The 54565-nt window shown below is 62.9% G+C and carries 60 protein-coding genes, 2 tRNA genes and 1 pseudogene (1 of these 63 cut by a window edge); 15 read left to right on the top strand and 48 right to left on the bottom strand.

The annotated features are described in order from the left end of the window. A protein-coding gene (locus HZR20_RS04855; protein ID WP_181685471.1) for an alpha/beta hydrolase crosses the window boundary here: on the bottom strand, positions 1 to 616 show its 5' portion. 320 nt of this gene lie to the left of the window's left edge; only the first 616 of its 936 coding nucleotides appear in the window; it begins with the start codon at positions 614 to 616; its stop codon lies off the left edge, out of view. Positions 617 to 725: 109 nt separating this feature from the next. Here HZR20_RS04855 and HZR20_RS04850 point away from each other — a divergent pair, with 109 nt between their 5' ends. Beyond that, the gene (locus tag HZR20_RS04850; protein WP_181685470.1) at positions 726 to 2921 is read left to right on the top strand and encodes a PAS domain S-box protein; all 2196 of its coding nucleotides are present in this window, start codon (positions 726 to 728) and stop codon (positions 2919 to 2921) included. On the opposite strand, the gene hypB (HZR20_RS14470) is transcribed toward HZR20_RS04850, so the two are convergent. Continuing rightward, positions 2918 to 3742: a hydrogenase nickel incorporation protein HypB gene (gene hypB / locus HZR20_RS14470; RefSeq protein WP_258560358.1), complete on the bottom strand. Its 825-nt coding sequence runs from the start codon at positions 3740 to 3742 to the stop codon at positions 2918 to 2920. The two genes, HZR20_RS04850 and hypB (HZR20_RS14470), sit on opposite strands and share 4 nt — an antisense overlap. Positions 3743 to 3960: 218 nt before the next feature. Between hypB (HZR20_RS14470) and nrdR the strand changes: the two genes are divergently transcribed. The 3 genes from nrdR to HZR20_RS04830 are packed head-to-tail and all read left to right on the top strand — an operon-like array spanning position 3961 to position 7950. Further along, on the top strand, positions 3961 to 4443 hold the full coding sequence (gene nrdR / locus HZR20_RS04840) for a transcriptional regulator NrdR (protein WP_181685469.1): 483 nt from the start codon (positions 3961 to 3963) through the stop codon (positions 4441 to 4443). Further along, on the top strand, positions 4440 to 6923 hold the full coding sequence (locus HZR20_RS04835) for a ribonucleoside-diphosphate reductase subunit alpha (RefSeq protein WP_181685468.1): 2484 nt from the start codon (positions 4440 to 4442) through the stop codon (positions 6921 to 6923). The genes nrdR and HZR20_RS04835 overlap by 4 nt, the downstream gene beginning before the upstream one ends. A 34-nt stretch (positions 6924 to 6957) precedes the next feature. After that, positions 6958 to 7950: a ribonucleotide-diphosphate reductase subunit beta gene (locus HZR20_RS04830; protein WP_181685467.1), complete on the top strand. Its 993-nt coding sequence runs from the start codon at positions 6958 to 6960 to the stop codon at positions 7948 to 7950. Between the two features lie 207 nt (positions 7951 to 8157). On the opposite strand, the gene hypB (HZR20_RS04825) is transcribed toward HZR20_RS04830, so the two are convergent. Genes hypB (HZR20_RS04825) through HZR20_RS04805 form a run of 5 tightly spaced genes read right to left on the bottom strand, consistent with a single transcriptional unit; the run spans position 8158 to position 12008 of the window. Next, positions 8158 to 9027 (bottom strand): hydrogenase nickel incorporation protein HypB, encoded by an 870-nt coding sequence (gene hypB / locus HZR20_RS04825; RefSeq protein ID WP_181685466.1) that lies wholly within the window; start codon positions 9025 to 9027, stop codon positions 8158 to 8160. 21 nt (positions 9028 to 9048) lie between these two features. Then, positions 9049 to 9513: a hydrogenase maturation nickel metallochaperone HypA/HybF gene (locus HZR20_RS04820; protein ID WP_181685465.1), complete on the bottom strand. Its 465-nt coding sequence runs from the start codon at positions 9511 to 9513 to the stop codon at positions 9049 to 9051. Position 9514: 1 nt separating this feature from the next. Continuing rightward, the gene (hypE, locus tag HZR20_RS04815; RefSeq protein ID WP_181685464.1) at positions 9515 to 10591 is read right to left on the bottom strand and encodes a hydrogenase expression/formation protein HypE; all 1077 of its coding nucleotides are present in this window, start codon (positions 10589 to 10591) and stop codon (positions 9515 to 9517) included. A gap of 9 nt (positions 10592 to 10600) precedes the next feature. Further along, entirely contained in the window at positions 10601 to 11722 is a 1122-nt protein-coding gene (hypD, locus tag HZR20_RS04810; RefSeq protein WP_181685463.1) for a hydrogenase formation protein HypD, read from the bottom strand. A gap of 1 nt (position 11723) precedes the next feature. After that, positions 11724 to 12008 carry a HypC/HybG/HupF family hydrogenase formation chaperone gene (locus HZR20_RS04805; RefSeq protein ID WP_181685462.1) on the bottom strand — a complete coding sequence of 95 codons (285 nt, stop codon included), beginning with the start codon at positions 12006 to 12008 and terminating at the stop codon, positions 11724 to 11726. A 322-nt stretch (positions 12009 to 12330) separates the two neighbouring features. Here HZR20_RS04805 and HZR20_RS04800 point away from each other — a divergent pair, with 322 nt between their 5' ends. Next, entirely contained in the window at positions 12331 to 13926 is a 1596-nt protein-coding gene (locus tag HZR20_RS04800) for a sensor histidine kinase (RefSeq protein WP_181685461.1), read from the top strand. Between the two features lie 34 nt (positions 13927 to 13960). On the opposite strand, the gene HZR20_RS04795 is transcribed toward HZR20_RS04800, so the two are convergent. The 10 genes from HZR20_RS04795 to HZR20_RS04750 all read right to left on the bottom strand — a co-directional run bounded on the left by HZR20_RS04795 (position 13961) and on the right by HZR20_RS04750 (position 23756). Next, on the bottom strand, positions 13961 to 15040 hold the full coding sequence (locus tag HZR20_RS04795) for a hypothetical protein (protein WP_181685460.1): 1080 nt from the start codon (positions 15038 to 15040) through the stop codon (positions 13961 to 13963). Between the two features lie 1450 nt (positions 15041 to 16490). After that, positions 16491 to 18329, bottom strand: a complete 1839-nt coding sequence (locus HZR20_RS04790) for a hypothetical protein (protein ID WP_181685459.1) — start codon at positions 18327 to 18329, stop codon at positions 16491 to 16493. A 1073-nt stretch (positions 18330 to 19402) separates the two neighbouring features. Continuing rightward, complete coding sequence (locus tag HZR20_RS04785; RefSeq protein ID WP_181685458.1) at positions 19403 to 19735, bottom strand: hypothetical protein; 333 nt, start codon at positions 19733 to 19735, stop codon at positions 19403 to 19405. Positions 19736 to 20009: 274 nt separating this feature from the next. Then, positions 20010 to 20080: transfer RNA gene (locus HZR20_RS04780), tRNA-Pro, on the bottom strand. 52 nt (positions 20081 to 20132) lie between these two features. Next, positions 20133 to 21017 carry an RNA-guided pseudouridylation complex pseudouridine synthase subunit Cbf5 gene (locus tag HZR20_RS04775; RefSeq protein ID WP_181685457.1) on the bottom strand — a complete coding sequence of 295 codons (885 nt, stop codon included), beginning with the start codon at positions 21015 to 21017 and terminating at the stop codon, positions 20133 to 20135. Then, the gene (gene cmk, locus HZR20_RS04770; RefSeq protein WP_181685456.1) at positions 21017 to 21595 is read right to left on the bottom strand and encodes a (d)CMP kinase; all 579 of its coding nucleotides are present in this window, start codon (positions 21593 to 21595) and stop codon (positions 21017 to 21019) included. The genes HZR20_RS04775 and cmk overlap by 1 nt, the downstream gene beginning before the upstream one ends. A gap of 73 nt (positions 21596 to 21668) precedes the next feature. After that, positions 21669 to 22541 carry a DUF106 domain-containing protein gene (locus HZR20_RS04765; RefSeq protein WP_181685455.1) on the bottom strand — a complete coding sequence of 291 codons (873 nt, stop codon included), beginning with the start codon at positions 22539 to 22541 and terminating at the stop codon, positions 21669 to 21671. Positions 22542 to 22649: 108 nt separating this feature from the next. Next, positions 22650 to 23297 carry an adenylate kinase gene (locus tag HZR20_RS04760; protein ID WP_181685454.1) on the bottom strand — a complete coding sequence of 216 codons (648 nt, stop codon included), beginning with the start codon at positions 23295 to 23297 and terminating at the stop codon, positions 22650 to 22652. A 74-nt stretch (positions 23298 to 23371) separates the two neighbouring features. Next, entirely contained in the window at positions 23372 to 23524 is a 153-nt protein-coding gene (locus tag HZR20_RS04755; RefSeq protein ID WP_181685453.1) for a hypothetical protein, read from the bottom strand. Beyond that, entirely contained in the window at positions 23496 to 23756 is a 261-nt protein-coding gene (locus HZR20_RS04750) for a hypothetical protein (protein ID WP_181685452.1), read from the bottom strand. The genes HZR20_RS04755 and HZR20_RS04750 overlap by 29 nt, the downstream gene beginning before the upstream one ends. 136 nt (positions 23757 to 23892) lie before the next feature. Here HZR20_RS04750 and hemE point away from each other — a divergent pair, with 136 nt between their 5' ends. Then, positions 23893 to 24900 carry a uroporphyrinogen decarboxylase gene (gene hemE / locus HZR20_RS04745; protein WP_181685451.1) on the top strand — a complete coding sequence of 336 codons (1008 nt, stop codon included), beginning with the start codon at positions 23893 to 23895 and terminating at the stop codon, positions 24898 to 24900. On the opposite strand, the gene hemH is transcribed toward hemE, so the two are convergent. The 5 genes from hemH to HZR20_RS04720 form a co-directional block, all read right to left on the bottom strand. Continuing rightward, on the bottom strand, positions 24901 to 25947 hold the full coding sequence (hemH, locus tag HZR20_RS04740) for a ferrochelatase (protein WP_181685450.1): 1047 nt from the start codon (positions 25945 to 25947) through the stop codon (positions 24901 to 24903). It lies immediately after the preceding gene. Positions 25948 to 26153: 206 nt separating this feature from the next. Beyond that, positions 26154 to 26336 carry an AbrB/MazE/SpoVT family DNA-binding domain-containing protein gene (locus tag HZR20_RS04735; protein ID WP_258560357.1) on the bottom strand — a complete coding sequence of 61 codons (183 nt, stop codon included), beginning with the start codon at positions 26334 to 26336 and terminating at the stop codon, positions 26154 to 26156. A gap of 46 nt (positions 26337 to 26382) precedes the next feature. Continuing rightward, entirely contained in the window at positions 26383 to 27912 is a 1530-nt protein-coding gene (locus HZR20_RS04730; RefSeq protein WP_181685449.1) for a TrkH family potassium uptake protein, read from the bottom strand. Then, a complete protein-coding gene (gene trkA, locus HZR20_RS04725) occupies positions 27909 to 29255 on the bottom strand; it encodes a Trk system potassium transporter TrkA (RefSeq protein ID WP_181685448.1) in 1347 nt (448 codons plus the stop codon). Before trkA ends, HZR20_RS04730 begins: the two co-directional genes overlap by 4 nt. An 89-nt stretch (positions 29256 to 29344) precedes the next feature. Next, positions 29345 to 30088 (bottom strand): Lrp/AsnC family transcriptional regulator, encoded by a 744-nt coding sequence (locus HZR20_RS04720; RefSeq protein WP_181685447.1) that lies wholly within the window; start codon positions 30086 to 30088, stop codon positions 29345 to 29347. A gap of 218 nt (positions 30089 to 30306) precedes the next feature. On the opposite strand from HZR20_RS04720, the gene HZR20_RS04715 reads away from it, so the two are divergent. From HZR20_RS04715 to HZR20_RS04680, 8 genes are all read left to right on the top strand, one after another. Beyond that, the gene (locus tag HZR20_RS04715; protein WP_181685446.1) at positions 30307 to 30648 is read left to right on the top strand and encodes a hypothetical protein; all 342 of its coding nucleotides are present in this window, start codon (positions 30307 to 30309) and stop codon (positions 30646 to 30648) included. Further along, a complete protein-coding gene (locus HZR20_RS04710; protein WP_181685445.1) occupies positions 30645 to 31091 on the top strand; it encodes a universal stress protein in 447 nt (148 codons plus the stop codon). The genes HZR20_RS04715 and HZR20_RS04710 overlap by 4 nt, the downstream gene beginning before the upstream one ends. Continuing rightward, complete coding sequence (locus tag HZR20_RS14705; protein WP_181685444.1) at positions 31088 to 33451, top strand: amino acid permease; 2364 nt, start codon at positions 31088 to 31090, stop codon at positions 33449 to 33451. Before HZR20_RS04710 ends, HZR20_RS14705 begins: the two co-directional genes overlap by 4 nt. A 73-nt stretch (positions 33452 to 33524) precedes the next feature. After that, positions 33525 to 33965 (top strand): universal stress protein, encoded by a 441-nt coding sequence (locus tag HZR20_RS04700; RefSeq protein ID WP_181685443.1) that lies wholly within the window; start codon positions 33525 to 33527, stop codon positions 33963 to 33965. Continuing rightward, positions 33962 to 36211 (top strand): amino acid permease, encoded by a 2250-nt coding sequence (locus HZR20_RS04695; RefSeq protein WP_181685442.1) that lies wholly within the window; start codon positions 33962 to 33964, stop codon positions 36209 to 36211. Before HZR20_RS04700 ends, HZR20_RS04695 begins: the two co-directional genes overlap by 4 nt. Before the next feature lie 92 nt (positions 36212 to 36303). Further along, positions 36304 to 36993, top strand: coding sequence for a potassium channel family protein (locus tag HZR20_RS04690; protein WP_181685441.1), 690 nt, complete (start codon positions 36304 to 36306; stop codon positions 36991 to 36993). Between the two features lie 39 nt (positions 36994 to 37032). Beyond that, on the top strand, positions 37033 to 38574 hold the full coding sequence (locus tag HZR20_RS04685) for a TrkH family potassium uptake protein (protein WP_181685440.1): 1542 nt from the start codon (positions 37033 to 37035) through the stop codon (positions 38572 to 38574). After that, positions 38571 to 38792, top strand: coding sequence for a hypothetical protein (locus HZR20_RS04680; protein ID WP_181685439.1), 222 nt, complete (start codon positions 38571 to 38573; stop codon positions 38790 to 38792). Before HZR20_RS04685 ends, HZR20_RS04680 begins: the two co-directional genes overlap by 4 nt. A gap of 559 nt (positions 38793 to 39351) precedes the next feature. Here HZR20_RS04680 and secY read toward each other — a convergent pair. The 26 genes and pseudogenes from secY to HZR20_RS04555 all read right to left on the bottom strand — a co-directional run bounded on the left by secY (position 39352) and on the right by HZR20_RS04555 (position 54031). Next, complete coding sequence (gene secY / locus HZR20_RS04675) at positions 39352 to 40818, bottom strand: preprotein translocase subunit SecY (protein WP_181685438.1); 1467 nt, start codon at positions 40816 to 40818, stop codon at positions 39352 to 39354. Positions 40819 to 40820: 2 nt separating this feature from the next. Next, on the bottom strand, positions 40821 to 41306 hold the full coding sequence (locus tag HZR20_RS04670; RefSeq protein WP_181685437.1) for an uL15m family ribosomal protein: 486 nt from the start codon (positions 41304 to 41306) through the stop codon (positions 40821 to 40823). Further along, entirely contained in the window at positions 41306 to 41770 is a 465-nt protein-coding gene (gene rpmD / locus HZR20_RS04665) for a 50S ribosomal protein L30 (RefSeq protein ID WP_181685436.1), read from the bottom strand. Before rpmD ends, HZR20_RS04670 begins: the two co-directional genes overlap by 1 nt. Beyond that, positions 41770 to 42405, bottom strand: a complete 636-nt coding sequence (locus HZR20_RS04660; RefSeq protein ID WP_181685435.1) for a 30S ribosomal protein S5 — start codon at positions 42403 to 42405, stop codon at positions 41770 to 41772. Before HZR20_RS04660 ends, rpmD begins: the two co-directional genes overlap by 1 nt. Further along, the gene (locus tag HZR20_RS04655; RefSeq protein ID WP_181685434.1) at positions 42402 to 42965 is read right to left on the bottom strand and encodes a 50S ribosomal protein L18; all 564 of its coding nucleotides are present in this window, start codon (positions 42963 to 42965) and stop codon (positions 42402 to 42404) included. The genes HZR20_RS04660 and HZR20_RS04655 overlap by 4 nt, the downstream gene beginning before the upstream one ends. Beyond that, a complete protein-coding gene (locus tag HZR20_RS04650) occupies positions 42965 to 43414 on the bottom strand; it encodes a 50S ribosomal protein L19e (protein ID WP_181685433.1) in 450 nt (149 codons plus the stop codon). The genes HZR20_RS04655 and HZR20_RS04650 overlap by 1 nt, the downstream gene beginning before the upstream one ends. Beyond that, positions 43407 to 44090, bottom strand: coding sequence for a 50S ribosomal protein L32e (locus HZR20_RS04645; protein ID WP_309484902.1), 684 nt, complete (start codon positions 44088 to 44090; stop codon positions 43407 to 43409). Before HZR20_RS04645 ends, HZR20_RS04650 begins: the two co-directional genes overlap by 8 nt. 174 nt (positions 44091 to 44264) lie before the next feature. Then, positions 44265 to 44426 (bottom strand): annotated as a pseudogene (locus tag HZR20_RS14700) (helix-hairpin-helix domain-containing protein); the annotation flags it as partial. After that, entirely contained in the window at positions 44426 to 44962 is a 537-nt protein-coding gene (locus tag HZR20_RS04640; RefSeq protein ID WP_181685431.1) for a 50S ribosomal protein L6, read from the bottom strand. The pseudogene HZR20_RS14700 and the gene HZR20_RS04640, both read right to left, overlap by 1 nt. 2 nt (positions 44963 to 44964) lie before the next feature. Next, entirely contained in the window at positions 44965 to 45357 is a 393-nt protein-coding gene (locus HZR20_RS04635; RefSeq protein ID WP_181685430.1) for a 30S ribosomal protein S8, read from the bottom strand. 2 nt (positions 45358 to 45359) lie between these two features. Next, positions 45360 to 45551, bottom strand: coding sequence for a 30S ribosomal protein S14 (locus tag HZR20_RS04630; RefSeq protein WP_181685429.1), 192 nt, complete (start codon positions 45549 to 45551; stop codon positions 45360 to 45362). Continuing rightward, on the bottom strand, positions 45548 to 46075 hold the full coding sequence (locus tag HZR20_RS04625) for a 50S ribosomal protein L5 (RefSeq protein ID WP_181685428.1): 528 nt from the start codon (positions 46073 to 46075) through the stop codon (positions 45548 to 45550). The genes HZR20_RS04630 and HZR20_RS04625 overlap by 4 nt, the downstream gene beginning before the upstream one ends. Beyond that, positions 46072 to 46890: a 30S ribosomal protein S4e gene (locus HZR20_RS04620; protein ID WP_181685427.1), complete on the bottom strand. Its 819-nt coding sequence runs from the start codon at positions 46888 to 46890 to the stop codon at positions 46072 to 46074. Before HZR20_RS04620 ends, HZR20_RS04625 begins: the two co-directional genes overlap by 4 nt. Continuing rightward, the gene (gene rplX, locus HZR20_RS04615) at positions 46891 to 47244 is read right to left on the bottom strand and encodes a 50S ribosomal protein L24 (RefSeq protein ID WP_181685426.1); all 354 of its coding nucleotides are present in this window, start codon (positions 47242 to 47244) and stop codon (positions 46891 to 46893) included. A gap of 3 nt (positions 47245 to 47247) precedes the next feature. Then, entirely contained in the window at positions 47248 to 47646 is a 399-nt protein-coding gene (locus tag HZR20_RS04610) for a 50S ribosomal protein L14 (protein ID WP_158855095.1), read from the bottom strand. Beyond that, positions 47646 to 47972, bottom strand: a complete 327-nt coding sequence (locus HZR20_RS04605; RefSeq protein WP_181685425.1) for a 30S ribosomal protein S17 — start codon at positions 47970 to 47972, stop codon at positions 47646 to 47648. Before HZR20_RS04605 ends, HZR20_RS04610 begins: the two co-directional genes overlap by 1 nt. Further along, positions 47963 to 48280: a ribonuclease P protein component 1 gene (locus HZR20_RS04600; protein WP_181685424.1), complete on the bottom strand. Its 318-nt coding sequence runs from the start codon at positions 48278 to 48280 to the stop codon at positions 47963 to 47965. The genes HZR20_RS04605 and HZR20_RS04600 overlap by 10 nt, the downstream gene beginning before the upstream one ends. Next, the gene (gene rpmC / locus HZR20_RS04595) at positions 48280 to 48507 is read right to left on the bottom strand and encodes a 50S ribosomal protein L29 (protein WP_181685423.1); all 228 of its coding nucleotides are present in this window, start codon (positions 48505 to 48507) and stop codon (positions 48280 to 48282) included. The genes HZR20_RS04600 and rpmC overlap by 1 nt, the downstream gene beginning before the upstream one ends. Continuing rightward, complete coding sequence (locus HZR20_RS04590; RefSeq protein WP_181685422.1) at positions 48504 to 49460, bottom strand: 30S ribosomal protein S3; 957 nt, start codon at positions 49458 to 49460, stop codon at positions 48504 to 48506. The genes rpmC and HZR20_RS04590 overlap by 4 nt, the downstream gene beginning before the upstream one ends. Then, a complete protein-coding gene (locus tag HZR20_RS04585) occupies positions 49460 to 49936 on the bottom strand; it encodes a 50S ribosomal protein L22 (RefSeq protein WP_181685421.1) in 477 nt (158 codons plus the stop codon). Before HZR20_RS04585 ends, HZR20_RS04590 begins: the two co-directional genes overlap by 1 nt. 3 nt (positions 49937 to 49939) lie before the next feature. Next, positions 49940 to 50365 (bottom strand): 30S ribosomal protein S19, encoded by a 426-nt coding sequence (locus HZR20_RS04580; RefSeq protein ID WP_181685420.1) that lies wholly within the window; start codon positions 50363 to 50365, stop codon positions 49940 to 49942. Continuing rightward, positions 50362 to 51090, bottom strand: a complete 729-nt coding sequence (locus HZR20_RS04575) for a 50S ribosomal protein L2 (RefSeq protein ID WP_181685419.1) — start codon at positions 51088 to 51090, stop codon at positions 50362 to 50364. Before HZR20_RS04575 ends, HZR20_RS04580 begins: the two co-directional genes overlap by 4 nt. 2 nt (positions 51091 to 51092) lie before the next feature. Then, positions 51093 to 51356 (bottom strand): 50S ribosomal protein L23, encoded by a 264-nt coding sequence (locus tag HZR20_RS04570; RefSeq protein ID WP_181685418.1) that lies wholly within the window; start codon positions 51354 to 51356, stop codon positions 51093 to 51095. Then, positions 51353 to 52096 (bottom strand): 50S ribosomal protein L4, encoded by a 744-nt coding sequence (gene rpl4p, locus HZR20_RS04565; RefSeq protein WP_181685417.1) that lies wholly within the window; start codon positions 52094 to 52096, stop codon positions 51353 to 51355. The genes HZR20_RS04570 and rpl4p overlap by 4 nt, the downstream gene beginning before the upstream one ends. A gap of 5 nt (positions 52097 to 52101) precedes the next feature. Further along, positions 52102 to 53115, bottom strand: a complete 1014-nt coding sequence (locus tag HZR20_RS04560; RefSeq protein WP_181685416.1) for a 50S ribosomal protein L3 — start codon at positions 53113 to 53115, stop codon at positions 52102 to 52104. A 7-nt stretch (positions 53116 to 53122) separates the two neighbouring features. Continuing rightward, a complete protein-coding gene (locus tag HZR20_RS04555) occupies positions 53123 to 54031 on the bottom strand; it encodes a putative RNA uridine N3 methyltransferase (RefSeq protein ID WP_181685415.1) in 909 nt (302 codons plus the stop codon). Between the two features lie 202 nt (positions 54032 to 54233). On the opposite strand from HZR20_RS04555, the gene HZR20_RS04550 reads away from it, so the two are divergent. Next, positions 54234 to 54304 (top strand) — tRNA-Gly (locus tag HZR20_RS04550). Positions 54305 to 54565 lie beyond the last annotated feature (261 nt).

Raw genomic sequence — 54565 nt, 5'->3', positions numbered from 1 at the left:
CGATGCCGTCGTTTTGCGTGACTGAGTGCTGCTCTTCGCGGAACCCGACCCCTGGATAGAACAGGATCTGGGAGTCGATCTCGGGGCCGCCCCGGTCCCGGGCTAGGAGAGCCGTTCCGGCGGCCAGGGCCCCACCTGCACTGTCGCCGGCCACCACCAAACTCCCGTCAGAATCCAGCCGATCCGGGTGTTCGGCCGCCCACTGGGTGGCAGCGAAGGCGTCCTCGACGGCCGCGGGAAACGGGTGTTCGGGTGCGAGTCGGTACTCGACGGAGACGACGACAGCACCGGTTTCCCGGGTGAGTCGTCGACAGAGTGTATCGTGCGTGGCGATGCTGCCAAAGACGAATCCCCCACCGTGGAAGTACACGAGTGTCGGATACGGCCCCGGTTCGTCCGGCTGGTAGACTCGAACGGGAACCTCGCCCTCGGGACCGGGAATCGCGCCGTCAGTCGTCGCCCCGACCGCTGGCTGCTCCCGGTTGCCAAGCCACGTCCCGACACGTTCGAGCGCCCGGATCAGTCGGCGATCGTACCGGGAAATCGGTGGCAGACCGAGCCGTCGCTGGCGATCAACGACGGCACGGGCCTGCGGATGAATCTCCTCAGCGCGCATGGGGCGACTTTCGACTCGCGGTGGCAAAAGCGTGCCGAGGCCCATCAAGAGCCAACAGCGGCGCGTGTGACTGGGCAACACATTTTTGGGTCCTGGCCCTACAGCGGGTATGGCGACGACTGATGCCGATCCGCCGGACTTGCGTGCCACGGCTGGGCTACTCCGGGACGCAGATCGGATCACCGTTCTCCACGTCGACGACGACCAGGAGTACGCCGAGATGGTCGCGATCTACCTCGAACGGGAGGGCGACGCGATCGAGGTGCTGACTGCGGGGAACGTCTCTCAGGCCCTCGAACGGGTCGAGACGGAACCCATCGACTGCGTCGTCAGCGACTACGACATGGAGCGGGCGACCGGCCTGGATTTGCTCGACGCCGTCCGTGAACAGCGGCCAGACCTCCCGTTTATTCTGTTCACGGGCAAAGGCGATGAGGGGATCGCAAGCGAGGCAATCTCGGCTGGCGTCACCGACTACATCCGCAAACAGAGCGGCACCGATCAGTACGCCGTGTTGGCCAACCGAATCGAAGACGCAACGCGGCAGTACTACGCGGAACGAGAGGTCGAACACGCGTTCAAAGCGATCGAAACGGCGCGGGAAGGGATCTCATTCATCGACGAGGAGGGGACGTTCCTGTACGTCAACGACGCCTACGCCGAAACGTTCGGGTACGAACCGGCGGACCTGAAAGGCGAACACTGGGAGAAACTATACCCCGACGAGCACGTCGAGCAGGTCTACGAGGAGATCCTGCCGGCCGTGCCCGAAAAAGGGGCGTGGTCGGGCGAAACTGTCAACGTTCGCGCCGACGGCGAGCGAGTGATCGTCGATCACGCGCTGGCGATGACCGATACCGGGACGATGCTCTGTCACGTCGACGACATCACCGAGGAAAAGCGACAAGAACAGACGTTGCGACGGGAACGTCAGCGATTCGAGCGGTTCGTCGACGCCGTCGAGGGATACGCGATCGTGAGCCTCGACCCGGACGGGTTCGTCACGAGCTGGAACGAAGGGGCCGAGCGACTGCTGGGCTACGACAGTCAGGCCATCCTGGGCGAACACGTCGCCACGTTCTATCCCGATGACAAGCGTGAGGCGGCCGTCCCCGAGGAAATGATGGACGAGGCATTCGCCGAGGGAGCCGTCGAAAACGGGGGCTGGCGCGTCCGGGCAGACGGGGCAAAATTCTGGGCGGACGTGACGACGAGTGCAGTCTTCGACGAAGACGGAACACACGAAGGGTTCCTGCAGGTGATGCGGGACGTCTCCGACCAGCGAGAGACCAGGCGATCAACCGAACGCGACCGAGCGTTTCTGGAAGAATCCCTGGACGTCCTCGATGACGTCTTCTACGTCCTGAACGAGGACGGTGAGATCGTCCGGGTTACCGAACAGGCAGTCGAAAAGACCGGCTACGAGGAGGACGAGTTGCTTTCGATGGACGCACTGGAGTTGTTCCCTGCGGAAGATCGTGCGGCAATCCGTGCGGACATCGAAGCGGCGTTCCTCGAGGGGTCCTCGACGATCGAGGCGGAACTCGTCCGGAAAGACGGCCGAACAATTCCATTCGAGTTCCGAAAGCGCCGCCTGACCGATGAAGAAGGCACTGTCTACGTCGCCGGCGTCGGACGCGACATTAGCGAGCGCAAGCGGCGCGAACGGCAACTCCAGCGACAGCTCGAACAGTTCGAACACTTCGGGAGCGTCGTCTCTCACGACCTTCGGACGCCACTACAGACGGCCAGAGGGCGACTCGAACTCGCCGCCGAAACTGGCGACGAGGAACACTTCGAGGCGGCGGAACGCGCCCTCGAACGCATGGAGACACTGCTGGGTGACCTCTCGACAGTGATGCGCGAGGGCGAACTCGTCTCCGAGGTCGAATCCGTCAGTCTCGACGACGCAACACGTCCAGTTTGGGAGTCGCTGTCCCCGGGTGAGGCCACCCTCACGATCGAGAACGACGTGCCGATCCAGGCCGACCGAGGCGCACTGGAGCGGCTTTTCGAGAACTTGTTCAAGAACGCGCTCGAACATGCGGGGCCGGACGTGACAGTAACGGTGGGCGCGCTGGCGACGGGCGCCGGGTTCTACGTCGAGGATGACGGACCAGGTGTGCCAGAATCGAACCGAGAACGGGTTTTCGAGGCGGGAGTTTCGACGGCCGAGGATGGAACCGGGTTCGGTCTCGCGAGCGTTCGCCAGCTCGCCGTTGCCCACGGCTGGGACATCGCCGTGACTGAGAGTTCCGACGGCGGTGCGCGCTTCGAGATCACGGACGTCTCGGTCGACACTTAGTACACGTCGGCGTCCATCGCTACGGAGGTCCCCGCGACAGAGGCCTCGTGATCGTGCGTGTGGGTATGACCCCAGTCGTCGAGGAACGCCGACAGGTTGTCGACCCCGTCACCGTATTCGGCACTCGTGCGGACGGTTGGCATCTCGGGGGCGATTTCCGCGACATCGCTTTCCATCAGATCCAGGTCGGCATTGACCGCCTTGGCGATGTCGACCTTGTTGCTGACGGCAGCGTCGCACGCCTGGAACAGCAGCGGATGCTTGCGGACCACGTCGTCGCCTTCTGTCGAAGAGACGACCAGCACGCGAGCCTGGGCCCCCAGCGGGAAGTCAGACGGACAGACCATGTTCCCGACGTTCTCGATGTACAACGTATCCAGCGCGTCGAGATCGAGGTCCGCCAGGGCGTCCTCGACCAGTCCCGGGTCGAGGTGGCACTCCTTGCCCGTATTGACGTTGGCGACCGAGACACCCAGTTCGCGAAAGCGGGTGGCGTCGTCCTCGCCGACGGCCTGGAGTTGCTCGTCCTCATCTTCCTGAGTGAGTTTTTCGTCTCCGGGCTGTTCCCGACGCTGCTGTCGCTGGGCATCGAATCCAACCCCGGCTTCACCGGGCCGGTCAACGCCATCGCCAACATCTCGGCCCAGGTCGGCTTCTTCACCGTCCCCGCCGCGGTCGGATTCATCGCCGACGGCTCGAGGATCCAGCGGGCCATGCTGGTGTTGATCGGCCTCGCTGGCCTGCTGGCCGTGGTCCTCCTCGTGCTCCGCGTCGGCCCTGTCGAGGACGGACCGACGCCCGCCTGAGGATCGGGGCCCCATTCGACGACGTTCTCGCTCTCTGGCCGCGAACGTCGCCTCTACGCTCGATCCCGAGTTACCGACGTGTGGGCCAATTGTGCCCCAATATACAACTAAATTTGGACTAGAACAAGCCGGTTGGCAAACCTTTTTCCGGGCCACCCACACACCACATGTTGCGCCCAGTTCGCGTTGACCCGAAGATATAGGGCCTCAACGGGGGTACGATAGTGACAACCATGGACTGTCCCGATTGCGGGAACAATCGCACGCGCGTCGTCGACACCGAGCCGAGCGCCGACGGGACCTCGATCCGCCGGCGGCGGGAGTGTCAGCGCTGTACCTTCCGGTTTACCACCTACGAACGCCCCGAGTGGGAGAGCCTGCAGGTCAAGAAGCGCGACGGGACCATCGAACCGTTCGACCGAACGAAACTGCGGGGCGGTATCGAGCGCGCCGTCGAGAAACGCCCCGTCGACGACGAGGCCGTCACCGCGATCGTCGACGACGTCCAGGAGGCGTGTCGGGACCGCGAGGAGCGCATCGTCGCCTCGACGCTGATCGGCGACCTGGTCGCCGAGGCGTTGCGCGAGCGAGACAAGGTCGCGTACATCCGCTTTGTCTCTGTCTACGAGGCCTTCTCCGATCCCGAGGAATTCCTACGCGAACTCGACGCCGTGCTCGAAGCCGAGACCGACCCGCCCGACGAAACGAACACATGAGCCAGACGACAGCACACACCGACAGCGTCGCATCGATACTCGACCGCGCCATCGACAGCGAGAACCCGGCGATCCCGCCCGCTGAACGCCGGGATCTCCGGGAAGCCGTCGAGGCGAACTGCTATTCCGGGGCCGACACCGCCGAAGTCTACGAAGCGATCCTCCAGACGATGACCGCACGCATCGAGCGCCGTCCCGCGTACAAGCGCCTGGCAGCCCGCGTCTTCCGCCAGCGCTACTACCGCGAGGTGATCGGCGAGGACCTGCGTGGTGAGGCGCTCGACCGTGCGTATCGAGAGACCTTCCGTGAGAACCTCCGTCGGGGCGTCGAGTGCGGGTTGCTCGACGAGCGCCTGCGTGAGCGCTTCGACCTCGCTGCCCTCGCCGAGTATCTCGTCCTCGATCGGGACGAGCACTTCGAGTACATGGCGATGGAGACACTCTATCAGCGGTACTTCCTGAAAACCAACGACGGCGAACACCTCGAACTCCCCCAGGCGTTCTGGATGCGCGTCGCCATGGGGCTGGCCATCGAGGAAGACAACCCACAGGCCCGCGCCGAGGAGTTCTACGACGTCCTCTCGAAACTCGAATTCACACCTTCCTCGCCGACGTTGTTCCACAGCGGGACGGCCCACCCACAGCTTTCCTCGTGTTATCTCACTACCGTCCCTGACGACCTGGGAGGCATCTTCGAGGCCTACAACCACCACGCGCAACTCTCGAAGTGGTCCGGCGGCCTGGGCAACGACTGGACGCCGCTGCGCGCCGAGGGTGCGATGATCGAATCGACGGGCGTCGAGTCGACCGGCGTCGTTCCCTTCCTGCGGATCTCCAACGACGTGACGGCGGCGATCAACCGCTCGGGGAAACGACGCGGCGCGGCCTGCGCGTATCTCGCCGCCTGGCATCTGGACTTCCCGGCCTTTCTCGACCTGAAACGCAACACGGGCGACGAGCGCCGGCGCACCCCAGACATGAACACCGCCGCCTGGATCCCCGACCTGTTCATGGAACGCGTCCAGGCCGACGAAACGTGGACGCTGTTCAGTCCTGACGAAGTGGGAGACCTCCACGAGGCCACGGGAAGTGACTTCGCCGAGAAATACCGCGAGTACGAGCAAGCGGCCGAAAACGGCGAGATCGACAATTTCGAGCGTGTCGAGGCTGCAGAACTCTGGCGGACACTGCTGACGCGACTGTTTGAGACCGGCCACCCCTGGGTCACGTTCAAGGACCCCTGCAACATCGGCTCGCCCCAGGACCACGAGGGGACAGTCCACTCGTCGAACCTCTGTACGGAGATCACGCTCAACACAAGCCAGGATGAGCACGCCGTCTGCAACCTGGGAAGTGTGAACTTCTCGACGCACGTGCGGGACGGTGAACTGGACCGTGAGTACCTCGAAGACACCGTCGAAACCGCGATGCGGATGCTCGACAACGTCGTCGACCTGTGCTTCTACCCGACCGAAGAGGCCGAGGACTCGAACATGCGCCACCGCCCCGTCGGCCTCGGGACGATGGGCTTTCACGAGGCACTGATGGAGGTTAGCGTCCCCATGAACAGCGAGGACGCCGTCGAGAAAGCCAACCGCTGGCAGGAGTTTGTCGCCTACCACGCGATCCGCACCTCGTCGGAACTGGCTGGCGAGCGCGGATCGTATCCTTCCTTCGAGGGCTCGAAGTGGGACCGGGACATCCTCCCGCAGGACACCGTCGACCTGCTGGCGGAGGAACGCGGACAAGAGATTCCCACCGACCGCGGGGAAACGCTCGACTGGGGGGCGGTCCGTGAGTCCATCGCCGAACACGGGATGCGCAACTCCAACACCATGGCCATCGCGCCGACGGCAACCGTCTCCACGATCAACGGCACGACGGCCTCGATCGAACCCCAGTACTCCAATCTCTACGTCAAATCCAATATGTCCGGGGACTTCACGGTCGTCAACGACCGTCTCGTTGCCGACCTTCGGGAGCGCGACCTCTGGGACGACGAGATGATCGACCGCATCAAGTACCACGACGGTTCCATCCAGGAGATCGAGGCGATCCCGGACGACGTACAGGAACTCTACCGCGGGGCCTTCGAAATCGACCCGCGCCACCAGTTGCGCCTGACGGCCCACCGCCAGACGTGGATCGACCAATCGGTCTCTCACAACGTATTCTTTCCCTCGACGGACGGAACCTTGCTGGACGACATCTACACGACCGCCTGGGAACTCGGTCTGAAGACGACGTACTACCTCCGGACGCTGGGGGCTTCCCAGATCGAGAAATCCACGCTCGATCTCTCGGAATACGGCAAGACACAGCACCGCGAAGACGGCGAGCCCGCCGATAGCGATGACCTGGACGACCACAACGCCAGGACCGACAGCGACGCCATGGCCGACAGCGACGCCACAGCCGACAGCAACGGCACGGGCGACCTCGCCAGCGTCGAGGATCCGACCTGTGACGCCTGTCAGTGAACAGCCAGTCAGCCACAAATCCACAGCTACAGCCATGACAATTCTTGACACTGATGCCGAACACGACCCGAACAAGATCCTGCCGATCGACTATGACTGGGCCCGCGAGTACTACGAAGCGGGCGTCAACAACAACTGGGTGCCCGCGGAGATCCCCATGCAGGACGACGTCGCCCAGTGGAACAGCGACGAACTCAGCGACGCCGAGCGCCAGCTCGTCGAGTGGAACCTCGGCTTCTTCTCGACCGCCGAATCACTCACCGCGAACAACCTCGTCCTGGCCCTTTACGAGTACGTCACCGCCCCGGAGTGTCGCCAGTACCTCCTCCGGCAGGCCTACGAGGAAGCCATCCACACGGACACGTTCATCTACTGCTGTGACTCGTTGGGCTTCGAACCGGAGTATCTCTACGGGATGTACGACCGCGTCCCCTCGATCGCGGAGAAAGACCAGTTTGTCGTCGGACTGACGCAATCGATCGACGACCCCCAGTTCACGATCGATGGGGATGGCGATGTGCGCGACCTCCTGCGGGATCTCGTCGGCTTCTACGTCGTCATGGAGGGCATTTTCTTCTACGCCGGGTTCGCCATGATGCTCGGACTGAAGCGACAGAACAAGATGGTCGGAATCGGCCAGCAGTTCGAGTACATCATGCGCGACGAGTCGCTGCACGTGGGCTTTGGCGTCGACCTGATCGACCAGATCCGAACCGAGCACCCCGGCGTCTGGACCGACGAGTTCGACGCCGAGGTGATCGAGCTGATCGAGGAAGCCGTCGAGTTGGAGCAGATCTACGCCCGCGAGGCCTGCCCCGAGGAGATCCTGGGGATGGGGTCCGAGCAGTTCGCCGACTACGTCGAGTACATCGCCGACCGCCGACTCGACCAGCTCGATCTGCCCGAACAGTACGGCACCGAGAACCCGTTCCCGTGGCTGTCCGAGCAGGTCGACCTCAACAAGGAGAAGAACTTCTTCGAGACCCAGGTCACCGAGTACCAGAGCGGCGGGTCACTGGAGTGGTAGGCAAAACGGGTCGACATTGCTCGTCTGTTGAGAAACCGTCGTCGATTTCGTTACTCGTCATCGTCGTCTTCGTCGAAGTCACCCTTGAAGGCCACTTGGGACTCGATAGTGGGACGTTCGCGTTGATCCTCGTTATCAGGCCGATCGCTCATCTTCTCGTCTATTCAGGGAGAGCAAAAACAGTTAGAACTACCGAAACATCCGGGACTACTCGTGGGTGTGAGTGTGTTCGACCTCGTGTGAGTGACTGTGCTCCGTCCCGGCGACGTACGCCTCGTGATCGCTCGCGTGAACGTGCCCGCGCTCCTCGAGGTACCCCGCCAGGTCGTCCAGGCCATCGCCATGCTCGGCACTGGTCCGGAATGTGGGCATCTCGGGAGCGATCTCGCTCACGTCGGATTCCATCAGATCCAGATCGGCGTTGACCGCGTCGGCGATGTCGACCTTGTTGATCACCGCCCCGTCACAGGCCTGAAAGAGCAGTGGATGTTTGCGCACGACATCGTCGCCCTCTGTGGCGGAGACGACCAGTACACGAGCCTGTGCCCCGAGCGGGAAATCCGCCGGGCAGACCATGTTGCCGACGTTCTCGATATAGAGGGTGTCCAGCGCGTCAAGATCGAGTTCCGCCAACGCGTCTTCGACCAGTCCCGGATCGAGGTGGCACTCCTTGCCCGTGTTGACGTTGGCGACGGAGACGCCCAACTCCCGGAAGCGCGTGGCGTCGTCCTCGCCAGCGACGTCGCCGACGATCACGCCGATCTCCTCGTCATCGGGCGCTCGCTCGATGAGTCGTTCGATGAGTCGGGTCTTGCCGCTGCCGGTCGCGCCGAGGAACTCCGCGACGAAGATCCCGTGGTCGTGGACGACCCGCTCGTGAAGATCGTCGGCCTGCTCGGCGAATTGGGCGAGGATATCCGCCTCGGGGTCTCCCTCGCCATGCTCGTGGTCGCCGTCGCCGTGCCCCATCCGATGAGCCTGGGCCGGTCCGAGCGGATCGGCACCGGACAGGAGACGGTCAAGCAAGCGGTCGATCGGCGTCGCGTCCGAAAGTGGCTGTCGTAGCGTGTAATTCATTGTCTAACTCCGTATACGCAGTTAGTTGGTCGCATCAGCTTCGTTCTCGGTGGGAGATTCTGCGGTGGTCCCGTCCGATCCCGCCCCGTTGGCGTCCATCTCGCCGGTGTCGTCGTCATCTTCATCCGGGATCGTGACGCTCATCAGCCGGCACTCGTTGCCGGTGGCCAGTTCCAGTCGGTCCTCACAATCCGGACAGGTGAGGTCTGGCGCGTATGCCAGCGCCCGGTCGATCGTCTCGGGTTCGCCGCTCCAGCCACAGTCACACTCGGCGTAGGCCGACTCGGTCTCGACGGTGATCGTCAGGTCGTCCTCGCCGACCGTCGAATCGGCCGCGGCTTCGAGACACGTCTCCAGCTGATCGGGGTTGACGTGACTCGCCTCACCGACTGAGACGGTAATTCCTTCGAAGGTATCTTCTCCGTGATCGGCCGCCGCTTCCCTGGCGGCTTCGAGCACCTGCGTGGCGATGGAGAATTCGTGCATGTCAGCAGATCCGTGGGAGTTGTTCGCCTTCCGGCGGCGTGAGATAGCGTCGGCCAAAGCCAGTATCGAGGACGACCTGTCCGGTGTGGTCAGCGACGACCTCGCCGACGATCGCGGCGTCTTCGCCCTTGGAAGTGTCTTGGAGTGCCGCCAAGACAGCCTGGGCATCCTCGCTCGCGACGCCCATGGCGACGACACCCTCACAGGCGACATCGAACGGTTCGATACCCAGCACCTCGCCGGCCGAGGAGACGGGGCCCGAAACCGGGATCGCGCGTTCGTCGAGGTCGATGCCGACGTCGGCCTTGCCCGCCATCTCGTTGAGCACCGTCGCGAGACCGCCCCGCGTCGGATCCTTCATTGCCGTCACCTCGCCAGCGTCCATCGCCGCGCGAACGAGATCGTTGACCGGCTGGACATCGCTTGCGAGGTCGCCGCCGAAGTCAAAGCCCTCGCGTTCGGAGAGCAGCGAAATGCCGTGATCGCCGACCGTCCCCGAGACGATGATCGTATCGCCGACCGAGAGGCCGGCGTCAGGGACGTGGTTCCCTCGTGGGACGACGGCGACGCCTGTCGTGTTGATCGCCAGCGTGTCGATCTCGTCGCTGCCCATCACTTTCGTGTCACCGGTCGTCACCGTCGCACCGGCCTCCTCGCAGGTCTCCTGCATCGACTCGGTGACGCGTTCGACAGTCGACTGGGGCGTGCCGGCCTCGATGATCAACGAACTCGTCAGCGCCAGGGGTTCGGTCGCGCCCATCATCGCCAGGTCGTTGACCGTGCCCGAGATCGCCAGCCGGCCGATGTCTCCCCCGCTGAAAAAGAGGGGTGTGACGACGTGGCTGTCAGTTGTGACAACCACCGAATGGTCGTCATCGATCGGCTGGACGCTCCCGTCGTCTAAGGCTGCCAGCCCGACGTCCGCCTCGCTGTCGGCAAAGCGGGAGACCGCCATGGCTTCGATCAACTCGGTCATCTGTCCGCCGCCGGCCCCGTGGGCGTGGGTGATGACGTCGTTGTCGGTGTAGCCGCTCGATTCCTCGTCCGAATCCGTCGTTACGTCGTCGCTATCGCTCATTTTGGTCCCTCACAGATCCGGTTGCCCGCCGTATTCCAGCCAGATCTTGCAGGTCCCCTCGCTTGAAACCATACAGGCCCCGACGGGATCCTGGGGCGTACACTCTTCGCCGAACAACTCACACTCGTCGGGGTCGGCCTTCCCGGCCATGATGTCCCCACAGATGCAGTCCTCGGTCAGCGGATCGGCTGCGCCGGCATCCACGTCGATGTCGAAGCGTTCGCGGGCGTCAAAGTGGGCGTAGTCGTCGCTGATGACGAGGTTCGCATCGGGGATTTCGGCGATCCCGCGCCACTCCCCGCTGGTGGTGTCGAAGACCTCCCACATCGCCTCCTTGGCTGGGACGTTGCCCTCCTCGGTGACACACCGCTGATAGGCGTTTGCGAGGCCAGCCTCCTCGTCGCGGATGAACTCCAGTAGGCGGGCGAGTGCGAACAGAATATCGATCGGTTCGAACCCGCCGACGACTGCCGGCGTGTCGTACTCGGAGACGAACTCCTCGAAGAGCCCATAGCCGGTGATGACGGCGGCGTGGCCCGCCGCGAGGAAACCATCGACGTCCGTGTCTGGCATCTCGGCGACGATCTCCATGGCCGGCGGGACGTACTTGTGGGCCGATAGTACCGAGAAGTTCTCGGGCGGATCCGCGGTGAGGACCGCGGCAGTCGGCGCGGCGGTCGTCTCGAAACCCGTCGCGAAGAAGATGACCTCCCGATCGGGTTCATCCTCGGCGATTTCGGCTGCTTCGCTGGCGCTGTAAACCACCCGGACGTCCGCGCCCTCGTCTTTGGCGTCGGCGAGGCTCTTCTCCGTGCCGGGCACGCGGAACATGTCGCCGTAGGTGGCGACGATCTTCCCCTCCTCGGCCAGGGCAACGGCCTCGTCGACCTCGGGCATGTTGGTCACACAGACCGGACAGCCCGGTCCCATTCGCACCGTCAGATCGTCGGGCAGGATCGAGCGGAGGCCGAACTTCGCGATGGCCTGTTCGTGGGAGCCACAGACGTGCATCACGTTGACCGGCTCTCCGATGTCGTCCATCAACGACTGGAGTTCCTCGGTCAACTGGTCTGCCTTCTCGGGATCGCGGAACTGCAACTCGCTGTCTCCATCGTCGGCGTTCGTTGCCATGCTATCGCCCCTCGATGCCGAGTTGCTCGCCCTCGCCGGCACCGATCTCCTCTAGGGCCTCGTCCTCGTCGCCTTCGAGGAACGATTCGTAGATGGCCATCGTTTCTTCGACCTCCTCGTCAGGGATCTTTCGGATGGCGAAGCCGGCATGGTTGAGGATGTGATCACCCACCTCGACGTCCTCGTCGACCACGTCGATCCGGACCGTCTTTTCGACGTCCCAGAACTCGGCGCGCGCTTCGTTACCGTTTATTTCGACGATCTCTCCCGGGATGCCTAGACACATGTACTATCACCTTGGTATTCTGTCTCGCCCTCACGGCATTGTTCCGTCGGAACCGGACGATCCGGCCGGGGTCCGGCGTCGGTCCGGCGACGGGACGCGTCTGTGTCCCAGTCGCTCGGGACGGTGCCGGGACGGTCGGATCTCATAGGGAAAGAGACGGCTCGACTGTACTTCACTGTGAGCCCTCTTCCCGGACGGTGATAACACCGATGATAGTCGATACACAACTGCATTTGGCCGAACGTCTTCGGCGGAGAAACGCCAGATATCTGGGAGAGTGCCCGACCAAACTGTTATCCCTGCTGTGGACGTGGCCCACGTAATGGACCGGGGTTCGTACTCGTCCGTCCTCGTCCGGCGCGTGTCAGTCGGTGGCCTGGTTATTGCGCTCCTTGGCTTCGTGTTGACTCGCTTCACCGTCACGCTCACGCTCGACGGCGATCCGTTACGCTTCGTGGTCGCGGGCTTGCTCCCGTTGACACTCGGCCTGGGGCTGTCGGCGTTCGGGATCGCACTCGCAGTCGGCTCGTTCGGCCGCCAGTACGCTCAGACGACGGCGATCTGGACGTCGATTGGAGCTGGCGCGATGTTCGTCCTCGTCGTTCTGACGGTTGTCGGCGCCGGGTTCGAAGACATGAGTCGGATGGGGGGCGTCACCACGGGGACGTACCTCTCGAATTTCCTCATTGCGGGGGCAATCGGCGGCGCGATGACGGGACTGTATGCGGCCGAAAACCGCAAACAGCGAACTGCCCTCCGCCAGCAAGCCGATCGACTGGTAGTGCTCAATCGGAGCCTGCGTGACCGGGTACTCAATGCGGTGCTAGCGATCGACGGGCAGATCGGTGTGATCGCCGATCGGGACGATCCGGAACTGCGCCAGCAGGTCGTCAGCACTGTCCGCGAGCAGGCCGACACGATCCAGCGAACCGTCGAAGACGTCAAGTACTTAGCACGATCGACAGCCGACGCCCAGAAACACCTCGACGCGATCGATTTCAGCCAGACACTGGATGAAGCCATTGCGTCCGTCGAGGCAGACTACCCAGACGTGGAGATCGACGTGATCGACAGACCGGCGGAGGACATTGCTGTCTGGGGCAACGTCATGCTCGAACGGGCGATCGAACACGTCCTCGCCCGGGCAGCCGACGACACGACCACGTCTCGCATCACGGTCGCCGTCGAATCGACCGACCGAACCGTCCGTCTGGCCATCACCGACGACGGCGACGGATTGACACCAGCCCAGCGGCACATCCTCGAAGGGGGTGCCAGCGGCGAGTACGACGACCCGTCGGTCGGGTTCGGTCTCAACGTGGTTCGACTGGTGACCGACACCCTGGACGGCCAGATCAGTTGTGCCGAAACCGACGACGAGACGACCGTCGACGTAGCGGTGCCACGGGCCGACACCGACATGCGTCCCGGCCAGACAAGTGCGACTGACGTCCGGGCCTACGGCGTCCCAACGACTGAACTTGGGATTGTGGTGGTGGCGGCCGTCCTCGCTGGGATCGCTATGGGGCTGGTCGGCCAGGCGACATCTGGGGTCGTGCCGATCATCGGTGCGCTGTATGGCAACACAAACGCACTCGTCGGGTGGGTCACTCACGAGTTCCACAGCGTCGTCTTCGGTCTCGTTTTCGCGGGGATACTCGCGACAGTGCCTGATGGGTACGCCGAGGATTGGCGGTGGTGTCTGGCGACCGGGTTGAGCTGGGCGTTTGCCCTGTGGCTGGTGGCCTCGGGCATTATCATGCCACTCTGGCTCGAACTCGTCGGGATTCCGGCGGTAGTACCGAATCTCTCGCCCTGGGGCCTGCTCAGCCATCTGGTGTGGGGACTGACACTGAGCACCTTGTACATGGGCGGGCGGATGGTGCTCGACCGGCGGTCACCAGCCGAATCGGCGTGACTGGGATTCCTCCTGGCCCCTCCGTTGAACTCGATCAGGTGCCCGCCAGCGATGCCGACTCGAATCGGACCTCGAAAGCAACTACACCCTCGTCGTTCCGGGCCAGGCTCAGATCCGCGTACGAATCGATTGATCGATCCGCGAAATAGAGTTTGAGGCCACTCTCTCGTGTGACTGGTTCGAACAGTGACTCCGCGATCGCCGCTGGAAGCGTGGCCGGCGTAGCGGTATATCGGGCCAGGACGTCCTTGTGGTGTGTCTCGAACGTGCACTCGATCCGTCCGTCCGGCCCTCCCATGTCGGCCAGGGCTTCGAATAGCAACGCGAGGTCTTGGGCGACCGAGGCGCCGACTACAACTGTCGGCCCGTCCGCGGGAATCTGGATCGACAGATCCGCGTCGATCTTGGCAAGCTGGTTCGCCTGCTCGCTCAGGCTGGCCAGGTCGGCAGCCGGCGGCACGTCATCGAACGCGGCCGCGGGGCCGAGCCGATCGACGTGCTCGGCAACCGTCGCGACCGTCTCGACGCGGTCGGCGATCGTCTCGATGTGCTCGCGCGATTCCGCGTCGGTCACGCGGTCCTGGAGATCAGCCAGACAGAAGTTGATAACTGTCACGGAATTGTTCACGTAGTGGCCAAAGACGGTGTTGAGTTCGGCCCATCGCTCCCGTTCGTCTTCGAGTGCGTCGAGTTGTGATTCGACGCGCGTCACTTCCTCGGCACGAGTGAGGGCACGGGCTTCAAACGAGCCGATGGCCGCGCCGAGCAAGCCCCCGACACTGAGCGACACCTGGACGATGTGTAACAACTCCTCCCCGGTGACGGTCTCCTGGGCCATGGGTTGCACCACGAGGAACACACCCAGTAACGTACCGGCACCCAGCCCTGTCCACGCCAGGATTCGCTTGTTCCGGGCGCTGGAAAACGACTGCCCCGAGAGCCAGTAGGCGACGTACAGCAATCCGGCCCCCGCGCCGCCTGCGACGACTAGATTGCTCACGATATGGGCAGTCGGGGCCGTGTTGATCTCGTGGGTCAGAAAGTTCACCACGGCAAAGCTAACGAGCCCGACACCGGCGAACGCGAGGACCGACGCCACTCGGTTCGTTCGCATCAATGACACAGGTTTCACGCCGATTATCAAAAATGTAGTCACTAGGTGGAGTTGTGGGGAGCCGATTTTGGGGCACTATATTCAATTATTTGGCTGTTTATCTCAAATCGTAGTTCTAGCGAACCCAGAATGTTTTTTAGCAGAACGGGCGGGGGAGAGGTAATTTGATTGTACAGGCGGGCTTTTAGAGAACATGGACGTCAATCGAAGGACATTCATGAGTGGATCAGTTGGTGTTTTAGCTGGTTTAACAGGATGTTCTGAGTTATCAAATCTTACTGGACCACCTCAACCAGGGGAATTAGTTAGGACAGCTACTTTCAACAATTCGTTTTTTTTTTTACTAAGGTTGAAATGTATGACAATGGCGTTGCGAAAATCACGCTCGTTGAAGATCACAGCAGCTATACTCGAATTGCTTTAACTCACGCCTCTCATGAGTTAGCTTGGGAACAGGGAGGTGGAGATCTTGAACGAGCGTATCAAATATGGGAGGCCCCAGAGTTCGCTGGTCCAATCACTGTAGATTTAAAATCTCCCATACAACAACACGGACCATATCCTGCTCCACGATTCAAACTGAGGGTACTTACTCCAGAAGGAACTGTGTCGTTTGGTATTGGAACATCAAGGACTGCCGTATTCACAGTTCCTGACTCATATCTTCCTGATTCTTAGTTTTTGGATTCTACTAAAGCTCCAAAGTTTATTGTGTTCAGTAAGAGCCGGCAGATCTTGTATCGGAATCGCTCGCTCCGACTCTCCGCTCCCGATGGTCGCTCCGCTTCGATCGCCGTGCTCGTACGATCTCCGCCTTCCGGGTCCTCTTCGCTCAGTCCAGCTTGCCGGTCCGGGCTGCCTGGCTTTGCTCGAGCACGTCAGTCCTCACCGCTTCGCTCTCCAGTCGAGCAAGTAGGGGCTGCCGGCTCGCTTCGCTCGCGGGCTGCCGCGACCAGCTCTCCCTACGTTCGTCCCTCGTGCTTGAGCCTGCGCGGGCTGCCGGGCTTTCGTGCTGTTTCCTTCGCTCGTCGGCTGCCGGATACGGAGATCACTGCGCGCGGCTTTCAAGTACTGCCTCCGGCGCTTCGCGCCGTCGGCCCGCTCGCTTAGTATCACTCATCGATGAGTTCATCTTCTGTGCTATTTATTATATATTCTAATATTATAAACCCACAAAGACCAAGAACACAAGCTGCCATCACTCTCGAAGGAGAATTACTTTGCAATCCATCATTTATACTAGCGATCACTCCACCAGCAACTAACCAGCGCAATCCACGTATCCCGGCTTCTTTCGTTCTTTTGCTATCACCAAAACGGTGTAGAGATCCATAAACTACGACGAAAACAGCCATTGATACTGTAGTGACTATAACAAATGTTACTGGTTGTATTGTCATCGAAATATACCTTATACTTCTGATGTAGTTAGCCAACGGATATAAATCTATCAGCACATCTCATCCACAATCGGAGGATCATTTTCACGATTCACCACCGATAGTTCACCATCATTCTGCGTTTCGCATTCGACAGTTTCGAGATCACGCGGCTGTGGACCAGCGGATCCGCTCGGCATGTCCCAGACAGCATACGCACCGAGGTAGTCGATCACAGCCCGATGTGACGATTCCTCGGGTAATGTCGACCGCACTTCCGGTTGTTCAACCTCACTGATCGCACGTTCTATCGCGGCCTCCAAGTCGTCGAGATCGTCCCATTGCCGCCGAGCGAGATCGTCACGAATCGGCGTCTCGCAGGCGTTCTTTACCGAGTCGAGAGAACACCACCGGACGGCCTCACGTACGTCCGGGTCGCGGGTGTGTTCGTTCGGCTTGATGCCTTCGGTAATCTCGCGTGAACACGACCAGAACCGGCGGTTTGTCGCCCAGTACAGCGCGAGTTTCCACGTCGCGGCTTTGTCCGCGAACGCGTCACGCTCCTGGTCGTTCGATTCTTCGAACGATTCCGTAGCGTCGAGCAGCGAACCGAACGTCACGCTCAGATACTTTCCGAGGTACGCGCCCGCTGTCGATTCCATCTCATCGGTGTCGTCGCCGAACTCGATGAGTTCGTGCGCTTGGGTCCGGTTTCGAATCCACTCCTCGCTGTGGTCGTGGTCGCCGAAGCGATACCAGTCGACGAATCCCTCGTCGCTCTGGAACTCAGGTTCCAGCTCGTCGAGATCGTCGCGGTAGACCAGCGGGTACGTGTCGACGATCTTTGCCTGGCCGTAGTCGGCCCACTTCGCGGAGAGTTCCGGTTTGTCGCACAGCCACGGCATTCCGTCCTCGTCGCGGGTCGGCACGTCGAAGAACAGCACGTGAAGATGCGGATAGCCTTTCTCCGTAAACTCCAGCGCCTTGATGTACTCCGGTCGTTCGCGCGGTCGCCCGGTCACCTCATCGTCGAGTTCGGGACGCCAGCCGACCGTGCCCTCATTGCGGGTGTCGGCTTTCGTCGACGGGTCACTGTCGAAGTACGACAGCAACCGGTTGAAGTTCTCGTTTATCGACTCGATTCCGTCGAGCAGCGAGTCTTGTTGTTTCGGGTCGGTCGTCAGCGTACACAGCACGGCGTTCTCGGCATGTTCGTAGCCGTATTCCAGGGCATCATTGAACCGGGCGAACTGCTTAGAGATGCGTCCCTTGTCGTTGAAACGTGTCTTGTACCGCTTGGTCATCCGGCGGGTCGACTCACCGCCGTTGCGGTCGACGAGCAGCACGTCGAACAGCAGCCGGTAGTCCTCGATCCGATTCAGGTAGGATGTAAAACCGTCTACGAGCAGGTCCCGAAGCCGGTTATCCACTGAATCGACCAGAGAAAGTCTATTTCGCAGAAACTCACGGTCGTACAGGAGATCGTCGGAGTTGGCCGTTTGAGTAATGCCTTCTGTAATCAAGTCAAGAAGCCGCAGGGTGGGCGTGACCATCAGAACGCCCGACGGCTCCGATGTTCGCACGTACGGCTCCTCGGGTTCGGCGAGATCGTTCACGAACCTATACGCAAACTGATAGTCTGCATCTGAGCCTTCGACGCGTTCGCACTGTTCCGGCGAGACGCCTTTCACCGCGTACGAGACAACGTGTTTCAGGGGCGTTCCCTCGGGATGCTCCGCGAGGAACTTCGCTATCCGTACTCGTTGCTCGTCACGCTCGGTGAGCGTCCCGTCGATCAGCGGGCCGTAACCGAGCAGATCGCGCTCGTCAAGAAGGTCCGCTAACTCGGGAGTGTTACATCTGGAAAGGTCGAGACCGCCCAGGTGTCCGGGTGGCTCGACGATACTCATAGGAACGCAGTGAGAAAGCTGCGAGTGTACTGGAGAGAGGCTGCGCTACTCGTGACGGGACTGCCGACCCCCGTAAAGGGGGCCGGCACTCCGTCGGACCCACGATTGACAGGGTGGGTGGGTCGGGCGGGGGACCACACCTGTGGTCCGGCGATCATCAGTCAACCGAGCCGGACGTTGAGTGGTCGTCCTGAATCCCTCGATCACGAGGGCTCGACGCCGGGGAGACCTCTCTCCACGACCGCAGCGAAGAAGTCCCCTCACCCTCCGGGTTCGGGGAGTGCGCTCGGGCTTCCGGGTCGCCCCGCGAGGGGGCGCTTCCAGTCAGTCGAGCCGGTGCGGACCGCGATTGGCCCTCGCGGTCCGGTCCGGGATGCTCGTCGGCGCCGCTACGCGGCGTCGCCTGCGCTTCCGGGCCTGCCGGCTCTCCCTCGCCCTCGCTTGTGACGTTGGTGAGGTGCTAGATATCACCCTCACGAAGACAGTACCAACAGACACCAACCTGAGCAGTAGCCGAATCTATTCTCTCGATGCACGGCCAGCCACACGCCTGACAGGTATACCACCGATACACTGACCAGTCGATGTTGTCCGGAACGTCGGGAACATCAACGCCCTCGCACCGATGTGGGTCAGTAGCGGGAACCTCGCCGCTGGAATACTCCAGTTCAGACACGGCCATCACCTCGATCGGGAGCAGCCGCGTCTTCGGGAATCGCCTGGAGGTACACTAGACGGCTACAGTCGGGACAGTAGAACGTTCTTGTCCCGTTCTTGAGCGTCATCAGGTCCGTTCTGGCTATCTCCTGATGACGGCACGCCGACGGCCGCGAAATCGAAGGATCAGCGAAGCGAGCAGCTTCATCGAAACCGGCGAATCGGCTCATCGCGCACCACCGTCCTCAACAAGCCGAGCAGTGGCCTCGTTCGGTCGAGAAGACTGCTGAGCAAACTTCACTTGTCGAACAAACTCATCCCGTCGAAGCGTCCGAACCGGACGCGAGTGAGACGCTTCACGGACCTGAGCGTACAGGTCTACGAGATCGGGAACAAGTTCCACGAGTAGGACCGTCTCAGTCATCGCTGACACCTCGGAGATTCTGTGAACGGTGTTCCCACTGGTTTCGTACTTCGACTGAATCCGGTGTGTCGATCGCCGGGAGGGAGATATCACCGACCTCGATCGGCGACGGTGGAACGTGCTCGTCGAGATCGAGCCATTCCGAGAGAGGAAGGTGATGCACGTCGGTTTGATCTGCAAACACACGATGCGGGTCAGCACCGCCAGCAATCGCACACAACTGATGAACGTAAACAGTATCGTAACGACCACCAGACTCGTCACGAGCGAAGTGGTATCCGAGGCCGGTCGTCGAGATAGCCGGCGCTCTCGCCGACTTAGACATCTCGATCACCGTCCTCAACTGCCTCAACGGCTCGACGAACATCCGAATCTTTAGCGCCGTAGTCGACGAGACGCGAGGCACGAACGAACTCACACGGTGGATAGGGCCACCGCTGACGACGTAGCACCTCGATCAGATGATTCAGACGACGAACTGTGAGGTCGGGGTGATTGTCGGCACTTAAAGACCGGCTTAATTCCAGACTAATTTTCTCAGGAAATTGTCGGTTCGCACACCTAAACGTGCAGGTGTGTGGACCTGTCAAAAGTTTGAGTGGGGCCGCCGAGATTCGAACTCGGGTCCGACGCACCCCATGCGCCGAGGATACCGCTACCCTACGGTCCCGCGATTCGAAGAATGACTGAGCCAGAGTTAAGGCCTTCGTTTCGTCGTCGGATCAGACCAATACCCGTTCGAGGTCAACAACTGTCCCCTCCTCGGCTGCCGGATCCCCGACGATCCGCCCGAGACAGACCGCGGCTCCGTTGGGGGTGTAACAGGCAACGAGCGGTGCAGCGGCGGGATCGAGCCCGTCCTTGGCGTCGATGACACCCGGCGCGTAGACGGGTGCCCCCTCTGCGACCGATTCCGCAGCACTCTCAGCAATCGTCACCGAGGGGAGATCGACCAATGCTCGCTCGGCTGGCTGGACGACCTCCCGCAGTGGCTCGGGATCGTCGTCTTCGCGCCACCACGAAAGCGCGTCGGTGAAGTCATGGAGCGTCACCAGGTCGCTGTCGTCGAAGGGGTCGGTCCCGACCCGCCGGAGATCGCCCATGTGCGCGCCGGTCCCCAGCGCGAGCCCCATGTCGTGACACAGTTTCCGGATGTAGGTCCCGCTCTCACAACGCACTCGGAGCAGTGCCTGTCGGTCATCGGTCTCGAGAACATCCAGATCGAAAATCTCCCGGGTGCGCAACTGGCGGACGACGGCGCTTTTCTTGGGCGGCTTCTGATAGATCTCGCCTTCGAACGCAGCGGCAACCTGCTCTACGTCGGCTTGACGGACGCGGTCGTGTAACTCCAGGACGGCAACGTATTCTTTGATGCTGTCGTCGAAGACCTGTGCGATTCGCGTGGCATCGCCAAGCAACATCGGCAGACAACCAGTCACCTTCGGATCGAGCGTGCCGGCGTGAGCCGCTCGGTCGAGCCCGGCCAGGTCACGCACCCAGGCGGCGATCTGATGGGCCGAGGGGCCGGGGGGCTTATCGAGGTTGACCACCCCGAACTCGAGCAGGGCGGTGGGCGAGCGCTCTTCAGGGGGGCCACGGAGACTCATTAGAAATCGTAGTCGAGATCGTCGATCGGCGCTTTCCCCTCGTCCCCGTTGGCTTCGTAGGACTCGACGGCGTGCAAGACAACGCTCAATACGCCCTGCGGGCCCCAGCGAGCGGTGTTGATCACCAGATCGTAGATCGAAAGATCGCCGATATCAATCCCGTAGTACTCGCGATATCGCTGGGCTTCGCTCTCGCCACGCTCTTTTGTCTCGGTTTTAGCCTGTTCGATCGGTTTGTTCTCGCGCTGGGAGATCCGGTCGGCCCGGACGCCGAGTGGCGCGTCCAGCCAGAGTTTCAGGTCGGCGTGATCGCCGGCCATCCAGCCGGCCAGCCGGGATTCCAGGACGAGATCGTCACGATCCTGGGCAGTCGTCCGCAATCGTCGATCCAGATCCAGGTCGATAGTCTCGTCGTCCTCGGCCTGTTTGTTCAACTCCAGAGGCGTCATCTCCCGTTCCTCGGCGAGAGAGCGAAAAATGTCGCCGCCGCTGACGTGGTCATAATCTAAGGCGTCAGCGAGACTCTCGGCGAGCGTACTCTTGCCGCTGCCGGCAGGGCCGGAGACGGTGATCAACATATGCTACCTGCGAACGGCGCGGTAAAAAGCAGTGCGTCTCGCAGTTCACCCGGAGAACGATCGAACGGCCCGATCAGGTGGGCGTCGTCTGGACGTTCAACGCCTTGCGGACGATCTGGCTGAAAGACAGCGAGCAGACGAAATACCAGAATAGCCAGGCCGGCCACGGGCCAAGCGTCCCGGCATTCCAGTTGGCAATCTCACCAAACAGCGGCATGACGATCGCCACGCCGTTCATATCCAGGTTTCCGGTCCGCCAGTACAGCCACAGGAAGATGGGGATCGTAAAGAGCATGATCCAGACCATCGGGCGGATCTGCTGTTTGAACATGCCCATCTGGTCGCTCATCATCTCCATTTGCTCTTGCTGGATACGATCGAGTTCCTCGTCGTCGCCCCGCTCTTTGGCACGCTCGCGGCGCTCCTTGAGCTGCTCCATCTTCTCTTGGTGTTGGCCCATTCCGCTCATGTCCATGAGATTGTCCTGGAGGAGTGCCGACCAGAGTCCAGTCAGCGTCGCCAGGACGAGGATGACCATGTAGAAGGGCAACATCGACTCGACCGGGCCCAGCACAGTATCCAGAGTCGTCCCGACGGTGTTCTTGATCGACGGGATCGAGTAGCCCAGGATGAGTGATACCGCGCCGACGCCGGCGAGTTTGTCCCAAGTCGTCCAACTACTCTCTTCGTCGTCTTCGGGTTCGGCGACCTCTAGGGCCTCTTGGACGCCTTCGGGATCGTCGACGACGAACCCATCGCCGTCGGCGTCGATCAGGAGGCCGGTTTCGATTAGTCGGCCCCACTGGCCGCTCGAGAGGTCGTCGCTAACGTCGCCCCACGAGACGGTGCCCTGTTCGTCGGCCGTCGACAGCACCGTCTCGATCGCCCCCTCCATGCTTCCGTCCTCGGCGACGAGACGGTCTATCTTCTCGCCTGTCCGTGCCATCGTACCCCCTCTAATGAACGCAGGTAAATCAACGTTGTAGTTTCCAGACGACCCTGTGCCAACGAAACACGTCGCCGTGCCAGCTGAAACGTCGGTGCCACTCCGCGATTAGACGGTGTCTTCGACGGCGGCCTGCAACTCTTCCCAGACCGTATCCAAGGACTGTTCCCCGTCGATATCGACGAAATCCGCACGGTCGCTGTAGTACTCGATGACTGGCTCGGTGTTCTCGGCGAAGACATCGAGGCGATTCCGGACAGCGTCCTCCTCGTCGTCCTCACGCTGGATCAACTCGCCACCACACTCGTCACAGACACCCTCGTTCTCGGGTTGATCGAACTCGACGTGGTAGTTCTCCCCGCACTCGTCACAGACCCGTCGCCCGGTCAGTCGGTCGACGAGTTCGTCCTCGGAGACCGACAGGGAGACGATACCGTCCAGGTCAGTCATCGATTCGAGTTGTTCGGCCTGCTCGAGATTCCGGGGATAGCCATCGAGAACGAACCCATCCGCGCTGGTCAGGGCTTTCTCGACAATGGCGTTAACCACTTCGTCGGGGACGAGTTCGCCTTGATCCATGTACTCGCCCGGCGTATCGTATTCCAGGCCGAGATCCGAGATGTCCATCTCCTTGTTCGATCGGAGTGCATCCCCCGTCGTCACGTGCTCGACACCGAATGCTTCGACGAGATTCGAACTCTGTGTGCCTTTGCCAGCGCCCGGTGGTCCCAGCAGCAGAATTTTCGGCTGACCCATGGGCAAGGGTTCGCCACCGGAGATTAACTATGTGACGTTTGCCGATTGACGCTCAGTGTAATCAGTCGGCTAGATCACTGGTGTTCGTCGAGCATCGCCGCGGCGTCGTCGACAGATTCGGCCACGAAGACATCGTAGCCTTCCTCGGAAGACGCTTCGTCGCCGATCCGCTCCCACTGGAATTCGGCCGTTATCGACTCACCGGTAACGCGGACGACGGTATCCATACCGAGTCGGCCCGCCTCTGTTGCCCCCCTCTTTGAGACTCGTTTCGGCATCCTCCGCCGCTGGCTTGAACGCGGAGATATCGTTTATCAACCCCCATCCATCGTCGAGGTCTTGTGCGCCATCAGCCATCGCATCGATCACGGCTTCGACCTCGGACGTATCGAGTTGCCCCTCCAGTCTAAGCGTCATCCGATTCTTTGCCGTGTTCACGTCGATGTTGTAACTGCCCATCAGCCAATTATATATGTTTTATAATTATATATTTTCGCATTCAGAATGTTTCCACTGCGACTTCAGGTGGATAGGGATCGGTCACCGGAGATCCATATGGGAATTCCTTAACCACGTTCGAGTACAATCCTCGGCAATGAGTGATTTACTCGTGCGGGCGGCCCGGGGCGAGCGCACGGAGCGACCGCCGGTGTGGCTGATGCGCCAGGCAGGCCGACACCTCCCCGAGTACCGCGACATTCGCGAGGAGTACGACTTCCTCGAAGCCGTGACGACCCCCGAGATCGCGGCCGAGATCACACTCCAACCTTGGGACCGCTACCGGCCTGACGGCGTCGTCATGTTCTCGGACATCCTGACGATCCTCGAACCACTCGGTTTCGAGTACCACATCGAGCCCGGCAAAGGCCCGATCGTTAGCGAGCCAGTCGCCGACCCGGCCGACGTACCCAACGCCTATGCGTCCATCTCAGATGAACTCGATTACGTCGGATCCTTGCTCGACCGCCTCGAAACGAGAGTCGGCGACGAAACCGGGGTTATCGGCTTTGCCGGTGGCCCCTTCACGCTTGCCGCCTATGCGGTCGCCGGCCATCCAACACGGAATCATTATCCAGTCCGGCAGTTCCGCGCCCGACATCCCGACGCCTTCCGCGACCTGCTTGCGATCTTCGCCGACGCCGTCACGGAATTCCTCCACTACCAGGTCGAGCATGGTGCGGACGTCGTCCAGCTATTCGACACGTACGCCAGCGTGCTCCCGCCCGCAGACTACCAGGAGTTTATCCAGCCGCTCCACCGCGAGATCCTGTCGGCGGTTGAGGCCCCGACGATCGCTTTCGTGCGGAACATGAGCGGCCGACTTGACCAACTGGCGGCCACTGACGCTGACGTCGTCGGCTTGGACTGGTCCGTCGAGATAGGCGCCGCCCGCGAGCAACTGGGCGATCGTGCTGTTCAGGGGAATCTCGATCCCTCGGTCCTCTTTGCCGATCCGGCGACGGTCCGTGAGCGGACACGAGATGTGATCGAGGCGGCCGGCCCGCGTGGGCACATCCTCAATCTGGGTCACGGTGTCCACAAGGACACCCCGGTTGAGGGAGTCGAAGCGTTCGTCGAAACCGCCAAATCGATCGAGCGATAGCTACTCGAAGGGCGCGTTCAGACACATTGTCCCCGGTTCGTCCCGGCACTGACACTGTCGGAACTGATAGACCGCCGGATCGAAGTCAGCGAGAAACGGTTCGACGAGGTCCTCCAGGACCCCGACGAAGCGCTCGTCATCGTGGGGGATCGGCACGCGGTGGAACTCCAGGCCCTCGTCTTCGGCCTCCTCGCGCAACTCGACGTCCAGTTCCGAGAGCGTCTCACTTTGTTCGTGGATGAAGCTGATCGGGTCGACGACGACCCGTTCGGCCTCGACGCGTTCGATGACGTCCTCGATCTCGGGTTCGGTCCACGGGATGCCCCGGTTCTCGTGATTCTGGTAGCCAAGTTCGTAGGTATCGATGTCCAGCAGGCCCGCGACGGTCTCGACGTACTCGGTGACGTAGATGTCGTATCGGCTCCCTTCGTCGAGGTAGTGCTGTGGCGTCCCGTGAGCCGAAAAGACAAGTGCCGTGTCGGGATCGTGCAGGTCGACTCCCTCACGGTCGACGTAAGCCTCGATCGCATCGGCCCGCAGTCGTGGATAGTCAGGATGGCGATGCCAGCCCGAGAGCTCCTGCAGGTCGCCGTCGAAGTCGCGTTCGTTGGCAGCCTCCCGCAGCTCTTCAAGGGCGTCAACGGTCGTCGAGGGGCCACACAGCGGGTAGATCGGCAGGCCGATGATTCGATCATGGCCGTCCGCAATCGCGGCGTCGACGGCGTCGCCGATGAACGGCTCGGTGAACTGCATGCCGATGTAGGTCTCGATGTCCCTGCCGCGTTCGCGGAGTCGCTTTTGCAGTGCATCGGCCTGCTGGCGAGCCTGGCCGTTCAGTGGCGAGCCACCGATCTCCTCGTACTCCTCGATGAGTGGGCCGGCCCGGCGCTCGGCGAGCTCGCGGGAGCGTTCGCGGGCCTCGGCCTCGGTAGTGTCGCCCTCGATCTCGCGGTTGTTGAAGAAGATGCGTTCGAGATACGAGACGACAGCCTCGCGTTCGGGCGTGGCCGGTTCGCCGAAGTTCAACAGCAGGATGGCAGTCGACATGTCCTGCCGTTGGGCCCGGATCGGAATAGACGTTTGCCTGCCAGCGAAGCGACTGTCCGACCGATCAGCTCAAGTCGGGGACACGGACAGGGAGGGAAAGTACGACCCGTAGAAGCCATCGTCGAACGTGATCAGGCTATCAGCGTCGATCCCCAGACGACTCCCCACGGAGACGACCCATTCGTTCCAGCATCGTCTCGTCACTGTCAGCGAAACCGCGATACACCCCGAACGGGTCGGCGTCCGTGTCGGTCTTCGGCGCTTGTTTCTGAATCTCGTAGCCCCCCCGCTGTGCGCTCGAAGGTAATCTCGTTGCCCGGTTCAATGCCGAGGGTTTCGCGGATCTCCGTCGGGATCGTCACCCGGCCCTCGTTGGTGACCCGAGGCATCGTATTTGGGAATTAGTCCCTCACGACAAAAGTATTCCCGCACGTTTCACGATCGCCAGTACGCTCGCGTCAGCAGGACGAGCACGGGGAAGATCTCCAGGCGGCCGATCCACATCAAGAAGACCATCAGGAGCTTCGAGGTGTCGGGGAACAGTTTGTAGCTCTCCATCGGGCCGACGACGCCAAAGCCCGGCCCGACGTTGCCGATCGTGGCGGCGACGGCGCTCATACCGTCGAGGACTTCCAGTTGCATGCCGATCCGGCCAGCATCGAGCATCAGGACGACGACGCTGATGAAAAACAGCGCGATGTACAGCAGTGTGAAGGCGTGAATACCACGGATGGAGTTCTCATCGAGCGCCCGACCCCCGAGTCGAACCGGTTTGACTGCCTCGGGGTGGACCGTCGTGAACAGCTCCCGCTTGATCGACTTGGCGATCACCAGCCAGCGGACCATCTTGATCGCCCCGCCGGTCGAGCCCGCCGAGCCCCCGAGGAACATCCCAAAGAGCAGGAGGTACTGGGCGGTCGCCGTCCAGCCGTTGAAGTCGAAACTCGCATACCCCGTCGTGGTGACGATCGAAACTACCTGAAAGAGTCCGTGTCGAAGCGATTCCTCGACGCCCGCGAGCCCGGTCCCCGGCAGGCTCGGCCCGACGAACAGCACAACCGTCAGGACAGCCGTCAGGGTCGCCATCGCGCCAGTGTAAAAGCGGAATTCCTCGTCTCTGAGCAGGGAAAGCGGATCACCGCGCAACACACCCCAGAACAGCGCGAAGTTCGTCCCCGCGACGACCATGAAGGGGATGATCGCCCACTGGACAGCTGCCGAGAAGACCTCGATCGAGTAGGCTTCCGGCGAGAACCCGCCCGTCGGCAGCGTCGTCAGACCGTGGGAGATCGCGTTGAACAGCGTCATCTCCGGCGCGAATCCGGCCAGATGGAGGCCGTACAGGAGGACCATCTCGGCGACCGTAAACGCGAAGTAGGCGATCCATAGCACGCGGGCCGTCTCGGCGATCCGTGGCGTGAGTTTCTCGATGCCGGGGCCGGGCGCTTCGGCGTCCATCAACTGCGCGCCACCGACCGAGAGTTCGGGCAGGATCGCCACCGCGAGGACGACGATCCCCATGCCGCCGAGCCACTGGGTCAGTTGTCGCCACAGCAGAAGAGCGTGGGAGTGGTTTTCGACCCCGATGTCACCCATCACTGTCGCTCCGGTCGTGGTGAACCCACTCATCGACTCGAACAGCGCGTTGACGGGGTCCGCGAGCGTCGATCCCGTCCCCCACCCGGCGACAATATAGGGAATCGTCCCGACCAGTGCCACCGCGAGCCAGGTCGCTGCGACCATCAGAAAGCCCTCGCGGGCCCCCAGGTCGTGGTCGTCGTCGAGTTGGGAGAGGCCGTAGCCGACGACCGTCGTCACGGCGATGGTGACGAGGAAGGGTGTCCACCCCTCCCCGTAGCGCAGTGCCGCGACCACGGGCACGAAAAGCGGCACCGCCAGGTACAACAGGACACGCCCGGTCAGCGAGAGGCTGGCCCGCCAGTCGACCCGAACGTAGCCGGTCATATTTGGGCGAGTGTGTCGGTCAACACGTCAGCTTCGACGAAGACGACGACGTGATCGCCCACCTCGACGACGGTATCACCGCGCGGCCGGACGAACTCCCCGTCCCGGGTGATTGCTCCGACCACGACGCCGTCGGGTAGGTCACCGGCCGCCTCGCGGATCGGCCGGCCGGCGAAGACGCTGTCGTCGTCGATCTCGATCTCGATGACCTCGGCCCGGTCGCTCTCGAGGATGGCGACGTTCTCGGTGTGCTCCTCCCGGGTGAACCGCGTAATCTCCTCGGCGGCCACCTCGCGGGGCTGGACCGCCACGTCGATCCCGACGGTCTCGAACAGCGAGACGTACGAGCGGTCCTCGACGACGGCGATCGCCCGATCGGCCCCCAGGCGTTTGGCGAGCAGGCCGGCAAGCAGGTTCTGCTCGTCGGACTCCAGCGTCGTGACGACGACGTCGACGTCGTCGATGTGCTCGCGTTCGAGAAAGTCCCTGTCGGTGGCGTCGGCCTGGAGGACGGTCGTTTTTGGCAACGATTCGGCGAGTGTCTGGGCCCGCTCGGGATCGCGCTCGATCAGCCTGGCTCTGATTCCGCGCTCTTCGAGCAGCCTGGCGGTCTGGTGGCCGACCGAACTGCCCCCGACGAGCAACACGTCGTGGTAGTCGTCGTCGGGCGCGACGTCGTGGCTGAACGCCGTCACCGCCTCGTCGGTCCCGATGACGATCACCTCGTGGCCGGCTTCGAGCACTGTGTCGCCACGGGGAATGACGATCTCCTCGCAGTCCCCGTCCTCATCGGGACACAGCACCGCGGCGAAGGTGAGGTCCGCGAAGCGGTCGGCCTCGGCGACGGTCTGGCCGGCGACCGGGCTGTCGGCCGCGAGTTCGAACTCGGCCATCTGGATGGTCCCGTCGGCGAAGCTATCGACGTCACGGGCGGCCGGCAGCCCGATGATACTCGCGATCTTGCGGGCCGTCAGCAGATTCGTCCCGACCATGACGTCAACACCGAGTGCCCCCTCGGCGTGTTGCCAGGTATCGAGGAACTTGGTGTTGCGGACTCTGGCGATCGTCGTGACGTCGTCGATCGTCTTGGCGGTGCCACAGGAGACGATGTTCGTCTCGTCGTCGTCGGTCACGGCGATGAGTAGCTCGGCCGATTCCAGACCGGCGTCCCGGAGGGTTTCGATCGCCGCCCCGTCGCCCTCGATCGCCAGGACGTCCAGATCGTAGGTCAGGGCGTCGACGCGGTCGCTGTCGACGTCGACGACGACGACCTCGTGTTCGTCACAGAGGCTAGCCGCGACACTGGAGCCGACCTCGCCCGCGCCGATGACGATTACGCGCATCCGCGCACCTCCATCATTGTCCCGAGCTATTTCCGCGTCTCGGAAGTGTGTTTTCCCTTTGACCGTGGCGCGTCATCGGAATCACCGGATCATTGTCCTCTGAACGCCGACAGCGTCTCCTCGGAGACGCCCGATCGCGAGTGGACCGTGACGAAGTCGCCCGCTTCGATGGTCGTCTCCCCCGTCGGCGAGATCGACTCGCCGTCGCGGTTGATCCGCACGACGAGAAGGTCGGCGGTCAGCAGTCCCGTCTCGTTGGCCTCCGCGAGCGTCCGGCCGACGATCGGCGCGTCAGCTTCGACGAGCAACTCGACGACGTTCGCGTCGCCCGTCAGGCCGGCGACACCGGTAACAGGTGAGACTGGTTCCGCCTCGCGAGGGCCGAACGGCGCGTACGGCCTGAAGTACTCCCGGTGAACGAGATCCTCGTCTTCGACGCGGATGCCGAGCGAATTCAGATCCTGAGCGATGCGCGTCAGGTCATCAGTGTTCGTGCCGACTACCTCGATCCGGAGGTCGCCCTGTCCTGACAGGATCTCCCGGACGTTGATGACGCCAGAGACTTCCAGGGCCCGCCGGGCCAACTCTTCCCGATCCCGGTCGCCCGTCGAACAGACGTAGTGGTTGGTGAGCCGGCCGTCGACCTGTCCGTAGTCGATGTTGGCGTGATACCCCTGAATGACGCCTGCCTCTTCGAGACGCCGGATCCGGTTGCGCACGGTCGGCGCCGAGACGTCGACGTGCTCGGTGATGTCCGGTGCCGAAGTGTGTCGTGCCTCCTCGGCCAGGAAATACAGAATCTGTTCGTCCACCGAATCGATTTCGATTGCCATGCGTCGCGATTGAATCCGGAATCCAATATGAACGTCGTTTGGGATTTCGTCATTCCGCGGCTGATTCGATCGCCGATCGCGCCGGCATTCCGCCGAATATCGACACCGACACGGACTCAGAAGAGATTTGGGAACCGTTCCGGTAATTTATGGACGGAGAGGTGCTGTATCGATACATTTGCGGTGGATACTTATCGCGTCACGCGGCTAGGTCGCGTATGACCGACGATCCGGCGTCCGACCGGGAACTCTCGGCGCAACTTCGAGAGCAACTCGACGGACTCGACACGGCCGGACTCCGGGCGGTTCGATCGTACGCCACGCGCCGCCTCGAATCGCTCGATCCGTCACTGGCAGACCGAATCGAAGCAGAGGCCGACGGGGAGATAATCAATGTCGAATCCCACGGCACCTACGCACTCGTCCGCATGTACCCACCCGGGGGGGCTGACCACCCGGTGCTCTTTCACGTCATGCAGCAGCGACATGTCGACGGGGCCGAGTCGTTGCACTGGACGCGGCTGGGCGACGTCCGTGACAATGGAGGAGTGGATCGATGACGGATTCGCTGACGGAGCATCTCGTCGTCCCCGTCGCAAACGAGGCAGACGCCACGCGGACCGCGAGGGCGCTCCAGGCGTACGAGTTCGACCAGGTCACGGTCGTCTACGTGATCGAACACACGGCGGACGCCATCGACATCCTCTCGCCCGAGCAGGCCCGCGAACACGGCCAGGACGCCCTCGAAGCCTTCAGGGCGGTCATCCCGGACGCGGGAAGTGAGACCGTCGCCGCCGCGGACGTCGTCGACGGCGTGCTCGCGGTCGCCGCGGACGTCGACGCCACCGCCATCGCCTTCCAGCCCCGCGGCGGGAGTCGGATCGTCCAGCTGCTCTCGGGCGATACGGCGCTTCGGCTGGTCACGGAAGCCGACCGGCCCGTGATCGCGCTTCCGGGCGGTGAGGAAGACGAGTCTGAGGGCGCGAGGGGTGAGGACACGTGAGCGAGGCCGACCAGGAACTCGCCCGTGACCTTGGCTTTCTCGAGGCCTACACGATCGGTCTCGGGACGATGATCGGCGCGGGCATCTTTGTCTTGCCGAGCATCGCTGCCAAGGCCGCCGGGCCGGCGAGTATGATTTCCTTCGCACTGGGCGGGGTCGTCTCGCTGCTGGCGGCCCTCTCGCTGTCGGAACTCGCTACAGGGATGCCCAAAGCCGGTGGCAGCTATTATTACGTCAATCGAGCGCTCGGGCCCTTTTTCGGGAGTATCGTCGGCTGGGGGATGTGGGCCGGCCTGACCTTCGCTTCCGCGTTCTACATGCTCGGGTTCGGCCAGTATCTCCTCCCCCTGTTGACGCCCCACGTCGATTTCCTCGCGTCGATGAGCGGCCTCGGCAAGACCGTCGCGGCGCTGGTGATGGCCGCGCTGCTGACCGGCGTCAACTACTACGGCGTCAAGGAGACCGGCAGTCTTCAGAACGTCATCGTCATCACACTGGTCGGACTCATCCTGGGCTTTCTCACGCTCGGCCTGCTCAGCGGCCCGTCGATCGGGGAGTTCAATCCCGAGGGCTGGCCGGCGGTCGCGGCGACCGTCGGGACCGTCTACGTCACGTTCATCGGCTTCGAGGTGATCGCCACGAGTGCCGAGGAGATCAAGAACCCGAGTCGGAACCTGCCACTGGCGATGATCGCGTCGGTCGTCACGCCGACGATCCTCTACGTCGGCGTCATGTTCGTCTCGACCGGGACGATTCCGCTTGACGTCCTGGCCGCCTCGGAAGTGCCCGTCAAACTCGCCGCCGAGGAGATCCTCCCCGGCTTCGCGTCCGCGATCCCGTTCGTCTCGGTCCCATCGTCGCTGCTCGCGGCCATCGGCGGGACGGTGATGATCCTCGGAGCCGTCCTGGCGACCGTTTCGAGTGCGAACGCGTCGATCCTCTCGGCCGCCCGGGTGAATTTCGCGATGGGGCGGGACGAAATTCTCATCGACTGGCTCAACGAAGTACACGATCGCTTCCGGACGCCGTATCGCGCGATTTCCGTCACCGGTATCCTCACCCTGGTGTTGATCGGCATCGGCGTCGGTGTCGGGACCCTGGCGGAAGTAGCGAGCTTCATGTACCTGGTCACCTACGCCCTCGTCCACGTCGCGGTCGTCGTCCTGCGGCGAGCCAACCCCGACTCCTACGAACCGACGTTCCGAATTCCGTCGGTGCTGTACCCCGTCGTGCCGATTCTCGGGGGGCTGGCCTGTGTGGGCGTGTTGATCCAGATGTCCACGAGGATGGTCCCGTACACGCTCGCCGTCGGCGGCCTGAGTGTGACGAGTCCGTTCCAGTTGACGGTCGTCGGGGGGATCGGGATCGTACTGGTCGCGTTCGGCGTCGCCTGGTATTACCTCTACGCGCGAGACCGTGCGCCCTCAGAGACGCTCGTCGGGGAGGCAATCGCCCCGGCGCCGGCGACCGCCGCGGACGGCGACGGGACCTACCGCGTCGTGGTCCCGCTGGCCAACCCCGCCAGCGAGCGCGACCTGCTCCGCCTGGCGGCCGCCAGCGCTCGGACTCACGAGGACAGCGAGATCGTCGCCATCAACGTCATCGAGGTGCCCGACCAGACCTCCCTGGCCCAGGATCTGACCTTCGAGGAGGAACGCGTCGAGCGCCAACAAGAGCTTCTTGAGGCCGCCCGCGACATCGCCGCGGACCTAGACGTGGGCCTGCGGACGCGGGCGATCGTCGGCCGGGAGGCCGGGTCAGTCGTCCTCGATATGATCGCGGAAGAGGACGCAGATCAGGTGGTCGTCGGCTGGGCCGGTCCCCGGGGCCGGCGCGAGCACGTCCTCGGCTCGACCGTCGATCCGATCGTCAGCCGGGCGTCCTGTGACGTGACGCTCGTCAAGCGCGGCGAGCGGGCCGGCGGCGACGTCCTGGTCCTGGCCGGCGAGGGACCGTACGCGCCGGTCGCCGCCCGCCGCGGCACGGAGTACGCGGCCGCAACCGACGGGACGGTGACGGTGTGCAACGTCCAGCCGCCGGGCGATGGCGAGGAGTCCACGGCGACCGAGCGGGGCGAGGAACTCGTCGAGGCCGTGATCGAGCAGGCCGGGATCGACGACCCGGACGAGACGCGGGTCGTCGTCGACGAGGACGTCAAGGAGACGTTGTTGTCGATCGCTGGAGAGTACGAAACGATCTGCGTGGGTGCGACGCGATCGAGTGCGCTTGCCCAGGCAATGTTTGGCTCGCTGCCCGAGCGAGTTGCCGCTGAGACCGACCGGACGGTCGCCGTCGCGCGTGGCCCGGAAGAATCGCCACTGTCGATCGGGGAAGCGATCGCGCGCCGGCTGGAGAGCTGAGAGAACGGGGCTTCGATTCCGATACCGGTCAGACACCGAACCCCTTTATTCCGGGGCCCGGAAGAAACCGGCTATGAGCGTTGAGCACGATCCAGGCGAGCGGTCGCTACTTGCACACGTCCTGTTGCCGGTCGCCAGCGAGGACGATGCACTGGCGACGGCACGGGCGCTTGCACCCTACGATCCTGACGGCGTGACGGTCATGCACGTCGTCGAGAAGGGCGAGGGCGTCCCCGATAAGACGCCCGTCGAGCAGTCCGAGGCGACCGCCGCCGCGGCCTACGACGCCGTCCGGGAGGTGTTTCCGGAGGCCGAGGACCACACCGCCTACCGGCGGGACGTGGTCGAGGCCATCTTCGAGGCGGCCGAGGAGATCGACGCGAGTGCGATCGCCTTCCAGACGCGCGGTGGCAACAGACTCATCCAGTTTCTCTCCGGTGACACCACGCTGAAGCTAGTCTCACAAGCGGATCGACCCGTCATCACACTCCCGAAAGACCCCGGTGAGACATGAGCGAGGAAGAACTCGCCAAAGACCTCGGGCCGCTGGCGGCGCTGACCATCGGCGTCGGGACGATGATCGGGGCGGGGATTTTCGTGTTACCCGGTCAAGCGGCAGCCAAGGCTGGTCCCGCCGTGGCGCTGTCGTTCGTCGCTGGCGGGATCATCTCGATGTTCACGGCGATGTCCGCTTCGGAACTGGGCACGGCGATGCCGAAAGCAGGTGGGAGTTATTTCTACGTCAATCACGCGCTGGGCCCGCTGTTCGGTTCGATCGCCGGCATGGGCAACTGGATGGGACTGGCCTTCGCCAGTGCGTTCTACACGCTGGGGTTCGGTGACTATCTCTCGACGTTCGTCCCGCTCCCGACCATCACAGTCGGGTCGTTCGTTCTCACGCAGATCCAGATCGGTGCGCTGCTGGCCGGTGTTGCGTTCGTCCTCGTCAACTACGTCGGGGCCAAAGAGACGGGGCGACTCCAGAATATTATCGTCATCCTACTCGTGAGTATCCTGACTGTCTTCTCTGTACTGGGGTTTCTCCAGGCCGATCTGTCGACGCTCCAGCCGTTTTTCCCGAAAGGGACCGGCTCGATCCTGCCGGGGACAGCGCTCGTCTTCGTCTCGTTTCTCGGGTTCGCGAAGATCACGACGGTCGCCGAAGAGATCAAGAATCCGGGGAGAAACCTCCCGCTGGCGATCATCGGCAGTGTCGCCATCGTGACGGTGATGTACGCCATCATCATGGTGATGCTGATGGGCGTGGTCAACTGGGAACAGCTCGGCCCGGCCGTCACCGACAGACCGGTCCTCGACGTGGCCGAGGTCGCGTTCGGTGCCGTCGGGATCGGCGCACTCGGGGTCGGCACGCTGACGTTCGCCGGGCTCCTGGCGACGGCCTCCTCGGCGAACGCGTCGATCCTGGCGTCCTCGCGGATCAACTTCGCGATGGGGCGGGACAAGTTGATCTCCGCCTGGCTCAACGACGTCCACGATCGCTTTGCGACGCCGTACCGCTCGATCGCCGTGACCGGCGGGTTCATCGTCGCGTTCATCCTCATCGGCAACGTCAAGGTACTCGCCAAAGCCGGGAGCGTTCTCCACCTGATCGTCTATGGACTTCTCAATATCGCGCTGATCGTCATGCGCGAGGCCGATACGCCGGAATACGACCCCGAATTCAGGGTACCGTGGTATCCAGTGGTGCCGATCCTGGGGGCTGTGACGTCGTTCGGACTCATCGCGTTCATGAAACCGATCGAGATCGTGCTGGCCGCCGCGTTCGTCGCGTTTGGCGTTGTCTGGTACCTGGCGTACGCTCGAACACGCGCGACGAAGCACGGAATTCTGTCACAGTACGTCCTCGATCGGTCGGAGCAACTCCCAAAACCGGCGGTGTCAGCGGCCCGGACCGCCCAGCCCGACGGCGGCGAGTACAGGGTGATGGTCCCGCTGGCAAAGCCCGAACACGAGAGCCATCTGATCTCGCTGGCGAGCGCGATCGCCCGCCAACGCGGAGGGTCGGTCGATGTCGTCCACATCGTCACCGTGCCGGATCAGACCCCCCTCGAGTACGGCGCCGAGCACATCGAAACCCTCGACGCAGAAAGCCAGTCACTGCTCGAGTCCGCCCGCGAAGACGCCGAGACCGAGGGCGTCCCGGTCGAGACCCATACGATCATCTCCCACGAGTCCTTCGAGGAGATCTTCGACGCCGCCGCCGACCACGACGCCGATCTGGTTGTGATGGGCTGGGGCGTAGACTCCCACGGCGCACCCGGCCGGATCGAAGGCGCTTTCGACGAAGTGACCCAGGACCTTCCCTGCGACGTGCTGGTGCTCCGCGATCGTGGATTCGATCCCTCGCGAGTGGTCGTCCCGACTGCCGGCGGCCCCGACTCCGAACTGAGCGCTGCGACGGCCAAACTCCTGCAGGCCGAGTACGACAGCGAGGTGACGCTGCTGCACGTCGCCGACGACCACGCCGAAGGCGAGGCATTCCTCGAAGAGTGGGCCGAAAGCCAGGGTCTCAGTGACGCGACACTCCGGATCGAAACCGGCGACGTCGAGACGGCCATCGAGAGCGCCGCAACGGACGCGACGATGGTGATCGTCGGCGCGACCGAACGCGGCCTTCTCGAACGGCTCGTCCGGGGCTCAGTCGTGATCGATATCGCCGAGGACGTCGATTGTTCGGTGCTCCTGGCCGAACAGAAGCGATCGAGATCGCTGTTCGAACGGCTGTTCGGCGGCGACTAGCCCCCACGGCCCTCAATCACCACGGCCGGATCGGAAGCCTCACTTACGTCGGTTGAGATAGTCGAACCAAGTGACCGGAGGGACAGGCACGTATGTACATCATCATCGTCGGTGCCGGGGACATCGGCACACCACTGATCGATATCGCGACGCGTTCGGGCAACGAAGTCGTTGTCATCGAGCGCAACGACGAACGGGCCAACCGCGCAGCCGACCGGTTCGACTGCCTCGTGCTCAACGCGGATGCGACGACCGAGGCCACGCTGGCCGATGCCTGTGCCGATCAAGCGGACGCCATCATCTCGACGACCGACCGGGACGCGACGAACATCATGGTCTGTCTGCTCGCCAAAGAGCACGATGTCCCGTCGATCCTCTCGGTGGTTCACACCCCCGAGCACATGAGCCTCTTCGAGCAGATCGGCGTCAACACGATGGAGAACCCCCAGGAACTCATCGCCGAGTATCTCTATCGCGCCGTGGCGCGACCGGCCATCGTCGACTACATGCGCGTCGGCGAAGAGGCCGAGGTCTTCGAGATCACCGTCACCGAGAACGCGCCCATCGTGGGCAAGACTTTACAGGAGACAGCCGACGAGGGGTTGCTCTCTCAGGACACGCTCGTCGTCGCGGTCGAACGGGAAGACGCTAGCGAACCCATTACTCCGCGCGGGAACACGACGATCCACGCCGGCGATCTCCTGACCGTCTACTCGGCCGTCGGGGCCGATCCGGAGATCACGGACATCTTCGGCCACTATGAAGATCGGACAGTCGAGTGACCTGAGGGACACCGCTCGATTCAGCGACCCCACACAGCCATGAACGGAAAGACGGCGACGATCGGACGTGACGTCGGCCGCATCCTCGAAGCCCTCGGCGGATTGATGGGCGTCTCGATCGTCGTTCCATTGGCCTGGGGTGAGTGGTTCGGGGCTGTCGCCTTCGGCGCCTCGGCGCTCGTCCCGCTTTCGGTCGGCTACGGACTGCACCGGCGCTTCGCCGACGCTGACTCCCCCTCGCGTCTGCACGGGATGGTCGTCGCCGCCACGGGCTGGGTGCTGGTCGGGGTGTTCGGGTCGCTCCCGTTCCTGTTGATCGCGTGGGGTGTGCATCTGGATCTGCCCTCGACTCTCGAAGCGACCTCGACGCTCGCGGCCTTCCAGGACCCGCTAAACGGCATTTTCGAGTCGACGAGTGGCTTCACCGGCACCGGCCTCACGATGACCGACAACGAGGAAGTGCTTCCCCGTAGCCTCCAGTGGTGGCGGACGTTCATCGAGTGGGTCGGCGGCGTCGGCGTGATCGTCCTCACGACGGCAATCCTCGCCCGGCCCGGCAGTGGGTCGCTGACGCTCTACGAGAGCGAGGCCCGATCCGAGAAGATCCACCCGAGCATCGTCTCGACGGTCCGGACGATCTGGTGGATCTTCCTCCTCTTTACGTTCGTCTCGATTCTCGCGCTGTTCCTCGCGGGCATGCCACCCTGGGACGCGATCAACCACGCGATGACTGGCCTCGCAACGGGTGGGTTCTCGATCACGGACAACTCCATCGCGACCTACGACAGCGCACTCATCGATGCGGCCCTGATCCCCATCATGTTGCTGGGATCGATCGCGTTTCCCGTCCACTACCTGATCCTGCAGGGCGACCTCCGGAACTTCTACAAAGATCTCCAGACCCGGTGGGTGTTCATCTACATGAGTGTGGGGTCGGCGTTGCTGTGGGCGTTCCTGTACGTTGGCCCCTACGACTCGCCGGGGGCGGCCCTGCGATACGGTGCCTTCCAGTTCGTCTCGGCGGCGACCTGTACGGGCTTTCAGACCGCCGTCGATGCGACGAACGTTGCCCTCGGAGCCTGGCCAGCCCAGGCACAACTACTCGTGGCGTTTGGCATGTTCGTCGGCGGGGCGGCCGGGTCGACCGCCGGCGGAATCAAGATCATACGCGGACTGACCCTGATCAAGGGTATCCGCTATCACGTCGCGGACATCTTCTATCCGGATAGCGCCGTGCGACGGTTGCAGATCAATGGCCGGCGACTGACCGAGACGGAGGCCAACCGGGAGTTCGTCGAGGCGACGATTATCGTCGTGCTCTGGATCGCGTTCCTCATTGTTGGGACGTTCCTGCTGCTGGTCATCCTGCCCGCCGAGGAGTTCTCCCTGGCGAACGTCTTCTTCGAGGTGGCAAGCGCCCAGGGCAACGTCGGGCTCTCCTCTGGCATCACCGGTCCCGAATCGCTGCCGGCGATCGGCAAGGTCGCCTTCCTCGGGCATATGTGGATCGGTCGGCTGGAGATCATCCCGATCCTGGTCGCCCTCAGGGTCCTGTTCCGTCGCGGGGGGATGTACGCATGACCCTCCGGGAGCTTCCGATCGTTCGAACCATCTCCGAGTCCGGGGCCGACGATCGCGTCTATGATGGGTTGCTGTTGGTCGGGCCCGTGGTCATTTTCATCGTTACCATCCTGAGTACTATCCTCGACCAGTCCATCATCGCCGAGCTACTCGCGCTCACCTACATCGCCGTCTTCGTCTGTTACGTGCTGTATCGTGGGCTGCCCGTCTCCGACTGAGGCGGGATTAGTGCCTGGGATGATGCCGACCCGGGCGGCGGATACCTGTACGCTCGGGCAGCTATTCACCACCGAGAGTGGCGAATGCCGTCTGCTGCGTGATGGGTCCTAGTCTGCTACGAGCTCCCGTCTGTACTACCCAATCTCAGCAGTGACCTGGTACTGATGACACCGCTGACAGAGCGATCGCTCTGCGTCCCGGACGCGTTCTCTCTCGTGCCTGTCCGACCACCGCCGTCCCCCTCAGAGCAAGACGACAAACGAAACGACTGTCCCTGCCCCCATGAACGCCAGCATCAGGACGATCAGCAGGTACGCCACTCGGCGGAAGGTCTGATCGACGACCCTCCATCAAGCTCTATATACAATTTCAACTGTGATATATTTATTTCATATTTTAGACGATTATTTGGGTGGCCGAACGCTCCTGACTGAAACGGCCCAGCGAACGGCGAGTATACGCAGCCGAGGCTGTACGTACTGACGGCCGACGACACTCACACGGCACAAGACGAGCGGCAAGCGTCAAAATGGACGGCGGAAGCGGGGTTCGCCTGCGTTAGCCGAACATCTGGCGCATCATGGGGTGCATCTCCATGAGTTGCTCTTCGGCGATTTCCTCGTAGAGCTTGTAGGTGATCGAGACGGTCAGCAGCAGGCCCGTCCCGGTAACGCCACCGATCGTGCCGAGCATGTTCGCCATGACAGCGAGCAAGCCGACCAGTGCGCCGCCGATGACCGTCACCTGCGGAATGTAGCGCCCGAGGACTTTCTCGAGGACGCCAGGACTCTGCCTGAAGCCGGGGATCTGCATCCCGGAGTCCTGGATCTGCTGGGCCGTCGCTTCGGGCCCCATGTCAGTGGTCTCGACCCAGAAGATGGCGAAGATCGCACCACCGATGATCATGAACGTGAGGTCAACCCCGACTCGCGTGAGGATCTTCCAGGCCGGCTGGGAGACTCCGCCGAGGAACCACGCCCATTCGCCGGGCGACTGGATCGGTGCCATGTAATAGAACAGCCCACCAGTCGGCTGTGAACCGCTGTATTGGCCCAACCAGGCCGGTAACGTCCCGAGTTGCTGTTTGAGAATCCGGCCGAGGAACTGGATGTTCATCTGCAGGGCCCGAACGAGGATCATCGGCAGGACACTCGCGTAGATGAGCTTTACCGGGAACCGACCACGCGCACCCTTCACCCGAGCGTGGCTCAGCGGGATCTCGACGCGGACCGACTCCGCGTAAACGACGATCACGAAGATCGAGAGCGTCGTGAGGATGGCGATCAGTCCGATATAGTTCTGTCCACTCGTGTGGAACATGAGCTGTGTTATCCCTTGGCCCGTCAGCACCGACGGTGCATCGACGATCCCAGCCACTGCACCGATCCAGTAGGGGATGAAACCCCAATTTCCGGAGATCTGTGGAATCGCGATCAATCCGCCGACCAGGCTCTGGCTGACGCCGGCAATGATGAACAGGCCGATCCCGCTGCCGACGCCCCATTTGCTGATCACCTCGTCCATGTAAAGGATGAGGACACCGCCGACGAAGATCTGGGCGAACATCAACCACTTCGTCCCGGCCACACCCAGTCCAAACACTGGCTCGGCCGGAAGGAAGTCGGCGGCGAACACCATTGGAAAGCCCGTTAGCACGATCATCACGAGCACCAGCAACTTCTGGAGCCCCTGATAGAGAATCTGATCGCGCGGATTGTTCTGGGTGTCTAGCCCGAGCAAGTCCGCCCCGCCGAGCAACTGCAGGACAATACTCGCGGTGACGATCGGCCCGATCCCCAGCTGCAAGATCGATCCCTGCTGGGTGGCAAGGATCGACGAGAACCGACCGAATGCGTTCGATCCACCGGTACCAAGGCCGTACAGATTGATGTTTCTCAAGAAGAAAAACAGGACCAGGACGCCGGCTGTCCAGCCAAGCTTCCGTTTGAACGGGACGTGGCGATCCGGTCGAGCGACTGACGGCATCCGCGTCAGCAGTGGTTCGGCGGTGTCCTTCCAGCTCATCCTTACTCGGTATCGTCGGCGTCGTCCTTGTCAGCCTGTCGCTGTTCGCCTCGCTCGCTCAACGTCGCGGTTCCGCCGGCAGCCCCGATCTTTTCGCGGGCACCGGCCGAGAAGGCGTCGGCGACGACGGTCAGCTCGTTGCGAACCTGCCCGGCACCGAGGACCTTTACAGCGTCGACATCGAAGCCGTCCTCGACGACCTCGCGGGCGTCGATCCGGTAGCCGTCGCCGTCTTCTTCGGCGATACCGTCGGCGGCCATCAAGGCAGCGTTCTCATCGAGCTGTCGGACGTCAATCTCGGCGATATCTTCTTGGGTCTTCTCGGGCCGCGTGAAGCCGCTCTTTCCGATCGGCGGGTGTAGATGCTGCTCGTGTTTGTCGCGGCCGGCGTCGCCGCGCCCACCGCGGTGACCGGCCCCACGACGGTTCTTGTGCGTGCCGCCACCGTGCGTTCGAGAGCCACGCTGGCGTTTGCTCTTGTCTGTCATTATCGCATCGCCTCCAGCAGTCCGTCGATGCCGTCGGTATCGTGCTTGCCGAGTTCGCCACCCTCCTTGACGGGATGTTTGATCCCGTCGTGGCCCTTCCGGGGCGGGTGTAGCCGAAGCGTCGGCGACAGACCTGCTTCCTGCAGAGTTGTCTCCTCTTCGAGCAGCGCCTCGGCCAGTGCCGAGAGGTCGTCGTAGTTGGTGTTCCAGCCAACCCAGTCGTCGTCGATGTCTCCCTCACCCTCGGCGGGCTCGGCTCGCCGTTCGAGCAGGAGTTCGACTGTCTCGGCTGACGGTTCACCGTAGGCAACGACATCGTTGACCTTCGTGATCATGCCCCGATACGTATCGGTTTCGGGGACGAGCGTCGCGTGATTGACGCGACCGAGGTTGAGCATCTCCAGGGTATCGACGATGTCCTGGCTGACGTCGACCTCGCCGCGCAGTTGGACGATCGCTTGCATCATTCGATCACCTCACGCTCCTCGAAGGCACGCTCGGGGACCCGCGCTTCGGCCGTGTTGCGCAGGGCGTTGAACGTCGCCTTCGCGAAGTTGACCGTCGTCCGGGTGTTCCCTGACGACCGAGTCCAGATGTCTTCGATGCCGGCCAGTTCGAGGACGTGCCGGACGGTCTCGCCGCCGGCCAGCCCGAGCCCGCGCGGGGCCGGCTGGAGTTCGACCTCGACACTGCCGGCCTTGCCTGTGGTTCGGAGTGCGACCGTGTGCGGTCGCCCACAGCCACACTCCCAGGAGCCACAGCCACGCGAGACATCGATCATGTTCAACTTCGCGATGTCGATGGCCTTCTGGATCGCGCCGCCGACCTGATCGTCACGCCCCTCGGCGTAGCCGACGAGCCCGTCACGGTTGCCCACGACGACGACACAGCGGAACTTCACCCGGCGACCCGAGTCGGTCATCCGCTGGACCATGTTGATGTCCAGCACCTCGTCTTCCAGCCCGGGAACGAGCTGATCGACGATTTCCGATTCCTTCAGCGGCAGCCCGGCGTTCAGGGCGTCGCGCATCGAGTCGATCTCGCCGTCGGCGACCTGCCGGCCGAGCCGCGTTCGTGGTTCCCATCCGTCAGCGCTCATAGTTCGATGTCACCTTCGAGTAGCGTCTCCCGCACCGAATCAAAGTGTGCGGGCAGTTCTGTCGCGTCGAAATCCCCGCTGTAAAGCCCCTCATCGAGGGACTCAGCGTATTCGGCGATGTGCTCGCCGCGCGTCCGTGGCCACTCGGCCAGAACGTCGTCGTTGTGGGGTATCTCCAGGCCGGCGTCGACCGCCCCTTCCTGGATTGCGAATACTTTACTTCCTGGCGTCGGCGTGTTGAGCCCAATGTCCAGCACTGCCTCCTCGTAGCCGGCCTCGATCGCCCGAAGCCCCGCGAGGAGTCCGGTCAGGTACGCGGCGGGCAGGTTACCCGTCGGCGCATCCCAGCCGTACTCGGCGAGGTCGTTGGCCGTGGCCGCTGCAACAGTTTCGTCACCATTGGGACCCGTTGTCACCAGCTGCGCCCTGGCCTGGCTGTTCGAGAGCCGCGCCACGAGGCGTGGCTTGCCGGATTTCAGCAGGCGCAACCGCTGATGGTAGTCCGTCCGAGATTCGCGGCGCCGACGCATCGGCACCTTGTAGCGTGGTCCTGTCGCCATCACTGATCACCGTGTTGGTCGTCAATATATCGGTTCAGGTCACCGACGTCGTCGAATTCGCCGCCGCTGGCCTGGTTGTACAGTTCGCGATACTCCGTCGGCGACAGCTCGCCGCTGTCTCGGAGCTCTCGCAGCCGCTCGCGCTGGGCCCGAATGCGGGACACCCAGTCGTCTTTCTCGTTCTGTCGCGCTCCCGCAGCACCTTTTCGGGACCCGTGCCCCTTCTGATGGCCGTAAGCGCGTTTCTTCTGGCGCTCTTTGGCTCGACCGCGAGAGTTCCCGCTCTTTTCTTTCGTGCGGATGATGCCCTGATCGATGAGGTCACGGACGTCCTCACGGGTGATCGCATCCGCGATTTCGCCCTGTGCTTCGGGGTCGAACCAAACGCGGTTCTGCCCGACGTCCAGAACGTCTGCCGCCAGTCGCTTCTGTGCGCTGAGATCACTCATCCTCGCTCACCTCGACTTCGACGTAGGTGGGGTTGAGCACGCGAATTGCCTCGCTCTCGGCGCGCTCTTCGATCCGTTCGCGTTTGCGAGCCCCGACTTTCGAGGCGATGCGTACTGCTTGGGTATCCCCGTCGACACCGTCGAGATCGTCGACGTTGTGGACGCGAACTTCCTCGAAGCCGGAGGGATGCAATCCACGAGTCGCCTTGGGAGTGCGGAACCCGGCTTCGACCGTGTCGCCTTTGCCCTTGATGCCGCGGCGCTGCTTCGAGAGCCCGCCCCGCGGTCGTCGCCAGGACGTCGGCACACGCTTTTTCTTGTGGTAGTCCTGTCGATTGAACTGCGGTTTGCCCTCGCGACGACGCTGGACCAGCAGCCGGGCCTCTTCGTCGGAGAGGTCCGGCGTCTTCTCGGTCAGTCCACGGGGTTGCAGTTCCGTTTCGACATCTTCGGCTTCCTCGGCGGCCTCGCCTGCCTCTTCGACGTCGGCAGTCTCGGCTTCCGAGACGTCGAGTTCGCCGACGTCAGCCTGGATCCGGGCCGCCAGAGCGTTACCGACACCCTCGACCTCGGTCAGGTCGTCTTGGTCGGCGCGTGCGACGGCTTCGACGGTCTCGAAGCCGGCCTCGCTCAATGCGTCGGCCGTCTCCTCACTGACGCCACTGATGTCGGTCAGACCCTCGTAGTCAGCGAGCGTCTCCGTTTCGTCAGCCGAGGCATCTGCTTCGGACTCCTCGTCCTCGCTCTCGGCATCGTCAGCCTCGTCGTCAGCTTCGTCGGTCGAAGTGTCTTCGACCTCGGCGTCAGCGTCCTCTTCGACGTCAACGTCGCCGACATCGGCCTTGATCCGGGCCGCCAGGGCGTTGCCGATCCCCTCGACCTCGGTGAGTTCCGATTCCTCAGCTGCTCGCAAGTCATCGACGGTATCGAAACCAGCCTCGGCCAATGCGTCGGCCGTCTGGTCGCCGATCCCGCCGACATCTGTTAGTTCCGTAGGTTCTTCGTCAGCCATCAGACCTCACCTCGATTCGGTTTCTCGGTGATGTAGACGCCGTCTTGGAACACCCGAACGTCTTTATCGGTGACGCGGGTGAGCTGTTCGATGTCCGCGGCCGTCTGGCCGACATCCTCGATACTGGGTCCGCGCAGGGAGATCTTTTCCTCGTCGATCTCGACCTCGGTCTCGCCGTGAATCGGCGTCCGGCGCGGTGCCTTTTCGCCGAGGAAGTTCTCGATAACGACTTCCTCGCTCTCGGCGCGTACCTGCATCGGGAAGTGTGAGTAGAAGACCTCCATCTCGTAGGTCCAGCCCTCGGTGACGCCGTGGAACATGTTCCGCACGTGGCTCTCAAATGTGCCAAGCGTGGACATCGTCTCGGCGTCATCGGCGTCGGACTCGATGACGATGGTCTCGTCTTCAACATCGACCGAAACGTCGGGATACCAGAGTCGACGCGTTACGCTGCCTTCAGGTCCCTCGACAGTAAGCTCGAGGTGATCGACCTCGGCACTGACTTCGTCAGGTAGCTGTAGTTCTGTGCGTGGCATTGTCAGTATACGTATGCGATCACCTGGCCACCGATGCCCGCCTCGCGGGCCTCGTAGTGGCTCATGATCCCGTGGCTCGTGGTCACGATGAGCGTCCCGTAGTCACGGGCAGGGAGGAATCGCTTCTCCCACTGCTCGAACTCGTCGGCCCCCGCCGAATAGCGGGGTTTGACCGAGCCACACTCGTTGATCGCACCTTTCAATTCGACCTCGAACTGCCCGGCTTTGCCGTCCTCGACGCGCTCGAAGCCGTCGATATAGCCTCGATCGTAGAACACTTCGAGGACACTGCCGATCTCGTTCGAGGCGGGCTCGACTGTGAACGTCAGCTTGCCAACACTCTCGGCGTTATCGACGCCGGAGAGGGCGGCACTGAGTGGATCGTTACCCGTCATCGTTAGCTGTACTTCTTGAATCCCATGTCGCGGGCAATCTCCCGGAAGCATTGCCGACACAGGTTGATGTCGTATTTGCCGACCAGACCCTGCTTGCGACCGCATCGCTGGCAGACTTCGAGCTGACCGGTCCGCTTTGCGGCCTGCTCGCCGGTTTGTTCGCCCGCGTCGGCGTCAGTTTCACTCTCGCTCATTCGCGTACCTCCACGTCGAAGGTCGACTCGACGAACGCGACGGCATCGTCGGGATCGAGTCGATGGGTCGACGGAATCGGGCGTGAGGCCTTATCCCGTTTGCTGACCCGGTAGCCCGGGCGCGTCAGGTTGACCGTCACGTCAAATCCGTAGATTCCGATCGTCGGATCGTACTCCTGGCTCGGGAAGTCGGTGTGTTCCTCGATCCCGAAGCTGAAGTTGCCCGTCTCGTCGAACTGTGCAGCCTCGAGGTCAGCCAGTTCGAGGGCCGTCTCGAGGAACGACTCGGCGGCTTCGTCACGCAGTGTGACTTTCGTCCCAACTGGGTCGCCCTCGCGGATATCGAACTCGCCGATAGTCTCCGTGGCGGTCGTCCGGACCGGCTGCTGGCCCGCGATCTCCGCCAAGATCTCTTCTGCGTCGGCGAGTTCCTGGCCACCGCGGCCGATACCCATGTGGACGACGACCTTCTCGACCGACGGTTCGCGCATCGGGTGGAACTCGGCCTCGGTCTCGGAACTCATTCCTCGGCACCTCCGTCTTCGTCGTCGCCCTCGTCGTCGTCCTCAGCGTCTTCGTCCGGGGCTTCCTCGGCGTCGTTTCCAACGTCTTCAGTGTCGGCCTCGTCGGCCGCTACATCGTCATCGCTTGTGAAGTTCTCGTCGATGACAACGACGTACTCCTCGACAGTTTCGAAGGTCGAGCCGTCCTCACGTTCGACGATGACGTTGTTGTCGGCACTGCTGGCCGTGACCTGGATCGTCTCGACCTCGCCGATTTCACCCGCGTGCTGGCCGTCGACGGCCGTGACGAGTGCGCCCTCCTCGTAGGTGAAGTGGGCGACGATCTTCTCGTCTTCGTTGGCCACGACGATCGAGTCGTTTGGCGTGTATGCGTCGTCTTTGCCGACCAGCAGCGTTTCGCCGTCGTGCAGGGTCAGCTGCACGTCGCCGCCGGGAACCTGTCGTTTTTCGACGATCTTGCCCAGTTTGGACTGAGCCGATTCCTCGTCGATGGGCGTCAGCGCGAGCCGACCGCCATCGCCGGGGAAGATCCGGTAGAACTCCTCGCGTTCGGTGAAGGCGAGGATGTCGAACATCCCCACCGGACGCGTTTCGTCGCCTTCGGGGTCGCCGTTGATCAACACCTGGTCCTGATCGAGCGCGAACCGGGCCTCCTTGCGGCTGTCGACGTACCCCAGTACGTCCCGAAGGACGATCAGCAGGGGCACGCCCGCCTCGCCGTGCGGGCCGGCATCGGCCGACACGGTGAAGGTCTCGGTCTTGCGCTCGACGGGCCAGCGTTCCGGTACCGAGAGTCGTTTCTGGTGGTTGCTCATTTATTCGTCCTCCTCGAGTCGCTGCCGTCGCACGTCATCAGACAGATCGAGGTCCGTCACGCGAACGTTACTGGCCTCAAGCCGGCGGGGCGTTTCCTCGCCGTCGGCGGTCTCGACGGTGACCTCTTCGACGCTAATCGTCGCGTCTCGAAGGTCGACATCGGTGACATCGCCTTCCTCGCCGGCGAAGTCACCGCGCATGACCTCGACCGTGTCGCCCTCGTTGACGCGGACGCGACGCTGCCCGTACTCCTCGCGGAGATCCTCGGTCAGCGTCGACCGCACCTGCTTGTGTCGCTCGTGCAACGGAGCGCGCTCGGTCTGATTGCGCTGTTTGGTTGGTTGTTCACTCATAGTCTAGACAATCATCGTGGCAGTCGAGGCGATGGAGCCGAACCGCTCGGCGACCTCGCGGGCAATCGGGCCCTTGATCTCGGTGCCGCGGGGGTCCTCGTTCTCGTCGACGATGACCGCCGCGTTGTCCTCGAATTTCACGCGCTGGCCGTCCGGCCGCCGGATCGGCTTGCGCTGGCGAACGACCACCGCTTCGAGAACCTGGCGGCGCATCTCCGGCGTGCCTTTGGTCACCGAAACGGTGATCTTGTCACCAATACCCGCCTTCGGATGGCGGTTCTTCGTCCCGGAGTAACCCGCGACGCTGATGACTTTGAGTTCACGTGCGCCCGTGTTGTCTGCACACGTGATCAACGAGCCCTTCTCTAGGCCCTGGGTAACGTCGGCATTGAGGGCTTCCATCAGTCCGCACCTCCGTGTTTCTCGACCACTACGTGAGACTTCGTCTTCGAGAGTGGTCGGGTCTCTGCAATCGTGACCGTGTCGCCTTCCGCCAGGTCCACGCACGGGGGTGCGTGGGCTGGAATCCGACTCCGCCGTTTCATCTGGCGGTCATATTTGGGCACGGGTACGTCGTACTCGCGCTCGACGACGACGGTCTTGTCCATATCAGTGGACGCGACGGTGCCTTCGATCGTCTGGCCCCGCACGGAAAGCGTTCCGTGGAACGGGCAGTTCGGATCGTCGCAGGTCGCGTCCGGTTGTCGTACGTTCAGTCCTAGCGCCATGTGGATTCACCTCTGCGTTCGGTCCGTCTGGCCGGGCGAGCGATCAATCGCTCACCATCGACGGCGACGCGTTCGGGCTTGCCCGCATCTGGGCTCCCCGCTACGTCGCCGGGAAGGTCGAACGCGAACGTCGCGCCGGCCTTGGGAACCTGCCACGTCCGCCCACCGCGCTCGATCGAGACGGTGTTGGTCGTCTCGGCGACGACCGTGCCGTCGATACCCACGAGCCCGGAATCGGTCGCATCGCTAACGCGAGCGGCGAGCCCGAGCAGCTCGTGGCGAGCCAGGGTGGCGGCGGTGCGTGACATTACGCTGTTCCTTCGGAGGCCGTCTCGGCCTCGCTGTCCTCGGTTTCGATCGTCTTGATCCGCGCGATCGCCTTGCGGATCTCCTTGATGCGGCCCGGATTCTCCGGGGCACCACCCGCTGCCTGGACGGCGCGGGCGTTCAGCAGTTCCGTCTGGAGGTCCTCGAGTTCGGCCTCTCGCTCGGCCGGCGTCATGTCGCGGATCTCCTCGGGATGGAGGATCGTCATTCGGCATCACCCTCCGTGTCTTCGTCTGCGTCAGCTTCGTCGTCAGCTGTGTCCTCCTCGTCTTCCATTTCCTCCAGCAACTCTTCGGCTTCTTCCTCGGTCTCTTCGTCGAGTTCTTCGTCGACTGCCGACTCGAGTTCGTCGAGTTCCTCCTCGACACCGTCGTCGTCGGGCACGTCAACTTCGTCGAACTCTTCGGCTTCGTCGGCCTCTTCGAGGACTTCTTCCTCAGGTACGTCCGCGTCGGCCTCGTCCTCGGTGTCGGCGGCCGCCTCGCCTTCGCCGTCCTCGGGCTCGCCGGAAAGCAACTCCTCGACGGAGTCTCCCTCGACCTCTTCGACGTACTCGGAAACATCGACGTCCTCGTAGATCTCGAAGTCGTCGGGCAGTTCGGCTTCCGGCGGGATGATTTTGACATCCACACCGATAGTGCCGAGCTTCATGACGGCGACGCCCTGGCCATGGTCGACGATGTCCTGGGCGGGTTCGCCGTTGTGCTTGATGTAGCCGCGGTTGAACTTCTCCACGCGTGAGCGAGCGCCCGTGACCTTCCCCGAGAGGACGATCTCGGCACCCTTCGCGCCGGCTTCCATGATCCGGTCGATCGTGGTGTGACCGGCCTTCCGGAAGTACCAGCCGCGTTCGAGGGCGTTGGCCAGCCGGTCGGCGACGATCCGGGCGTTCAGATCCGGTTCCTCGACTTCCTGGACGTCGACCTGCGGATCGTCGAGGCCGAACTCCTCTTCGAGGGTCGTGGTGATCTTGCGGATGTTCTTCCCACCCTTGCCGATCACCATGCCGGGTTTCTCGGCCTTGAGGACGATCTGGGTCCCCATCGGCGTCTTGGCGACTTCCATGCCGCCGTAGCCGGCCCGACCGAGTTCGTCCTCGAAGAACTCGTCGATCTGGGTGCGCTGGAGGCCATCCTCGATGAACTGCAGTTCGTCGGCCATCAGGCATCACCCTCCTCGGCGTCGGGGTCAACCAGGATCAACTCGACGTCAACCTCTGGCGTGTTCCACTCGTTGGCCCGACCCATCGCACGGGGCTGGCGACCACGCTGTTCGCCGACCTTGTGGGCGGCGACGTGCATGATCTCCATGGACTCGCCATCCATGCCCGCGTATTCGGCGTTGCCGGTAGCGTTCTCGATCAGATCGAGAAAGGCCTCGCTGGCCTTCTCGGGGAAACGGCCGGCGTCCCAGCCGTCGATATCGTTTCGGTGGCCGACGCCCGAGTTGTGGGATTTGAACGGCACTGACTGTGCGCCCTCGATGACGTCTTCGAGGTAGGCGACCGCGTCCTCGGCGGTCATGCCCTTGATCTCCCGGGCGATGGCCTTGCTGTGCTTGTGGCTCATCTGACGCTCCCGAAGCATGGCTTTGGCCGTCGTGTCCGGGTCGGCGTCGACTGAGTAGCTGATTCCCATGGATTACTTGAGGGGCACGAACTTCGAGGACCGGGTCGCCCCGATCCCGGCCTGTCCGTGCTCGACGCTCGTGCGCGTGAGCTGGAACTCGCCCAGATAGTGGCCGAGCATCTCCGGCTCGACGTTCACGCGCTCGAAGCTCTCGCCGTTGTGGACCGCGAAGGTGATCCCGACGAACTCGGGGAGAATCGGCATGTCCCGCAGGTGCGTCCTGATCGGGTTGTTTGCCGTTTCTTCCTCGCCGGCCTCGCGGGCCGCTTCGAGCAGCTGTTCCTTCTCGTAGGACAGGCCGCGTTTGATAGTTCGCCGCTGACGTGCGGGGAGCAGTTCCGCAACTTCATCAATCGACATCTCCTGCAACTCCTCTAACGTATGACCACGGTAGGTAAACTCTCCCTCGTGGCCGATCTGGTAATCACTAGAACTCATTCGTCACCACCTCGGCCGGTGCGTCGCGAGGAGATGTCGCCCACCTTCCGGCCCGGCGGGGCGTCCCGCGAGATGGACTTCGGTTTCCCGGGGTGCTGTCGGCCGCCACCACCGAACGGGTGGTCGACGGCGTTCATCGCGACCCCGCGAACCCGCGGCCACTTCGTCCCGCGAGACTTCATCTTGTGATACTTGTTGCCGGCCTTGACCATCGGCTTCTCCGTGCGGCCACCGCCGGCCACCACGCCGATCGTCGCCCGGCAATCCGGGTCCAGGCGTCGAACCTCGTCGCTTGGCAACTGGACGACCGCCACGTTACGGTCGTGAGCCATCAACTGCGCCGAAACACCAGAGGCGCGAGCGAACTTCCCGCCGTCGCCCGGCTGGGCCTCGACGTTACAGATCTGGATGCCCTCCGGGATCTCCGCCAGCGGGAGCGTGTTGCCTGGCTCGATCGAGGCCGAGACGCCAAGCTGAATCTCGTCGCCGACACCAACGCCTTCCGGTGCGAGAACGAGGCGCTGATCGCCGTCTTCGAACTCGACGGCCGCAAGCGGCGCCGATCGGGCGGGGTCGTGTTCGATGTCCACGACCGTGCCCGCAACGAGGTCACCATCGGTGGCCTCGGTGCTACGATGCGAAAGCTCCGCCTTGTAGCGGTGGGAGGGTGCCCGGAACGTGGGCGTCCCGCGACCGCGTCGTTGTCCCTGAATGCGTCGTCCCATAGTTAGAACACCCCGATTCGGGAGGCGACTTCCTCGGCGTCGTCCGCCTCGGATAGCGTCACCTCTGCCTTTTTGTTGCCGTTCATCGTGACCTGCGTGTTCACGTTCTCGACGGTCACGTCGAACTGCGTTTCGACCGCCTCGGTCACGTCGTCCTTGGTAGCGTCGAGTGCGACGATGAACTGCAAGGCGTTCTCGAAGTCCATCTTGTCCATCGCCTTCTCGGTGACGTGTGGGTGCTCGATGACGTTGATCGGATCAGTCATCGGTCGGCCACCTCCGCGAGGGCGCTCTCGGTCCAGACCGTCAGGCGACCGGCCGTCGCGCCAGGTGCGAGGTCTTCAGCGTTGACCTCGCGTGCGGTCGTGACGTCCGCGCCCGCGAGGTTCCGTGCTGCTTTCGACGGCTCCTCGCTCGTGACGAACAGAATCGACGTCGGCCGTCGGTACTTCCGGCCACGGGTCGTTCCCTGGCCGGCCCGGACGGTCGCGTCGTCGGCACGATCGATGTCCGCGTGGACGCCAAGCGATTCGAGGACGTCGACGACCGCCTGGGTCTTCTTGAGGTCCTCGAAGGCGTCACTGACGACCAGCGGCAGGTCGGTCTCGTCGTCGAATTCGTGACCGCGCTCGGCGACGAGGTCCGCATCAGTCGTCGCCGCGATCGCCGACCGAACGGCCTGCTTGCGTTCCTTGTCGTTGATCGCGGGTGCCCGATCTTTCTCTTCTTTGGGCGGGTGTGCGGGTCGACCGCCGACAGTCTGGGGCACGCGCTTCGCTCGCCCGTCCTGCTGTGGGACGTGTGCCATGCCGCGGCCGCTCCCTTGCGATTCTGCGGGCGTTCGCATGCCCGCGTAGTCGTCTGCACCGTAATCCTGTTTCCGATTAGCCTGGGCGGCAAGCACCGCCGACTTGATGAGGTCGGGCCGGTAGGGCGTCTCGAAGACGTCCGGTAGCTCGACGTCACCGTCTTCCTCGCCGTCCAGATCGTGTAGTGTTGCCTGCATTCATCTCACCCCTGATTAGACTCCGTAGAGACGTACCGCACCTCAGGGTCGAGACGCGGCTGGTCGTTCGGCCGGACGGCCGGGCGCAGGCGAACGAGGCGACTCTGGGGGCCGGGAACCGACCCTTTTACCAGCACGTAGTCCCCGTCGACCTCGCCGTAGTTGACGAAGCCACCGTCGGGGGTGACGTCGTCGTCGCCGATGTCGATGAGGCGCTTGTTGAGTTCGGTGCGCTGGTGGTAGCCAGTCTGGCCCTGCTGGGGCACCGTCGAGCGAACCCGCGATGGGTTCCACGGGCCCAGGTTGCCGATGCGTCGGCGCCAGCCCTGGCGGGCGTGTTTGCCCTTCCGCTTTTGGACGCCCCAGCGCTTGACGGGGCCCTGGGTGCCCTTGCCCTTGGTGACGCCCGCAACGTCGGCGTACTCGCCGGCGCGGAAAACGTCGGTCAGGGCGTACTCGCCGTCCTCGCCAACGAGCTCGAGCCCGTGGTCGAGGCGGTCTTCGAGACTGCCACCGCCGACGCGCGTTTCCATGACGTCCGGTTCGTTCTTGGGCACGCTCGACAGTTCGCCCGGGACCGTGTGCGTGATGAGACGCACGTCCCCAAGGCGACCGTCTGTGAGTGCCTCGCGAATCTGTTCCTCTGCAGCATCGCCGTCCTGCTCCTCGGGAAGATCGATGGCCCGATCGAGATCCGAATGGAACTCGTCGGTCCAGACCTCCGTCAGCGGACGCAGACCGTACGGCGTATCCTCGTAGGCTCGCAGAGCCACCGCCCGCATTGGCGGCGTCTCGACGACCGTGACGGGCACGGTTTCTTCCATGCCCTCCCGCGGTGAGTCGGGTTCGTCGTTGATGACAACGACGTGGCTCATGCCGGCCTTGTAGCCGGCAAAGCCTTGCGTCCCCGGCTGACCCTCGTCGTCGGGCCAGCTGTTGAACCGCGGCGTCTCACTGGTCGCGCGCTTGCGCGGACTGTAGGCCAGCGAGCCTTTGCGTGGTCTGTTTGGTTGTGGCATCGGATTCTCACTCCGTGAGCGTCAGGGGCGCGAGGGTGGCGAACATCGCCTCTTCCGTTCGCACGACCTCACTGCCCTGGTTAGGAACCGTGTTCAGCCAGAGGTCGAACCGGGTTCCGTCCGGCCGAGATCCGGTTACCGCGTCGCCAGTTCCGTCCTCCGTGTCGTCGGCAGCCGCCAGCTCCGCCACAGTGGTGGAGCCAACGGACTCCGTATCGACGCCGAGGATAGCCGGCAAACCGCGCTCGGGCGCTCCGAAGACGACTGTCAGGTCGCCGCCGGCCCCATCGACCGTCCCGATCAACTGGCCAAGTCGCCCAGACGTGAGCGACTGGCCGTGACGGGACGCGGCGATGGTGATGCCGGCATCGGAGCGTGCGAGCGCCGTATCGAGGTCCGCTCGATCCACCTGGAAGCCCGCTTGGGGCTCGTCGGTGAGTTTCGCGCGGACCGGTCGTCTCGAAGAGACCCTGACGGTGACACGCTCTCCCTCAGCCACGGTCCGGTCGTCCGGAACGGGGAGAGAGATCGGGTGTTGCAGGCCGCAATTGACCCGGACGCGCCCATCAGGTCCGACCTCGGTCACGATTCCCTGTCTTAACGACCCCGAATCGTCCGATCCGGAGCCGGTCTGTGTCGCAACGCGGAGCGGCGGCAGGACGCCGACACACTCCAGTTCGTCCCGCCTGTCCCATACCGCCTTTCGGAGGTAGGGGGGTGTGGCGGCGTACCGCAGCACGGTTTCGACGAACCCGCCGTCCAACTTCCCCGCCCCGTCAGGGTCGGGGAAGACGGTCAAACGGTCGACCCCGAAGACGGTGGCCGCACGGGCCACGTAGCCGATCTTCCGGGTCGCCTCGCGTTTGTCCTCTGCCTCGCGGCAGAGCGACGACGGCACGAGTGCGTTGGTCGTCATGCCGTGACGCTTCCAGGTCACGCCACTAGACTGTGCCGATTACTCCCGGCCCAAGTCCTAAAAGGATGCCGCTTTGACCCGGTTGTGAGAGGTTCTATCAAGGGATTGCGCCCCACGCGAGTCGATGACGGGACGGGGTGCTCCCGTCCACGAGATTCGGAAGCCTTATATTTCTCTCCGGCCCCAGTTTGAGATGCACCGTGCGACGGTGGTGTAGTGGTATCACAGGACCCTGCCACGGTCCTAACCCGAGTTCAAATCTCGGCCGTCGCACCTTCTTCAACGCAAACTACCAAGCGACGCGTCTCGTCGCGTCGCGATTCAGAACGCTGTGCGGTGCGGATAAGAGGTTTAAATAACCCAAGATACTCCATGCAAGAGCGGTCTTGATAATGGATAACTTGCAGACGTGTGATACTGATCGATGACTTTTGTCAGAAAGAGTCAATAGATGGAGTACTATCTACTATAGGAGTTTTAATTTTCAGAGTCGTTACGTACCGCCTTCTGTATGCCAAGCATCAGAACGGTATA

It is taken from the genome of Halorhabdus salina, assembly GCF_013839425.1.
Taxonomy (GTDB): domain Archaea; phylum Halobacteriota; class Halobacteria; order Halobacteriales; family Haloarculaceae; genus Halorhabdus; species Halorhabdus salina.
This window is presented reverse-complemented; position numbering and strand designations above follow the sequence as displayed.

Bases quoted from the DNA above. Each gene is read 5' to 3' on its own strand.
- HZR20_RS04850 (WP_181685470.1), top strand. From the start codon at position 726: ATGGCGACGACTGATGCCGATCCGCCGGACTTGCGTGCCACGGCTGGG.
- hypB (WP_258560358.1), bottom strand. From the start codon at position 3,742: ATGGGGCCCCGATCCTCAGGCGGGCGTCGGTCCGTCCTCGACAGGGCC.
- nrdR (WP_181685469.1), top strand. From the start codon at position 3,961: ATGGACTGTCCCGATTGCGGGAACAATCGCACGCGCGTCGTCGACACC.
- HZR20_RS04835 (WP_181685468.1), top strand. From the start codon at position 4,440: ATGAGCCAGACGACAGCACACACCGACAGCGTCGCATCGATACTCGAC.
- HZR20_RS04830 (WP_181685467.1), top strand. From the start codon at position 6,958: ATGACAATTCTTGACACTGATGCCGAACACGACCCGAACAAGATCCTG.
- hypB (WP_181685466.1), bottom strand. From the start codon at position 9,027: ATGAATTACACGCTACGACAGCCACTTTCGGACGCGACGCCGATCGAC.
- HZR20_RS04820 (WP_181685465.1), bottom strand. From the start codon at position 9,513: ATGCACGAATTCTCCATCGCCACGCAGGTGCTCGAAGCCGCCAGGGAA.
- hypE (WP_181685464.1), bottom strand. From the start codon at position 10,591: ATGAGCGATAGCGACGACGTAACGACGGATTCGGACGAGGAATCGAGC.
- hypD (WP_181685463.1), bottom strand. From the start codon at position 11,722: ATGGCAACGAACGCCGACGATGGAGACAGCGAGTTGCAGTTCCGCGAT.
- HZR20_RS04805 (WP_181685462.1), bottom strand. From the start codon at position 12,008: ATGTGTCTAGGCATCCCGGGAGAGATCGTCGAAATAAACGGTAACGAA.
- HZR20_RS04800 (WP_181685461.1), top strand. From the start codon at position 12,331: ATGGACCGGGGTTCGTACTCGTCCGTCCTCGTCCGGCGCGTGTCAGTC.
- HZR20_RS04795 (WP_181685460.1), bottom strand. From the start codon at position 15,040: ATGCGAACGAACCGAGTGGCGTCGGTCCTCGCGTTCGCCGGTGTCGGG.
- HZR20_RS04790 (WP_181685459.1), bottom strand. From the start codon at position 18,329: ATGAGTATCGTCGAGCCACCCGGACACCTGGGCGGTCTCGACCTTTCC.
- HZR20_RS04785 (WP_181685458.1), bottom strand. From the start codon at position 19,735: ATGTCTAAGTCGGCGAGAGCGCCGGCTATCTCGACGACCGGCCTCGGA.
- HZR20_RS04775 (WP_181685457.1), bottom strand. From the start codon at position 21,017: ATGAGTCTCCGTGGCCCCCCTGAAGAGCGCTCGCCCACCGCCCTGCTC.
- cmk (WP_181685456.1), bottom strand. From the start codon at position 21,595: ATGTTGATCACCGTCTCCGGCCCTGCCGGCAGCGGCAAGAGTACGCTC.
- HZR20_RS04765 (WP_181685455.1), bottom strand. From the start codon at position 22,541: ATGGCACGGACAGGCGAGAAGATAGACCGTCTCGTCGCCGAGGACGGA.
- HZR20_RS04760 (WP_181685454.1), bottom strand. From the start codon at position 23,297: ATGGGTCAGCCGAAAATTCTGCTGCTGGGACCACCGGGCGCTGGCAAA.
- HZR20_RS04755 (WP_181685453.1), bottom strand. From the start codon at position 23,524: ATGGATACCGTCGTCCGCGTTACCGGTGAGTCGATAACGGCCGAATTC.
- HZR20_RS04750 (WP_181685452.1), bottom strand. From the start codon at position 23,756: ATGGGCAGTTACAACATCGACGTGAACACGGCAAAGAATCGGATGACG.
- hemE (WP_181685451.1), top strand. From the start codon at position 23,893: ATGAGTGATTTACTCGTGCGGGCGGCCCGGGGCGAGCGCACGGAGCGA.
- hemH (WP_181685450.1), bottom strand. From the start codon at position 25,947: ATGTCGACTGCCATCCTGCTGTTGAACTTCGGCGAACCGGCCACGCCC.
- HZR20_RS04735 (WP_258560357.1), bottom strand. From the start codon at position 26,336: ATGCCTCGGGTCACCAACGAGGGCCGGGTGACGATCCCGACGGAGATC.
- HZR20_RS04730 (WP_181685449.1), bottom strand. From the start codon at position 27,912: ATGACCGGCTACGTTCGGGTCGACTGGCGGGCCAGCCTCTCGCTGACC.
- trkA (WP_181685448.1), bottom strand. From the start codon at position 29,255: ATGCGCGTAATCGTCATCGGCGCGGGCGAGGTCGGCTCCAGTGTCGCG.
- HZR20_RS04720 (WP_181685447.1), bottom strand. From the start codon at position 30,088: ATGGCAATCGAAATCGATTCGGTGGACGAACAGATTCTGTATTTCCTG.
- HZR20_RS04715 (WP_181685446.1), top strand. From the start codon at position 30,307: ATGACCGACGATCCGGCGTCCGACCGGGAACTCTCGGCGCAACTTCGA.
- HZR20_RS04710 (WP_181685445.1), top strand. From the start codon at position 30,645: ATGACGGATTCGCTGACGGAGCATCTCGTCGTCCCCGTCGCAAACGAG.
- HZR20_RS04700 (WP_181685443.1), top strand. From the start codon at position 33,525: ATGAGCGTTGAGCACGATCCAGGCGAGCGGTCGCTACTTGCACACGTC.
- HZR20_RS04695 (WP_181685442.1), top strand. From the start codon at position 33,962: ATGAGCGAGGAAGAACTCGCCAAAGACCTCGGGCCGCTGGCGGCGCTG.
- HZR20_RS04690 (WP_181685441.1), top strand. From the start codon at position 36,304: ATGTACATCATCATCGTCGGTGCCGGGGACATCGGCACACCACTGATC.
- HZR20_RS04685 (WP_181685440.1), top strand. From the start codon at position 37,033: ATGAACGGAAAGACGGCGACGATCGGACGTGACGTCGGCCGCATCCTC.
- HZR20_RS04680 (WP_181685439.1), top strand. From the start codon at position 38,571: ATGACCCTCCGGGAGCTTCCGATCGTTCGAACCATCTCCGAGTCCGGG.
- secY (WP_181685438.1), bottom strand. From the start codon at position 40,818: ATGAGCTGGAAGGACACCGCCGAACCACTGCTGACGCGGATGCCGTCA.
- HZR20_RS04670 (WP_181685437.1), bottom strand. From the start codon at position 41,306: ATGACAGACAAGAGCAAACGCCAGCGTGGCTCTCGAACGCACGGTGGC.
- rpmD (WP_181685436.1), bottom strand. From the start codon at position 41,770: ATGCAAGCGATCGTCCAACTGCGCGGCGAGGTCGACGTCAGCCAGGAC.
- HZR20_RS04660 (WP_181685435.1), bottom strand. From the start codon at position 42,405: ATGAGCGCTGACGGATGGGAACCACGAACGCGGCTCGGCCGGCAGGTC.
- HZR20_RS04655 (WP_181685434.1), bottom strand. From the start codon at position 42,965: ATGGCGACAGGACCACGCTACAAGGTGCCGATGCGTCGGCGCCGCGAA.
- HZR20_RS04650 (WP_181685433.1), bottom strand. From the start codon at position 43,414: ATGAGTGATCTCAGCGCACAGAAGCGACTGGCGGCAGACGTTCTGGAC.
- HZR20_RS04640 (WP_181685431.1), bottom strand. From the start codon at position 44,962: ATGCCACGCACAGAACTACAGCTACCTGACGAAGTCAGTGCCGAGGTC.
- HZR20_RS04635 (WP_181685430.1), bottom strand. From the start codon at position 45,357: ATGACGGGTAACGATCCACTCAGTGCCGCCCTCTCCGGCGTCGATAAC.
- HZR20_RS04630 (WP_181685429.1), bottom strand. From the start codon at position 45,551: ATGAGCGAGAGTGAAACTGACGCCGACGCGGGCGAACAAACCGGCGAG.
- HZR20_RS04625 (WP_181685428.1), bottom strand. From the start codon at position 46,075: ATGAGTTCCGAGACCGAGGCCGAGTTCCACCCGATGCGCGAACCGTCG.
- HZR20_RS04620 (WP_181685427.1), bottom strand. From the start codon at position 46,890: ATGAGCAACCACCAGAAACGACTCTCGGTACCGGAACGCTGGCCCGTC.
- rplX (WP_181685426.1), bottom strand. From the start codon at position 47,244: ATGAGTGAACAACCAACCAAACAGCGCAATCAGACCGAGCGCGCTCCG.
- HZR20_RS04610 (WP_158855095.1), bottom strand. From the start codon at position 47,646: ATGGAAGCCCTCAATGCCGACGTTACCCAGGGCCTAGAGAAGGGCTCG.
- HZR20_RS04605 (WP_181685425.1), bottom strand. From the start codon at position 47,972: ATGGCGCTAGGACTGAACGTACGACAACCGGACGCGACCTGCGACGAT.
- HZR20_RS04600 (WP_181685424.1), bottom strand. From the start codon at position 48,280: ATGTCACGCACCGCCGCCACCCTGGCTCGCCACGAGCTGCTCGGGCTC.
- rpmC (WP_181685423.1), bottom strand. From the start codon at position 48,507: ATGACGATCCTCCATCCCGAGGAGATCCGCGACATGACGCCGGCCGAG.
- HZR20_RS04590 (WP_181685422.1), bottom strand. From the start codon at position 49,460: ATGGCCGACGAACTGCAGTTCATCGAGGATGGCCTCCAGCGCACCCAG.
- HZR20_RS04585 (WP_181685421.1), bottom strand. From the start codon at position 49,936: ATGGGAATCAGCTACTCAGTCGACGCCGACCCGGACACGACGGCCAAA.
- HZR20_RS04580 (WP_181685420.1), bottom strand. From the start codon at position 50,365: ATGAGTTCTAGTGATTACCAGATCGGCCACGAGGGAGAGTTTACCTAC.
- HZR20_RS04575 (WP_181685419.1), bottom strand. From the start codon at position 51,090: ATGGGACGACGCATTCAGGGACAACGACGCGGTCGCGGGACGCCCACG.
- HZR20_RS04570 (WP_181685418.1), bottom strand. From the start codon at position 51,356: ATGACTGATCCGATCAACGTCATCGAGCACCCACACGTCACCGAGAAG.
- rpl4p (WP_181685417.1), bottom strand. From the start codon at position 52,096: ATGCAGGCAACACTACACGATCTGGACGGCGAGGAAGACGGTGACGTC.
- HZR20_RS04560 (WP_181685416.1), bottom strand. From the start codon at position 53,115: ATGCCACAACCAAACAGACCACGCAAAGGCTCGCTGGCCTACAGTCCG.
- HZR20_RS04555 (WP_181685415.1), bottom strand. From the start codon at position 54,031: ATGACGACCAACGCACTCGTGCCGTCGTCGCTCTGCCGCGAGGCAGAG.